This is a genomic window from Promicromonospora kroppenstedtii DSM 19349, assembly GCF_000515355.1.
In the GTDB taxonomy this organism is placed as follows: Bacteria; Actinomycetota; Actinomycetes; order Actinomycetales; family Cellulomonadaceae; genus Promicromonospora; species Promicromonospora kroppenstedtii.
Window position 1 is genome coordinate 15577 of the sequence record NZ_KI911621.1, and the last position, 47359, is coordinate 62935.

The 47359-nt window shown below is 67.4% G+C and carries 44 protein-coding genes and 1 tRNA gene; 29 read left to right on the top strand and 16 right to left on the bottom strand.

The features are described 5' to 3' along the window. From PROKR_RS05160 to PROKR_RS05205, 10 genes are all read left to right on the top strand, one after another. On the top strand, positions 1 to 740 hold a 740-nt coding region (locus PROKR_RS05160), incomplete at its 5' end, for a substrate-binding domain-containing protein (protein WP_051432686.1). Positions 741 to 760: 20 nt separating this feature from the next. Beyond that, positions 761 to 1129: a nuclear transport factor 2 family protein gene (locus PROKR_RS05165; protein ID WP_084800252.1), complete on the top strand. Its 369-nt coding sequence runs from the start codon at positions 761 to 763 to the stop codon at positions 1127 to 1129. A 129-nt stretch (positions 1130 to 1258) separates the two neighbouring features. Further along, positions 1259 to 1329, top strand: a tRNA-Gly gene (locus PROKR_RS05170). Between the two features lie 191 nt (positions 1330 to 1520). Further along, positions 1521 to 2915, top strand: coding sequence for a site-specific integrase (locus PROKR_RS05175; protein WP_051432688.1), 1395 nt, complete (start codon positions 1521 to 1523; stop codon positions 2913 to 2915). Between the two features lie 64 nt (positions 2916 to 2979). Beyond that, entirely contained in the window at positions 2980 to 3399 is a 420-nt protein-coding gene (locus PROKR_RS05180) for a helix-turn-helix domain-containing protein (RefSeq protein WP_036960201.1), read from the top strand. Positions 3400 to 4213: 814 nt separating this feature from the next. Continuing rightward, positions 4214 to 5467, top strand: a complete 1254-nt coding sequence (locus tag PROKR_RS30530) for a hypothetical protein (protein ID WP_157601890.1) — start codon at positions 4214 to 4216, stop codon at positions 5465 to 5467. Between the two features lie 63 nt (positions 5468 to 5530). Beyond that, on the top strand, positions 5531 to 5872 hold the full coding sequence (gene cutA, locus PROKR_RS05190; protein WP_036960203.1) for a divalent-cation tolerance protein CutA: 342 nt from the start codon (positions 5531 to 5533) through the stop codon (positions 5870 to 5872). A gap of 2 nt (positions 5873 to 5874) precedes the next feature. After that, entirely contained in the window at positions 5875 to 6867 is a 993-nt protein-coding gene (locus tag PROKR_RS05195) for a helix-turn-helix domain-containing protein (protein ID WP_157601891.1), read from the top strand. Between the two features lie 144 nt (positions 6868 to 7011). Beyond that, the gene (locus PROKR_RS05200; protein WP_245605709.1) at positions 7012 to 8088 is read left to right on the top strand and encodes an HAD family hydrolase; all 1077 of its coding nucleotides are present in this window, start codon (positions 7012 to 7014) and stop codon (positions 8086 to 8088) included. A gap of 171 nt (positions 8089 to 8259) precedes the next feature. Then, a complete protein-coding gene (locus tag PROKR_RS05205; protein WP_157601892.1) occupies positions 8260 to 9228 on the top strand; it encodes a radical SAM/SPASM domain-containing protein in 969 nt (322 codons plus the stop codon). A 2-nt stretch (positions 9229 to 9230) separates the two neighbouring features. Here the strand turns inward: PROKR_RS05205 and PROKR_RS05210 are convergent, their stop codons facing one another. After that, positions 9231 to 9953 (bottom strand): AAA family ATPase, encoded by a 723-nt coding sequence (locus PROKR_RS05210; protein WP_051432692.1) that lies wholly within the window; start codon positions 9951 to 9953, stop codon positions 9231 to 9233. Positions 9954 to 9988: 35 nt separating this feature from the next. Here PROKR_RS05210 and PROKR_RS05215 point away from each other — a divergent pair, with 35 nt between their 5' ends. The 6 genes from PROKR_RS05215 to PROKR_RS05230 all read left to right on the top strand — a co-directional run bounded on the left by PROKR_RS05215 (position 9989) and on the right by PROKR_RS05230 (position 16187). Beyond that, positions 9989 to 10822, top strand: a complete 834-nt coding sequence (locus tag PROKR_RS05215) for a phosphotransferase (RefSeq protein ID WP_036960206.1) — start codon at positions 9989 to 9991, stop codon at positions 10820 to 10822. A 604-nt stretch (positions 10823 to 11426) separates the two neighbouring features. Continuing rightward, positions 11427 to 12194, top strand: coding sequence for a DUF1883 domain-containing protein (locus PROKR_RS05220; protein WP_036960209.1), 768 nt, complete (start codon positions 11427 to 11429; stop codon positions 12192 to 12194). Positions 12195 to 12463: 269 nt separating this feature from the next. Further along, on the top strand, positions 12464 to 13417 hold the full coding sequence (locus tag PROKR_RS32445; RefSeq protein WP_157601893.1) for an ABC-three component system protein: 954 nt from the start codon (positions 12464 to 12466) through the stop codon (positions 13415 to 13417). A 25-nt stretch (positions 13418 to 13442) separates the two neighbouring features. Beyond that, on the top strand, positions 13443 to 13652 hold the full coding sequence (locus tag PROKR_RS38165; protein ID WP_425414856.1) for an ABC-three component system middle component 6: 210 nt from the start codon (positions 13443 to 13445) through the stop codon (positions 13650 to 13652). Further along, positions 13642 to 15387 carry an ABC-three component system protein gene (locus PROKR_RS05225; RefSeq protein ID WP_036960212.1) on the top strand — a complete coding sequence of 582 codons (1746 nt, stop codon included), beginning with the start codon at positions 13642 to 13644 and terminating at the stop codon, positions 15385 to 15387. Before PROKR_RS38165 ends, PROKR_RS05225 begins: the two co-directional genes overlap by 11 nt. Before the next feature lie 47 nt (positions 15388 to 15434). Beyond that, on the top strand, positions 15435 to 16187 hold the full coding sequence (locus PROKR_RS05230) for a hypothetical protein (protein WP_036960214.1): 753 nt from the start codon (positions 15435 to 15437) through the stop codon (positions 16185 to 16187). 311 nt (positions 16188 to 16498) lie between these two features. Here PROKR_RS05230 and PROKR_RS32450 read toward each other — a convergent pair whose 3' ends face one another. From PROKR_RS32450 to PROKR_RS30540, 12 genes are all read right to left on the bottom strand, one after another. Beyond that, complete coding sequence (locus tag PROKR_RS32450) at positions 16499 to 17485, bottom strand: hypothetical protein (RefSeq protein ID WP_157601894.1); 987 nt, start codon at positions 17483 to 17485, stop codon at positions 16499 to 16501. 176 nt (positions 17486 to 17661) lie between these two features. Further along, the gene (locus tag PROKR_RS05240; protein ID WP_036960219.1) at positions 17662 to 19917 is read right to left on the bottom strand and encodes a hypothetical protein; all 2256 of its coding nucleotides are present in this window, start codon (positions 19915 to 19917) and stop codon (positions 17662 to 17664) included. Between the two features lie 599 nt (positions 19918 to 20516). Further along, positions 20517 to 24026: a MobF family relaxase gene (gene mobF, locus PROKR_RS05245; RefSeq protein WP_036960221.1), complete on the bottom strand. Its 3510-nt coding sequence runs from the start codon at positions 24024 to 24026 to the stop codon at positions 20517 to 20519. 360 nt (positions 24027 to 24386) lie between these two features. Next, the gene (locus PROKR_RS30535) at positions 24387 to 24821 is read right to left on the bottom strand and encodes a DUF6924 domain-containing protein (protein WP_425414857.1); all 435 of its coding nucleotides are present in this window, start codon (positions 24819 to 24821) and stop codon (positions 24387 to 24389) included. A 544-nt stretch (positions 24822 to 25365) separates the two neighbouring features. Continuing rightward, positions 25366 to 26373: a methyltransferase domain-containing protein gene (locus PROKR_RS05255; RefSeq protein WP_036960223.1), complete on the bottom strand. Its 1008-nt coding sequence runs from the start codon at positions 26371 to 26373 to the stop codon at positions 25366 to 25368. Further along, on the bottom strand, positions 26315 to 26809 hold the full coding sequence (locus PROKR_RS31370; protein ID WP_211240032.1) for a lasso peptide biosynthesis B2 protein: 495 nt from the start codon (positions 26807 to 26809) through the stop codon (positions 26315 to 26317). The genes PROKR_RS05255 and PROKR_RS31370 overlap by 59 nt, the downstream gene beginning before the upstream one ends. Further along, positions 26806 to 27078 carry an actinodefensin-associated protein B gene (gene adfB, locus PROKR_RS05260; RefSeq protein ID WP_036960225.1) on the bottom strand — a complete coding sequence of 91 codons (273 nt, stop codon included), beginning with the start codon at positions 27076 to 27078 and terminating at the stop codon, positions 26806 to 26808. The genes PROKR_RS31370 and adfB overlap by 4 nt, the downstream gene beginning before the upstream one ends. A gap of 13 nt (positions 27079 to 27091) precedes the next feature. Continuing rightward, entirely contained in the window at positions 27092 to 28786 is a 1695-nt protein-coding gene (locus PROKR_RS31375; RefSeq protein ID WP_169736328.1) for an asparagine synthase-related protein, read from the bottom strand. Positions 28787 to 28911: 125 nt separating this feature from the next. After that, positions 28912 to 29058, bottom strand: a complete 147-nt coding sequence (locus PROKR_RS32455; RefSeq protein ID WP_157601895.1) for a lasso RiPP family leader peptide-containing protein — start codon at positions 29056 to 29058, stop codon at positions 28912 to 28914. Between the two features lie 311 nt (positions 29059 to 29369). Further along, entirely contained in the window at positions 29370 to 29831 is a 462-nt protein-coding gene (locus tag PROKR_RS05270) for a cytidine/deoxycytidylate deaminase family protein (protein ID WP_036960231.1), read from the bottom strand. Further along, positions 29828 to 30505: a RibD family protein gene (locus tag PROKR_RS05275; protein ID WP_036960233.1), complete on the bottom strand. Its 678-nt coding sequence runs from the start codon at positions 30503 to 30505 to the stop codon at positions 29828 to 29830. The genes PROKR_RS05270 and PROKR_RS05275 overlap by 4 nt, the downstream gene beginning before the upstream one ends. Positions 30506 to 30507: 2 nt before the next feature. After that, positions 30508 to 31236, bottom strand: a complete 729-nt coding sequence (locus PROKR_RS30540) for a helix-turn-helix domain-containing protein (RefSeq protein WP_084800258.1) — start codon at positions 31234 to 31236, stop codon at positions 30508 to 30510. Between the two features lie 201 nt (positions 31237 to 31437). Between PROKR_RS30540 and PROKR_RS05285 the strand changes: the two genes are divergently transcribed. From PROKR_RS05285 to bglS, 4 genes are all read left to right on the top strand, one after another. Beyond that, the gene (locus PROKR_RS05285; RefSeq protein ID WP_051432695.1) at positions 31438 to 32172 is read left to right on the top strand and encodes a phosphatase PAP2 family protein; all 735 of its coding nucleotides are present in this window, start codon (positions 31438 to 31440) and stop codon (positions 32170 to 32172) included. Further along, entirely contained in the window at positions 32172 to 32855 is a 684-nt protein-coding gene (locus PROKR_RS05290; RefSeq protein ID WP_036960234.1) for a phosphatase PAP2 family protein, read from the top strand. Before PROKR_RS05285 ends, PROKR_RS05290 begins: the two co-directional genes overlap by 1 nt. Positions 32856 to 32987: 132 nt before the next feature. Next, positions 32988 to 34304: a glycoside hydrolase family 6 protein gene (locus PROKR_RS05295; RefSeq protein ID WP_036960237.1), complete on the top strand. Its 1317-nt coding sequence runs from the start codon at positions 32988 to 32990 to the stop codon at positions 34302 to 34304. A 74-nt stretch (positions 34305 to 34378) separates the two neighbouring features. Beyond that, a complete protein-coding gene (gene bglS, locus PROKR_RS05300; protein ID WP_036960239.1) occupies positions 34379 to 35182 on the top strand; it encodes a beta-glucanase in 804 nt (267 codons plus the stop codon). A 17-nt stretch (positions 35183 to 35199) separates the two neighbouring features. On the opposite strand, the gene PROKR_RS05305 is transcribed toward bglS, so the two are convergent. Together PROKR_RS05305 and PROKR_RS36835 are read right to left on the bottom strand one after the other, a co-directional pair. Beyond that, a complete protein-coding gene (locus PROKR_RS05305; RefSeq protein WP_084800259.1) occupies positions 35200 to 36279 on the bottom strand; it encodes a LacI family DNA-binding transcriptional regulator in 1080 nt (359 codons plus the stop codon). Between the two features lie 54 nt (positions 36280 to 36333). Further along, positions 36334 to 38451, bottom strand: coding sequence for a SigE family RNA polymerase sigma factor (locus PROKR_RS36835; RefSeq protein WP_211240033.1), 2118 nt, complete (start codon positions 38449 to 38451; stop codon positions 36334 to 36336). Positions 38452 to 38936: 485 nt separating this feature from the next. Between PROKR_RS36835 and PROKR_RS05315 the strand changes: the two genes are divergently transcribed. The 8 genes from PROKR_RS05315 (at position 38937) to PROKR_RS05355 (ending at position 46032) form a co-directional block, all read left to right on the top strand. Continuing rightward, on the top strand, positions 38937 to 39962 hold the full coding sequence (locus tag PROKR_RS05315) for a daunorubicin resistance protein DrrA family ABC transporter ATP-binding protein (protein WP_036960241.1): 1026 nt from the start codon (positions 38937 to 38939) through the stop codon (positions 39960 to 39962). Then, positions 39959 to 40768: an ABC transporter permease gene (locus tag PROKR_RS05320; protein ID WP_036960244.1), complete on the top strand. Its 810-nt coding sequence runs from the start codon at positions 39959 to 39961 to the stop codon at positions 40766 to 40768. Before PROKR_RS05315 ends, PROKR_RS05320 begins: the two co-directional genes overlap by 4 nt. A gap of 46 nt (positions 40769 to 40814) precedes the next feature. After that, on the top strand, positions 40815 to 41558 hold the full coding sequence (locus PROKR_RS05325; protein WP_342665853.1) for an SDR family NAD(P)-dependent oxidoreductase: 744 nt from the start codon (positions 40815 to 40817) through the stop codon (positions 41556 to 41558). Positions 41559 to 41639: 81 nt separating this feature from the next. Continuing rightward, the gene (locus PROKR_RS05330) at positions 41640 to 42473 is read left to right on the top strand and encodes a hypothetical protein (RefSeq protein WP_169736329.1); all 834 of its coding nucleotides are present in this window, start codon (positions 41640 to 41642) and stop codon (positions 42471 to 42473) included. 1 nt (position 42474) lies between these two features. Further along, positions 42475 to 42777: a hypothetical protein gene (locus tag PROKR_RS05335; RefSeq protein WP_036960249.1), complete on the top strand. Its 303-nt coding sequence runs from the start codon at positions 42475 to 42477 to the stop codon at positions 42775 to 42777. Between the two features lie 72 nt (positions 42778 to 42849). Next, on the top strand, positions 42850 to 43392 hold the full coding sequence (locus PROKR_RS05340; protein WP_036960312.1) for a DUF1990 domain-containing protein: 543 nt from the start codon (positions 42850 to 42852) through the stop codon (positions 43390 to 43392). 333 nt (positions 43393 to 43725) lie between these two features. Further along, the gene (locus tag PROKR_RS05350; RefSeq protein ID WP_245605710.1) at positions 43726 to 44325 is read left to right on the top strand and encodes a histidine phosphatase family protein; all 600 of its coding nucleotides are present in this window, start codon (positions 43726 to 43728) and stop codon (positions 44323 to 44325) included. Positions 44326 to 44478: 153 nt separating this feature from the next. Next, on the top strand, positions 44479 to 46032 hold the full coding sequence (locus PROKR_RS05355; protein WP_036960254.1) for an alanine/glycine:cation symporter family protein: 1554 nt from the start codon (positions 44479 to 44481) through the stop codon (positions 46030 to 46032). 42 nt (positions 46033 to 46074) lie between these two features. Here PROKR_RS05355 and PROKR_RS05360 read toward each other — a convergent pair whose 3' ends face one another. Continuing rightward, a complete protein-coding gene (locus PROKR_RS05360) occupies positions 46075 to 46830 on the bottom strand; it encodes a DUF2625 family protein (RefSeq protein ID WP_036960256.1) in 756 nt (251 codons plus the stop codon). 80 nt (positions 46831 to 46910) lie between these two features. Between PROKR_RS05360 and PROKR_RS05365 the strand changes: the two genes are divergently transcribed. Beyond that, positions 46911 to 47359, top strand: a 449-nt coding sequence (locus PROKR_RS05365; protein WP_036960315.1) for an MFS transporter, incomplete at its 3' end; no start/stop codon positions are given.

The window sequence follows — 47359 nt, forward strand, 5'->3', positions numbered from 1 at the left end:
GGGGCCTGCGGCTCACCGAGGCGGGTCGCCTCCTGGCCGACGGCGGCCGGGAGGTCTCCCGGACGGTCGCCCAGGTGCAGGCGCGGTGGGACGAGTTCATGGGCTCGGCGTCGGGCACGGTGCGGGTGGCGACGCTGCCGAGCGCGGCGACGGTGCTGCTGCCGGGGGTGCTGGAGCGGCTCGCCTCGACGGGGGTGACGCTGGAGTGCACCGATATGGACATCGCGGAGTCCGAGTACTCGGAGATGGTCGCCGACCACGACATCGTGATCGGGCACAGCTTCACCGGGCCCGTGCCGGCCGGAGCGGGGCACCTGGTGACGGCGGCCCTGCTGCGGGAGCCGCTGGATATTGCTCTGCGCGCGGGGCATCCGCTTGCCTCGAAGACGCGGGTCACGGCGCGAGACCTGGTGGCCTACGAGTGGTACGGCGTACCGCTCGGGTACCCGTTCGACGGGCTGCGCATCGCGGTCGAGACGACCGCGGGGCAGCCCGTGCGGGTGGCGCAGCGGCTGCGGGACAACCGGCTGATCGAGGCCCTGGTGGCCGCGAGCGACCGGGTGGGAGTGCTGCCTCGGTACTCGACGGCGCCCGGTGCCGGGCTGGTGCTGCGGCCGGTGCACGGAATGGACGCGGCGCGCTGGATCGTGGCGATCCTGCGGCCCGATCATGCGGAGCGGTTGGCCGTGCGGACGGCGCTGGAGGCGTTCCGGGCGGTGGGGCAAGAGGTGGTGCGCTGACGTCGTGGGATGCTGCGTGAATGTCAGCTCAAGAGGTCATGGAACGGCTCGCGGAGGTCATTGACGGGCACCGGTGGGACGACCTGCCGAGCCTGCTGGATCCCGCCTTCACCTGCCGTTACGTGCATACGGGTGAGACCTACGGCGCCGACGCGTGGGTGCGGCTCAACGCGGAGTACCCGGGCTTCCAGAACCTGCGGCTCGAGGACTGCGTGGCGGACGGCGACCGCGCTGCGGGCCGTGCGCATGTCACGGGGATGTCCGACGGCGAGCTGGAGCACTTCGAGGTGGCGACGTTCATCACCGTGCGGGACGGGCTCATCGTGGAGATGACGGAGGTGTGGACCGACGTCGGCCAGGAGGCGCCGGAGGGGACGCGGCCATCCTGAGGTGGCCGGCGGTCCGGTGGTGCGTGCGGTTCGCGGCGGCGCGGGCAAGGCGCGCCACGCGGGCGGAGCCGCTGACTGGGCGCGAGGTTTGCTAAGGTAACGCCCGCACCGTGCTTCGAGCGCGGGCTTGCGGGCGTAGCTCAATGGTAGAGCCTTAGTCTTCCAAACTAATTACGCGGGTTCGATTCCCGTCGCCCGCTCAGAGTGCGGAAGCCCAGGTCAGAGAGTGTTTCTGACCTGGGCTTCGTGCATTCTGGAGGGCTGGAAGCGGCGCCGGCTGGCCCTAAATGGCCCTAAGTCGCTCGCGGCAGGGCCAGGAGCCGGAGTCCTAATGTCCGCTTCACCCGATCCGCGGCCGGCCTCGTCTGGCGAGGCGCGCACACCTCGGAGCATGACCAAGCGTCCCCGCCGCAGCATCCGTCGCGCCTACGGCAACATCCGGCAGCGCGGCCCGAACCGCTGGCAAGCCAGGTACACCGGGCCCGACGGCGTGCGGCGCCCGATCGGCACGTTCGAGTCCGAGAAGGCGGCGAACGCGGCCCTGGCCCGCGTGCTCAGCGACGTCTACCAGGGCACCTACCGCGAGCCCGAGACGGGCGACGTGCCGCTGCGGGAGTATGCGCAGCGCTGGCTCGCCACGCGCGACCTCAAGCCCTCCACCCTCGACGGTTACGAGCGGCTGCTGCGGCGCTGGATCCTGACGCCACTGCCAAGCCCGGGCGGTGCGCGGCAGCTCGACCTCGGCACACTCCCCCTGCGTTCGCTGTCGCACACCATGGTGAGCGAGTGGTACGCAGCGCTGCTGGTGGCGACGGCGGAGTCTGCTGCGGAGTGGCTGGCCCGCGGTGGTGGGCCGAGCGATGCGGCGCACGTGCGGGCGTGGGCGCGGGCGGCTGGCCTGCCGGTCGGGGACTCTGGACGGATGCCGGCACGGCTGTGGGATGCGTGGCGGTCTGCCGGTTCGCCCGCCGCCGCGTTGGTCGAGTCGCGGCATGCTGGGACGGTGACCGGCCGCACCCAGGCCGCGCACGCCTACGCGCTGCTGCGGACGATCTGCGGTGACGCTGTGCGCGATCGGCTCATCGAGGCGAACCCGTGCAGCATCCGCGGCGCCGGCCAGACCCGGCCGGCCGAACGCGTGGTCCCCGGTGACACCGTCGTGGACGCGATTGCGGCAGCCTTCGACGGGCCGTCGGAGCGGTACCGCGCGGCGGTGATCGTCGCAGCGCATTCTGGCCTGCGGGCGGGCGAGCTGTTCGCGCTCGAACGCCAGCACGTCGAGCGGACGCCGCAGGGCGGTGTGCGGCTCAACGTGCGGCAGACGCTTGTGGACGTGCCGGGCAAGCCCGTCGCGTTCGGCCCGCCCAAGTCCGACGCTGGACGCCGCAAGGTCCACCTGCCGCCCGAAGCCGCCCGCGCCCTCCTGGCCCACCTGGACCGTTACACCGGGCCTGGTCCTCGGGCACTGGTGTTCGCCACGGCTACCGGGCGGCCGGTGCGCGGCGGGAACCGCTCGTCGATGTTCTCTCGCGCCAAGAGGCGTGCTGGGGCGCCTCTTGAACTCCGCTGGCACGACCTGCGACACCTCGCGGCGACCCGCGCAGCCGAGGCCGGGGCGACGCTGGCCGAACTGCAGCGGCGGATCGGGCACTCGACGGTCGCCGCCGCCATGGTCTACCAGCACGCCACCGACGACGGCGACGAGCGGCTGGCGGCACGGATGGCCGAGATCCAGGCCGCGAGGCGGGCGTCGAATGTCGTGGAGTTCCCTGGGCTGAGCGGGTGACCTAGGCCTGCCGCTGTCCGGCGCTCTTCCGCGGGGCCGGGCAGCGGCGGGTGCTTGGAGGTTGGTGCACACCTACCTGTCGATGACCGCGATCGGACAGGAGCGAGAGATGGATACCGAGGGTGTGCTGCCGTTTGCTATTGACGATCCCCTGCTCACAGCGGCCGAGGCCGCCGAGGTGCTGGGGGTGTCTCGCTGGTGGTTCGGCGAGCTGGTGCGTAGAGGGCGCGTCGGGCCGTGTGCGCGGATCGGTGGCCGGCTGCGAGTGCGGCGATCGGTGCTGGACCGCTACCGGGCCGAACAGGCGGGCGACCCTGAGAACCCGTACCTGACGTACGAGGACATCGGTGCGTATCTCGGTGTCTCGTCGTGGACGGCCGGGGAGCTGGTGCGGCGTGGGCGGCTAACCGGAACTCGGATCGGCCGACGAGTCGTGGTGCGACGGTCTGCGGTGGAGGTCTACATCGAGGCCTGCACGGGGTAGATCCAGCACTGGGCGCCGGGGCGTTCGCCCAGGTCGTACGGTCCCGCCAAATCGGCGGGACCGTACTTGTCCGTTTGTTTCTTGAAGTCCGTCGAGCGCGTGGCACGTCCTGACCCTCCGATCGGGCGGCGGCCGTTCTGGCGCGGCGGCCCCTGCCCGAAGCCGACATCGACACCCGGACCAAGTAGTTTCGGCGCTGCCGCCTGACGCATCTGCCCAGGTCGTATGGTCCTGCCAATTTGGCAGAACCATTGTTGTCCGGTTTGTTCTCCCGACCGGCGCAGACAGTGACGCGTCGCAGTTCGGCAGAACCCCAGGTCACGCGGCGGTGCCAAATTGGCACCACCGCGGCTGTCCGGATTAGCCCTAAGGACCGTGACAGCTGCCCCTCTGACCCCGTGGTGTGCCGGAGCGAACCCGCAGGTCGCGCGGTGGTGGCGATTTGCCACTACCGTGCGTGTCCGAGTTAGCCCACATACATCTGCACCTGCCTCTGCAGGACGATCTGCGCCCACGTACACGTCCATACGTCGAGGGTGACGAACGAGCGCGCGCTCTGCGCACACCAAGATGTCCGCACACCAGGGTGTGCGGACATATCTGTGCAGGTCAGGTGCGCGCACCACTTTGATGCCCTGAGGTCCCCCACGGCGGTGACGTTTGTCTTCGTAGACGAACCCGGAGCACTCCTCGGGGATCGCATCGGTGATGGCGCCGGCCTGTCTGAACACGGGCGCGTGCGGAGCGGACCAGCGTCGGCCAGGCCCTGTACTCTCCGGCTCACCGCCGGTGCTCGGAGCGAGAGAAGGTACAGATGATCATGAACGCCGACGGCCCCTGGACGGTGGCCGCACGGTTGGCTGCTGATCGCGAGCACTCCGGTCAGAAACACGGCGCTACCGATGACGGCGGTACCGACAGGCGACGCGCTGAGCAGCGAGGGCGAAGCCGTCTGATGGATGCGCTTGCACCATTGGCAGCTGGTGACGACGGCATCCGCGGAGGGGACAGCGAGCTCTGGCGGGCAACGATCAGTAGTTGGGTCGATGACGAGGCACCCTGGGCATGGTCGTCCTGGAGCGTCTTCAGCGCCGCAGAGGCAGAACTGCTGAAGGACGTCCAGACCATGATCATGGTCTCTCGATACGAGATCGCCGGCCTCGGCCGTAGCGATCCCGTGGCGTCCAACTGGGCACGACGGATCCGTGAGCTCGCGGCGCCGGCACTTCACGTGATGAACGCACGGGGTCGGTTCTCCGACGAAGACGCGGAGACCGAACCGAGCGGACCTCGCGTCGACATGCACGACAGGGATCACGCGCCCGTTGCCGAGGTCGAGATCCCGTCCGGGGCCGTCGTGGATTCCACGGTGGTGTGCCATCACCAGTTCGGCATGGGTGTCTGGGTCGCGGATCATGGCCAGTTCGGTCACGTGAACGTCCCAGCGATCCGGGATGGGAAGATCCGCGGCGTCGAGGACTTCCCGGCGATAGGTGCGCGGGTTCGAGCGGTGGTGCTCGGGTACAGCGGGCCAAGCAGGCAGCTTCGCTTGTCGACAAGATCGTCGGACCTTCCCGGATTGACCGAGCATGGCAAGGCGTTGCTGCGGCAGATCGTTGAGGCGGTCGGTGCCGGAGACGTGGATGTCGACGATGAGCACGACCGGTGGCGGGTGTACTGGGATGCCGTGCCGCACGAGGACCTACGTGTGCTCCTTAAGGAAATTGCCGGCGAGGGAGAAGGATTATCACGGCAGATCGTCGTCGAGGCCTTGAAGTATGTCGACGAGCTCGAAGGGCGCACCTGGGTTGACCTGCTGCCGCAGGGCCAAGGCCGCGACTTCGCGGAGCGTCGTCTGCGGGAATGGGCGCTCATCCGCGATCTCGTGGAGCGTCCACGAGAGATCGCAAGCGACCTGCCGGATCTCACACCATGGTGCCAGCGTCGACTCATAGAGCGGGTGACCTCGGACCTTGTCCTGAGCGACCTCGCCGAGCACGGCTTGTCCAAGAAGATCCGGTACGGAGCCAGGGAGAAGCGCGCCGGTCGGTGGAAGGGCTGGGCGTGAGGAGCGGCGTGGACCTGATCGGAGCGAGGCGTCGCGGCGGGAGGACGCGGGTACGCTCGTTGCATGGCGAGCAACCCGGTCGACATCGAGTTCGTGCAGGTGGCTACAACATTCGATGCCGTGGAAGAGGCCGAGGCCCTAGCCACGTCTGCTGTCGAGGCACGGCTTGCGGCATGCGCGCAGGCTGAAGGTCCGATCACGAGCGTCTACCGCTGGGACGGCGCAGTGCAGAAGGACAAGGAATGGCGCGTCACGTTCAAGACGACCGCTGCCCTCGCGGACCGGCTCACCGAGTACATCGTGCGTGAACACTCCTACGATGTTCCGGAGGTGCTGGTGACACCCGTGATCGGCGGACACCAGAAGTACCTGGAGTGGGTGCAGAACGAGACACAGCAGGAGTGATCATGCGCGTGGTCGACCCGAGATTTGCTGCAGCGCTGCGCCGTCTCCGGACCGAGCGCGGCATGTCGCTGCGCGACCTAGCGAAAGCGTCGTTCATCGGCAAGTCCACAGTGTCGGAACTGGAGAACGGGCGCATGCGCCCGAGCGCCGACATGGCTGCTCACCTGGATGACGTCCTGGGCGCCGACGGCGTACTGGCTCGGATGGTCATCCAGTCCGCGGTGGCCGACGAACACGCAGCGCGACTCTCCGATGTGACCGCACGCCAGTCACGCGTGGACGGCGCGACGGTCGCGGCCTTGGCCGCGGTCCTGGCTGCCCAACGCCACTTGGACGACGTGGTCGATCCGCACATGATCGTGTCCTCGACTGCTGTTCAGTGCTCCGCCGTCGAAGCGTTGGCGAAGGACGCGACAGGACCGTACGCGGTCGAGGTGCGTCGTCTAGCCGCGGAATGGACTCAGTTCCTCGGGTGGCTGTATGCACAGACGCGCCTGGATGCCCAGGCCGTCGAGACCTTGCGACGGGCCGTGGCGATGGCTGATGAGATCGGTGATGGCACGTTGTCATCGCAGGCAAAGAACTACCGGGGGTACGTGGAGCGTCGCCGGCAGAATCCCCGAGGGATCGCCCGCCATTTCCAGGCCGCGTACGAGACGCCGGGTGCGGGCGATCTGCACCGTGCGGACTCCGCCATCCAGGCAGCGCAGGGCATGGCCATGCTCGGCGAGATCTCGGCTGCGACTCAGATGATCAACACTGCTGAAGATCTGATCGCGTCCTCGGAACGCGACGAGGCGGCGCCGTCGACCTACTGGCTCACACCGACGTGGCTGCAATTTCCCCTCGGTTTGGTGCACCACGCCCTCGGGAACGACCTTGATGCCGTCGACAACCTGCGGTCCGGGCTGGACGCACTGCCGGATGAGTGGATGGCCGCAGGCTGGAGCAGCGAGTACCGGCGCACTCTCCTCCTTGCCGAGCAGGCGGCCTGACAGAGAGTTCCGGACACCGAACCCTCTTCGCCGGACACCGAACGTCTCCCTTTCCTGCGGCAGGCCTGGCGTACTGGGAGCATGCGAAATACAGCCCTCAGGACGCAGACAGCGACGGCAATCGGAACCGCCCCGCGTTACCTGGTGGCGTTGGACATCGACGGCACTCTGATAGACAGCAATCGACGGATTCCAGCCGGGACAGTCGAGGCGCTGGATCTGGTCCGTGCGGCAGGCCATGAAGTCGTGCTCGCCACAGGCAGATCGCTGGCGGGGCTGCTGCCGATCGCCACCAGGCTGGGGCTCACGCAGGGGTGGGCTGTGTGCTCCAACGGTGCCCTGACGGTTCACCTGGATCGGACCGCGCCGTCGGGCTACGACGTCGTCGAGGCGCGCACCTTTGACCCCTCACCCGTCATCGGCCGAGCTCTGGACGTTGCACCGGGCGTGCGTGTCGCGGTTGAGGAGGTCGGATGGGGGTGGCGGACTAGCAGCGCATTTGATCCGGACGAGCTGAACGGCGAACAGAAGAGAGTCCAGATTTCCGAGCTGAAGGCACGGCCCGCAACCCGGATCGCGCTCAATGCGCCTGAGATCCGCCGACACATGAGTGCCCTGCGCGCCACGGAAGTCACCGTCGCCCCGCAACGACCCGACTGGCTAGACATCACCGCGCCGGGCGTGAACAAGGCCGTCGCGCTCGACGTCGTCCGCACCCACCTGGGCGTCCCAGCGGTCGCGGTCGGGGATGGCATCAACGATCTTGACATGCTGGCCTGGGCCGATCGCTCCGTCGCGATGGGACAAGCGCCAGCGATCGTGCGCAGCGCCGCCGACCAGACGACCGGCACGATTGACCAGGCTGGTGTGCTCCCCGTGTTGGCCACGCTGGTGCCTGCAGTGGATGGCGCGTTGTCACCGTTGGCCGCGCAGATCGCCACCGCCGAACGCACGACTCCCGGCCCTGTGGTGCTTCGGGTCTGGCACGGGGCTGGACCGGACCTTGCTCGGTGCGAAGTCTGGACCTTGCGGGGCGGTCGTTGGGTTCGGCATGCGCCGATCCCGTCCGGGATTGGGGCCACAATGCGCGCCATCGAGACCGCCTCGTTGGAGGCCGGGCTGCCCTATCCGCGTGGGGATGAGGGCCGCCGCCGTGCGCAGTGGCGCAGCTTCACCAATGACGGGCGGGCTGGGTTCGAACTCCCGCTGAGCGCCCTCTGACGACCAGTCCGCGTTGATCTTGCGGCTGGGCGCACCCCTGTTCTGCCTCACGCAGGACCGCTCGCCGTAGAGCCCGCCTCCCCCGGGGCGGGTAGCCAAGGCGGGTCGGGATCATCGCCCTTGGTCCCGGCCCGCGCCCCCAGGCACCACCGACACCACCTGGAGGAACAGATGACCGCAACGACCGAACCACCCGCCGTCACCCGAGCGACCGGCCTGGACTTCGTCTGGTTGGAGATCACCGGCAAGTGCCAGCTGGAGTGCATCCACTGCTACGCCGAGTCCGGCCCCACCGGAACGCATAGCGCCATACAGCGCACGGACTGGTTGGGCGTGATCAACCAGTGCGCCGACCTCGGCGTCGAGATGGTGCAGTTCATCGGCGGCGAGCCAACCCTGCACCCCGACCTCGCAGATCTGGTCGAGTACGCCCTGGACCATGGCCTGGAGGTCGAGGTCTTCTCCAACCTCGTCCACGTCTCGACACGCATGTGGGACACGTTCACCCGCCCCGGGGTGCGGCTGGCGTGCTCCTGGTACTCGAGCGACCCCACCCAACACCAGCTGATCACGGGCCGGAACACACACGCCCGCACCCGCGCGAACATCAGCAAGGCCCTCGCCCACGGCGTCCCGCTCCGTGCGGGAGTCATCGGCATGCTCGACGACCAGAACGTCGCTGCGGCGACCGCGGAGCTGGAAGCTCTTGGAGTGGCCAATGTCGGGATAGACCATCTCCGACAGGTCGGGCGTGGCATCCGCGACCGAGACGCTACGGTGGCCGAGCTGTGCGGCGGCTGCGGCGACGGCGTTGTAGCGATCGGCCCCGACGGCGCCGTGTGGCCGTGCGTCTTCACGCGGTGGATGCCGGTTGGGAACGTCCAGGACACCCTCCTGAGCGACATCCTCGATGGGCAGGCGCACACGGTCGCGACTCAGGAACTGCGGGCGGAGTTCGACCGTCGTACCGAGCCGCATGCGTGGGGGTGTGGCCCGGACTGTCAGCCGAACTCGAAGTGCAACCCGATGTTTCCCTCCTGTAACCCGCAGGCGTGCAACCCGCACGACAAGACCTGTTCCCCGAACTACAAGAAGCCCGGCGAGCCCTGCAACCCCTGGCGGTGCGGACCCACCAAGTGACCTCAGCTCTCGTAGAACGCCCCAGGCGAGCGCAAGAACCTGCGCCACAGGTTCACCGAGGCGAGGTCCTCCCACTCACGCTCACCAATTCCCTCCTCGGTCAGCTCGATGAGTTGGGCACCGGGGATGGAGGCCACGAGAGGTGAGTGAGTGGCATAGATGACCTGGGCACGGTGCTCGGTCACCAAGTCCTGAAGCCGGTACAGCAGCTGCAGGGTGGACTCGAACGACAGCGGCCCCTCGGCCTCGTCAAGCAGATAGAGGCCAGGGCCGCTGAACTGACCAGCGATGGCCTGGAGATAGGACTCACCATGACTGACTTGCCACGACGCGTTCCCATACCCAGGCACGCCGTAGCCGGTCATGCGCCCGAGCATCTCGTGCGCTGTCTCAGCCCGCAGGAAGAACCCGGTCGCGTTGCTCTTGGTCATGAACCGGCCCGCCAACGTGCGCTCCAGGGTCAGCACCTTGCCCAGCGGGCTCATCTCCTGGTTGATCGGGTAGTCACGACCGCTGTGCCCGCCGCGCACATCGATGCCGTACTGCTCGGCGACCGCTTCCAGCAGGGTGGACTTGCCCGTGCCGTTACCCCCGACCAGGATCACGATGTCGCTGGCGAACTCCAAGCCCTTGTCCAACAGCTGCCCGATCGCCGGGACCGTCCACGGCCACACACCACGATCAGCCACCAGTCCAGGGTCCACACCCACCCGTTCGATCAACACCCCAGCAGGCTATCGACGTCGGCACGGAGAGGCACATGACCAACGAGCACCGCGAACGGCTGGCCGCCTACCTGCGCGACGCCGCTGACCGCCTCGGAGTGACGATCGAGGGCAAGACCGTGCACGGGCTCTACGACCGCACCATCGCCGCACCCGTGTCTGGGCCGGCCTGGCTCAGGCTCACCACGGAACAGCCGAGATGGGCCGCCGAAGACACCATGTGGGACGGCATCGCCACGGCGACAGGTGAGCCGTTCGCCGGCATCCCGATGCCCCAGCACCTGCGGTCCGACGTCTGGACCGACGACGGCCTCGTCGTCCGCGCCGACCTGCTCACCTACGTCGGCCAGCAGGCAATCAGTACAGGACTCGTTCTCGACCGTGACGTCGATCTAGGTGACCGCTGGTGGCAGGCGCTGCATACCGGACTGGAGCCTCTTCAACGCATCACCACAACCAAACGCGTGGGCGCAGACCCCCGCGAAGAATCCTTCCGGAACCACTTTCTCGCGTCCTTCGGGGCGAAGATCGACCCCGAGCGCGTCGAGATGGCCATGTCCCACGGCGACCTGCACTTCGGGAACCTCACCGCACCGGAACTGATCATCCTGGACTGGGAAAACTGGGGATGGGCACCCACCGGCTACGACGCCGCACACCTCCTGTGCTCCGCGATACTCCAACCATCGGTTGCTGCCAGGGTGCAAGCCGAGTTCGCCGACGTACTCGACACCTACTCCGGAGCCGTAGCAGTGCTCACCGCGGCATCCAAGTACCTCCACCATGTTGAGAGTGGCGAGTTCCCAGACGTCGCCATTCCAATCCGGCGTTGCGCCGAGGCCGCAATCCGCGACCGACTCACGGCCTGAGTGGGCAGACGTACGTCCAACACGACCGAAAAGCGACAACCGCTGCCTACAAAAGGAGGCTCTAGGCTGACCGGGCCGCCACCATGTCAGACAGGCGCTGCTGGTGGGGCGAGGAGATTTGAGCCTCTGGCCTTCTCCCGGTGAAGCGAAACTCTTCGACGCCCGCAGAGCCGTCTGACGAAGCGATCGCGATCGCCCTGGTGAGCTTCAGAAACGGCGGAGTCTCGCCGTTTCTGGAGGGCTCCGGACCAGCCTCACATGGATGGGCAATCGTCCGCAAGCGCGGGCGTTCATTGCCACAGGACCCGTGTCACCACGCGTGTCACAGTGGCAATCGTGTCACGAACCGTGTCAGCCCTGGCCAACTCGCAAGCGTCCGGCCGACCCTCTTCCAACGCCAAACTACTGTCGGGCGATTGCGGCGTTGCCCGACATCGTGGTCACCGACGACCCCGTAGTGGTGGGCACCGCGGTCGGGGGTTGGGGAGGGCGACCGCAGGCAGTCAGCAGGTTCACCCCTACAGTGCCGAGCCGATGTCAGTGGTCCGGAGGACACTCCTCTCATCATCACGATGAACTGATTTCGGATCGGAAGGGCGTTGCCGTGAACTTCTACAAGTACCAATGGAATGGGCTCAGGAAAGGGGCGACGATCGTCGTCCAGCTGAGCACGGGCGCCAACGTTCGCCTCATGGACAGCACGAACTTCAACGCGTACAAGGCTGGCAGGAACCACCGATACATCGGTGGCTTGGTGAAGAAGAGCCCGCACCGCATAGTGGTGCCTCGCACCGGAACGTGGTACCTGACGATCGATCTCGCTGGGCTCCGAGCGACAAGCGTGCGGCACTCCGTCGAGGTCGAGCCCCCCTCTCTGCCGACAGCCAGAAGTGCTGCGTTGCCCTCACTGGCCGGCATCCAACACGATCGAGCTCCGGTCGTACCAGACGACGACGGTGAGACGTGGGACGTCTTCATCTCGCACGCGAGCGAAGACAAGGAGGCTGTGGCCGAGCCGCTCTACAAGGAACTGACCGAGTTGGGCGTCAAGGCGTGGCTCGACAAGGGCGAGCTGAGGATCGGTGACAGCCTGCGCCGGAAGATCGACTACGGTCTCGCCCACAGCACGTTCGGCGTCGTCGTCCTGTCGAAGCACTTCTTCGCCAAGGGCTGGCCGCAGTATGAGCTCGACGGGATCGTGGGAATGAGCGTCAGCGGAGAGCAGCGGATGCTGCCTGTCTGGCACGAGATCTCTCGCGACGAGATCGCTCGTCAGTCACCATCGCTCGTCGACAAGATCGCCCGCAACACCGTCACAAGCACCATCGCGGAGATCGCCGCAGAGATCGCAGATGTCGTACGCGCGGCCTGAATGGACAGTAAGTCCAGCAGGTCAGCGGCGAAGATGGGTGGGTGGGCGCCTGTTGCGCGCAGCGCGCACACCCCCGGAGCGCGGAGGTCCCCCGCCGTCCGGACGGCCCAGAGCACCGCAAGCACGCCTTGAGACAGTAGAGAAAGCTCCCACGACCTGCACTCATACATGGCCAAACTCACCCGCACCGGAAGGTCGGCGCAAGCTGTCAGGACGCTAGTCTAGGCGAGCGACCTCGCAGATCGAACAAGGATGCCGACGGAGGTGACATGCTACTGACGCCGAACTGGCGCGATTGGTATCACTTCCGCCACCAGCAGGAATGTTTTAAGTCGGGCACCGCATTTGAGGACTATGTGTCTAAGGTCCTAGAGCTGTATCACGACGACTATGTCAATCCAGCACCAGCTGGAAGCCTGGGGGACGGCGGCTGCGACGGTCTCGCCGAGTCGGGAAGCATCTTCTACGCTTGCTATGGCCAAAGGCCGGGACGCCTCGCTGAGCGTGAACTAGCCACGAAGATCCGAACTGATTTCGCACGCGGACTCTCGGAGTGGGACTCTTTCCACACATGGAAGTTTGTGACGAACGCTCCAGTAGGTCCGGAAGCGCTAAGAGCAATTACAGAGATTCAGGTCCTGCATGGACCAGCAACAAATAGACCACTAAACATCCGATACATTAATAAAGAACGCCTTTGGAAGGATGTCGTCGGCACGTTTGATTTGGAAGTTCTCAACGAAGTATTTCCGGGCGCGCCCGGTATTGAGAACGTGGAACTCGCAGACCTCGTTCCATTGCTTGATAGTTTAGGGGCCGAGAGCGCGGCGATCGACACCAATTATGCGGTGCTTCCCGTACCCATGACCAAAATGGATTACAACGAGCTGCCCGAGCATAGCCGGCTAGAGTTTAACGCAGGCAGGCGCCTCGCTCTGCGAATCGACCGATGGTACGGCGAACTTTCTGATCCTGGAGTTTATGATGCCAATGGGGAAAGATTTCGTTCTCTATACCAGTCGGCCCGGGCGGTTACGAGCGTACCGGCCGAGATCCTTGAGCGGCTGTACGTTTCGATCGCGGGGCCGAATTTCCGGATGGACGGAAAGCGCGCGAACGCGGCGTTCGCGGTCGTCTCGTACTTCTTTGACTCCTGCCACATATTTGAGATGCCACCCCAAGCCATTGAACACGAGGAGGGTTCTGGTGCTGCTGCCCACTAAGGGCGTTTCGCCCGAGCGCGCCCTCATGACTGTCGGATCTGAGATCCTTGAAGAACTGCGCGACCCAATGTCAATTTCAACGCTCTGGGAGCGATTTAGCGCTCGCGACCGCTCGTCATCTAAGAGGGGCAAAATCACCTTTGACTGGTTCTCGCTCGCGCTGGCGGCTCTGTACGCGATGAGATTGGTCGATACCTCCGAGGGTGGATACATTAGGCGCGCCCATGTTTCTTAGGGAACTATACGCGTCTGACAAACGATTCAAGCATCTCCGCTTTCACGCAGGCCTTAATATGCTTGTTGCTGATCGCGCTGACGCTTCGGCGCAGGGCGACAGCAGAAACAGCATTGGGAAAACAAGTTTTGTGAAAGTTCTTCGCTTTCTTCTAGGCGGTGAACTGCCTCCGGAGTTCAAGTCACCAGCACTTTCGGATCACGAGTTCATTGCCGTACTTAGTCTCCCCGCAGCAGGCGGCGATGGCGAGGATGTTGTCAGGGTTAGCCGAGCGGTCTCACCCGCAGCACGAGTCCAGGTGTCGGGATGGACGTTGGTTGGTAGATCGTCGGATATGCACATGGACGATTGGCGCAATCTCCTATCTCGTCACGTTTTTCGCATTCCTGCCGATGTTACGCGCCCAACTCCTGGCCAACTTTGGGCGCAACTTATTCGTACAAGCTTCAGCAATCCTGTCAAGGGACATGCAACCGAAACCGACTGGGAGACCGGCGTAAAGATCGGATTCATGCTCGGATTGTCACCAGAGATCCTGGGTAGAGCTGGCGACGTATACCGTCTTAATAAGCAGGGCAAAGCGATCCGTGCCGCCGTGCGCGAGGGCGCAATCGCGCATCTTTCGCTCGATGAGCCAGCGCTTCGCGCGCAACTTGCGGCTGCTCGCCGTCAACGTGATCGGACGCAAACCGACCTGAAGTCTTTCAGAGTCGATGAACAGTATTCGGAGCACCAGCAGCACGCTGATGAGCTGACTGCCTCGATACAGAAGCTCAACGACGAGGCGTTGGCTCTCCAACGGCGATCGCGCGAGCTTGATGAGACTGTGCGTGCGGAGGTCGTGTCCCGCTCGGACACCGAGCTCACGACGAGACTTGCCCGCGTATACGCGGAGATCGGTTTAGTCCTTCCTGACGCCGTCGGCCGTCGCTACGATGAAGTCCAAACATTCCATGAGTCAGTCGTCCGAAACCGGCGCTCGTTCCTGGAGCAAGAACTTGAGATGGTTCAAGCGCGCTTAAGCGCTCTTGATTCAGAACGTCGAGCCCTGGATGACCAGAGGTCTCAAATCTTGCGACTCCTTAGAGAGACCGTCGCGCTCGACACGTTCGTGGCGGTTCAGCGTGACCTTGCCAGTCACGAGGCGGATGTTGCGGACCTTGAGAGACGGCTTGAGGCAGCAAATTCAATCAGCACGATCAATGACACAATCACATTGCGAACAGCAGAGCTTGTTGCATCGGTTCGGTCGGAGATAAATGAGCGAGGCGACAGGCTCGAACACTCCATATCCCTGTTCGGCGCCCTCGGCGCGGAAATTTACACGGACCGCGACGCTTCTCTGCTTGTCACACCGACAGCGAAGGGCCTTCTAGGCGTCGACCCGCACATTTCAGGCGACGCTAGTACGGGCGTTCGCAGCGTCGAGACGTTTATGTTCGACATGGTTTGTGCGATCGCAGCGATCGAGGCGGGTCGGGCGCCGCGTTTGCTTGTTCATGACAGCCATCTATTTGATGCTATCGACGGGAGGCAGGTCGCCTCTTGTCTAAACATCGGCGCGCGGCTAGCGGAAGAGTACGGGTTCGAGTACATCGTGACTATGAACTCTGACTTTCTCGCCTCGGTCGAGGATCAAAGCGAAGGTGCTTTCGATAGTGAGCCCTACATGATGAACGTACGACTCACCGACGAGTCTGATTCGGGAGGGCTCTTTGGCTTCCGATTCGAATAGGACTTCGTCAGGAATCTCATCAACGGTCAGCGCGGAAGGATCTCGCCATGGCCACAGAACACGAGCGTGAGCGCGGCCTGGGTTGGCTTCCCCGGATTGCCGCCGGCGCAGTCGGCGCCGTGGCCGTTTGCGGCGGCGGCGTCGCCGTCTTCGCTACGACGAACGAGGCCGGCAGTGTGGCCCTTCTCATCGTCGGCGGAGCCTTCACCTACTTAGCGCTGAGCGGGCAGGTTTTCCATCGGCTGAAGGTCGGCGACAACGAGGCCGAGTTCAGCCGCCGCGTTGTTGCTGGAGTCATCCGAAGCATCGAGGATGCTGACGAATCGAACGGGGGCAAGAGTCGCGCGGAGACGGCGGCTGAGATCCTTGAGAAGGCTATCTACGAGGCGCCGACCGCTCCCCGCAGGGCCGTCGTCGCTATGGACGGGTTCCGATACGAGCAGGCTGTCATGGGCGCGCTGCGCCGGGTGGCTAGCGACGTTCAGGTCGAGTCGGGCCCAGTCGATAGCGGTATCGATGCGATTGTGGGTGGCTCTGTCGCAATCATCTTGAAGTATCGCGCCAACTTGACCGGGCCACGACCGCTGCTCCACATGACTAATGACATAGCGGAGCCGATCCTTGGATCGGACGGCAACACCGTCGGGCCTAACGCACTGCTGGTGATCACCAATGCAGAAGTTCCCAAGTGGATCGAGGACGGAAGAGTAACGGACTATACGGACCGCGTGAAGGTGGTGACATGGCGTCCCGGGATGGGTGAGGAAACTCTTGCGCATGCGCTTGCGGAACTCTCTTGAAGGCTTGTCCTGGCGCGAGTTAATCGAGTGCCTGACTTGCGACACGTTTCGGGGTTCGCTGAGGGCGTGACTTGGTGACCTGCGGGTTTGTCTGTGGGTGGGCTCGTTGGCCCGCACTAAATCGGCGGCCTATCGTGCTCGTCGTGGCGTACGTGCGGACCGTGAAGCCGGCCGGCAGTGCAGATCGTGCACTCCCGGCACCATAGGTCACGCTCGATCGAGCACATCGGATCGGCGCACACGGACGCGGACTGGGAGCTGCTGGTGGCCGCCGCGCGGCAAAAGAGGTCTCGCGACCACGACTTCAGATCTCATTGCTCTCCCTCGCGCGCTCCTGCCAAAGCGTTTGCCCGCCTCTCGACATCCAGCCACTCGTTGTATGTGGAGTTCGCCGCTCGCATGCGAGTCAACCAAGGCTCGTCGGGCCACCCGTAGTAGTCGCGTAGCCGGATCCACACGTTTTGTAGGCCTAGGAACACCGCCCCAAGCAGAGCTGAAAAATGGTTCAGGCTAAGGCCCATCTGCACAAGACCAATTCCTGGATCAAACGATTCCTTGGCTTCGAGCATGAAGAACCGGGAACCATGCGATTGCCCGTGTGCCGTAGCTGACGTAATTCTGTGCATTGTCAACCCAATGCCCGGTTCCGTGACCTCCGATGCGACAAGCAGCGCCTCAATGAGCTTCTGATCACTTGGGAGACGTTTTCCCAGAAAGCGAGCGTGCTGAAGACCTGGGATACGCGACTTCCGGAATTGGTAATCGAATCCGAACCGCGCCGCTTCGGCCTTTATCGCTAAGATCGAGCGTGCACTCTGTTCCAACGAGGCCGTCGCCGCATAGTTTTCGGGGTCATCAGTCGTTATGAATCCTCGCACGAGGTTGCGCTGTTCACCGAGTGTGAGGAGCCGGATGTTAAAGCGTCTCCTTACTCGCTCCCTAACGTCAATTCCCGGTTCATATAACCAGTTCAAGACACCGAGGGATTCAAGAACCGTACGGGACAAAGATGAGACGGCCAGCACCGTTTCGCGTGCAAGTATGACTGCTGACATCGCGTAGAGGTGGTCGGCAGCAACGTTGACGTGGAAAGCGGCCTGATGAACGACCTCAAACGTGGGCCTGCCCCACGAACCGTCGAGGCGGCGATCTGCGAGTTCAGCCTCGGCGGGCGAGCCTCGTTGAACATGTGGGGCATCGACCGCGAAAGGTTCGACCAGCAGTTCGGCGAGTTCGCGAAGATGTCGCGCCCCAGCTTTCATCTCGTCGGGGACGGCCTCCGTTCGCAATGTCGACATATCGCCCCTTCGAGATGGATCTGATTATGCGGTCCGGCTGAGGCCTACCGATCTGGCGCCTGAGCACGTCTGTTGACTCTTACAGCCGTTCCAATACGGCCCTTCGAGATGCCAACGAAGCACGCATATCAGAATGGGACCTCTGAAAACTCAGAACCGAACGTTCCCCCACTTCGCTAGCCGCGCGGCTCGATCGTCGGCCCGAGAGAATCCGAAATCTGGACGGTGGGCGCGGGATGCGCTGCAAAACGCTTGCTCAGCGCATCGTTCAAAAGGCCGATATCCGACTCCCGCCACGTGGTCTTGTCAGTTGCGAGAACGACAGCGTCCGCCCGAAGAATCCTCGCCACCTCCGCGATCTTCCGCGCTGTGCCCTTCTTCTGCTTTTGGGCCCCGTCAAAACCGGCGGACGTCTTGGCCTCTGTAACCAGGATCCGGCCGTTGGCGTGCGAAACGAGGTCGATCTCGGCCACCTGGTCGTCGCCCTTCCAGAACTCGAGCTCGCCGACGTCGCCATACCGACCGCTGTGGCTGCGGGCCCGCAAGCGGGCCGCCGCGAACAGCGGGATGTCCCCGTTCTCAGTGAGGAGTTGCCGGAATGCGTTGTGCAAGTCGTAGTAGCGCTTCGGTTCTCGACCTCGTTCCCATCGGGCCGAGGTTAGGAGATTGCGCGCGCTGCACCTAGGGCACTCGTAGCCCCGACCGAGTTGCTCATCCGGGACGAACGACCAGCGGACACACTCTTCACACTTGAGGATCGCACCGCGCCGTATCAGGTCCGCCCGAAGCAGGGTGTCAACCAGGCCTCGCACCGGATCGTCCGTGGGAGCCCCGTGTGCGAGGAACATGTCGTCGAAAGTCACGAAGGAGTCGGCACCAACCCAACGGGGCTGACGTGCTCGCTCCTCGGGGGACATTGCGGCGTACCGCTTCTTGCGTTGCCTGTCCGACTCGTCGAGGACCGCGAACAACTTCAGCACCGGATGCATCGGGCCAGCGACGATTTCGGTCAGCGCCGCGCGGGATCCGAGGCGGCGTGCCACGAGTTCCGCGTTCGTTCCCGGAGTCGAGTGCCGAACCTCGTACCCGTGTACGGCCGCCATCGCCCGGGCCCACGACAGCATCCCGAGGTTCGCGAGCCTGGGATGCGCAAGCCGGCCGGACATCACGGCTCCGGCCTGGACGAGCCCGAACGACGCTGCCTCAACGGCAAGGCCGTGCTGGCTGCTGCGCACAACAGAGTCGGGAAAACTCCCCGGCGAACTGACCAGGAGACGTTCTGGACCGATTCCCCTGCCAACCGGCATGGCACCGTCCTCGAACCGAAAGTCCACGATCCATGCCGGCAGCCCGCCGAAGAACCCATTCTCACTCGGGCTCGGCATAGCGAACCGCGTCGCCATCGTTAGGGTGCCGTCCTCATCGCGTTCAACTGCGACAGAGGCGGGAGCGTCCGCGTTCTCGTCGAACGCACGGAACGTATGCGACGCCGCGGCATCGGGAAAGTCTGTCCGCGCAATACCATGCGCTTGGCTCGGCGGATTCATCAGTATCTTCGGCAACCCGTCGTCCAGGCGTCGAAGGTACTCGCCGAGTTCCTTGTCGCTCAGCGACGCCGAGACATATCCGGGCGACCTCGACGGATCTGCGAACTGACGGTGCCGGTCCATGACCATGGGCAGCGTGGTCGCCTTGAAGGTCTCCTCGTCGGAGAACATCGACGACGGCAGCCAGAGCCCGGTGCCACAGAACAGGTCATATGCGCGTGCCAGCGCGAAGTCCTCGGCCGTGTCACCAACCACAACCGCACCGCTTGCTCCCGCGCGCCGGTTTCGCCTGACGAGAGGCTTTACGCCTTGATCCAGCACGTCGAACCGAGAGCGAACGGTCCCTTCCGGCTCGCCCACCCAGAGCGCGTCGTCCGGAGTCCAACTTGGCTGATCTCTCATGAAGTCGCGCAAGAGCACCCGCGGCGCCGGTTCGTCTCGTTCTCCGTCGGTCTCAGCCACCATCCCCAGACGACTCGCAGCGATGAGCGCCGCATCCGACTCCCACGAAAGCGGAATCGCAACGTGCGACGGCACTCCGTCCTCGAAAAGCAGGGAAGCCGACACAAGTTCTGAGGACCCATTCGTTCGAATAGTTGTGTCCCTCAGAGACCACAGGAGAGGCTCACCGGCCATGCCAGGATCGAGGAACGGCGTACACCAGCGTCCTAGAAGTTCCCTGGCCGTCTCCTGGGCAGGATCGTCATCCTCTACGGACTGGCCGGCGATCTCACCCCTGATCCGCAAGATGCCAGGCGGGTTCAGTTTCTCCGCGCTGTCGATCCTCACCTGGAGCCCGCCGGGCAGCGCCCAGTCAAGCTCACCGTAAGTTGGCTGCAGTCCCAGGACATGGTCGGGGTCGAAGTGCTCGACGATCTGGAGCATTCGCCTGCTGACTGAACCGTCTGGAGTGTACGGGACAAGGAGATGCCCTCCACCGGCCCATGTGTTGCTCACGGCCTGGAGCGCTAGGCGTGCCCATCGACGCCAGTTCTCATCTCCGCGGAAAAGTACGGCAACCCGAGGCGGGCGCATGGTTGTGCGCACCGTGGTATGCGCCAGAACGGACATCAGCTGATCCTGGCAAGGCCGTGCCACGAACCGCTTGAACGGGACATCCGAAGCGCGCCGGATGCCACCAGACAAGCGAGGTTCGCACCTTCCTCCAGCTCACGAAGTTGCGAGATCTGTCGTGGCCGACTGTCTCGAATCTCCTCCAAGACAGAGCCGAGCGACGCTCTCGTCGGAGTCGTATCGTCATGCAACGGCCGCTCGCTCATCGTCCTGCGTATTGCCACGCAAGCATGCTGCCAGATGGCCTGTATGCGAGGGCGGGGAACCTGGGGTGAACTTGAGGCAACGTGCCGCCGTCCCATCGAGGTCCACGATCGAGTCGCAGAACTCAACTCTGAACCGCTTGCACGGACCATGCACCAGACGGGAGCGCTGCGAGGTCCTTGCGATCGCCACGGCGGACCAACGCACTACATTCCGATTCCCTCCTCACGCCGGGTCGCGCCGGGCCGTCGGCCGTGCGTGGTCTGGGATCGAAACGCCTGACGTAGGGCCGCGGCGGAACGCGCCGCATCGACAGCCTGTGCATCGGTGTCGACTGCCTCGTTACCGAGTGGTGCGGCGCTCGCGATGCTGTAGCGGTCGCGGTAAGCGGCGATCATGCGTGTGGCGGTCTGCCAGGCGAGTCGGGCGCCGGTGTCGCCTGGTTCGGGGCCGAGCGCCGCACGCCAAGGTTCGTGGTCGCTCGTAGCGCGTTGGACGAGATCGGTGACGCGTTGCTCGATCAACACCGCCCGCTGCGCCAGCGCCAGCCGGTATTCGTCGGTCATCGGCCCGGTGGCTTCCGGGATGAGGCCGGCGATCCGGCGGGGTGCGGGCCGTCGGATGGTCAGCCCGTCGTTGCGGACGGGTCGGGTTGTGGCGGTGACGAGGCGGTGGTGCAGGACGGCTGCGGGGTCGTCGGCGTCATCCAGGCCGCGCTGAGCGACGAGCTGGGGCAGCAGGTGGTCGACGTCGTGGCCGTCGGCTTCGGCGCGGCGTAGTTCGGCGGTCAGGGCGCCGAAGGCAGGGGCGGTGATGACCTGGTCCGCGCCCCGGGGTGAGAGCCCGCTGTGGTGGAGCAATCGGGTCCAGCGGTCCCGCTGTGCGCCCCCGGCCAAGGTTTCGTATTCGGCGGCGAGCTGCGCGATCGATCCCCACCGCTCGCGCTCATCCCGCCGTACCTGGGTGGCGGCTTTCTCGGCTCCGACCGTGCGGACGATCCTGGCCAGGATGCTCCGGGGTGTGGGGTCTTCGTAGTCGTCCGGGGTGATCTCCAGTGGCGTGTCGGTGATGACGTAGGCGGTGTTGTTCTCCCTTCCGCGAGTCAGGCCGACGTACAGGTGCTCCCGGGTGATGCCCGGCCCGGTGATGAAGTGGCTCGTGTCTACCGTGAGGCCTTGGGCGCGGTAGGTGGTCACGGCGTAGCCGAGATCCAGGTGCTCCGTGGCGTAAGCGGCGGGCAGCACGATCGTGTTGCCGTACCTGACCTCCGGCCGCCGCACGACGAGCGACCCGTCGTCGCGGACCTCAACAAGGGTCCACCGGTCGCCGTTGCGCACCCACGATCCGCTCCTAGTTCGAAGGCGGCGGTCGTTGCGGCGCGTGATGACCACATCGCCGGCCGAGGCTTGGAGTCCGTCGGCGAGACGGACGGACCGGCCGCGTTCGGTGGTTCCGGTCTGGAGTCGTTCGGCGCGGGCACGTTCGTTGATGGCCCGCACGGTCTCGTTGTCCCCGGCAACCAGAACCGAGTCCTTGCCGTCTGCGAAGTCGGCCTGCCAGGCGGCATAGGCGACCTCGACCATCGCCTGGGCGTCCCCGTCACGGACCCGACCGTTCTCAAGGTAGGCGTCAATGGCTTCGTCGTGTCCGTGGCGTAGGGCGAGGGAGGCGTGTTTCTCCCACGTATGGGTGAACCGGTGCACCTCGGTCAGCTCCGGTGCCCCGTCCTCGGTCTGGCGGGCAGCGGCAAGGAGCGCGAAGGCTCCGCCGGCCTCGACGGCCTGTAGCTGGGCCGGGTCACCGACCAACAGCACCTTCGCCCCCACCTCGGCCGCGTGCGCCGTGATCCGGTCCAGGGTCAGGGTCCCGGCGAGCGTGGCCTCATCGACGATGGCCAACTGTCCCGCGCTGAACGCAGCGCCCTGGTGGAGATGGTCGTGGAGCCACTTGGCGGTGTTCTCGCATCCGATGCCCAGGTCTTCGGCCAGGATCGCCGCTGCGACCGCAGACGGCGCAAGCCCAACGACGGACCCTGACCCGTGCTCGTGCTCCCACGCAGCGCGCAGCGCGCGCATGGTGGTGGTCTTCCCGGCCCCGGCTGGGCCGACCAACAGGTCCACCTGTCGTGCCGAGACAGCGACACGGGCGATGGCTTCGGCCTGCTCGCCCGAGACCACCCACGTCCGCTCACCGGGACCGCCCGTGGTGATGGCGTGCTCGACAGCGTCCAGGCTGATGGTCGGGCCCGTTCGGGTGCCGGCCCAGTCCAGGAGCCGTGCCTCGGCGTCCAGCAGGGCCTGTGAGGAGTAGAGGGCTGAGTCCTTCGGGCGCAGGATGCTGCTTCCGTCTGGTCGGCGGAACTCCTCGGGGGTGACGGCCAGGTCGTGCGGCGTCAACAGCACCGAGCCGCCCTGGGCCCGGTCCGTGATCGCCGCGAGCACGGCCATCCGGTCCCCAGCGGTGGCGAACCGCAGGGCTTTGGTCTGCCGGGCCGCTTCGGCGTACAGGTTCCAGCGCCGCCACGTCGGCCGCTTCTCCGAGACCACGATCACCACCGTCTGGGCAAGGGCGTCGATCAGGTCCAGCGGGACGTCATCGGCTCGCAGCACTCGAGGCGGCGCCTTGGACACGAGGTCGCTGGCCCACGTGCCGGGGTCGCGGCCCAGGATCTGGGCAGTATGCAGCCGCCACGCTCTGGCCAGATCGGCCAGGGAGTGGTGCGTCTTGTCCGGGCGGGTCTCCCGGCTGGCCCGCTGCCGGTACTTGTTGATCGTGGGCCGGCTGGGGCGGCGCCCGTACTTCGCGACGTGCTCCGCGATCAGCTCGTCAGCGCGAGTGTTGACCTGTACCGACCGGCGCGAGAACGCCACCAGCAGATCATCCGGCACGCCCTTGATCGACCAGCCCGGGTTGCGGCCCTGCCCGACCCTGGGCCGCAGCTCCCATCCGACACCCAAGGTGCGGGTCAGGTGGTCCATCACGATTGCTTCGTGCAGCTCCGACATCGCGACCGTCGCGGCGTGCAGCCCTCGCCCGTCCAGGGACCGCCACTTCCCGTCCAGGACGGTCTTGACCTTGTTGGAGACCACGACGTGGGTGTGCAGGTGCGGGTCGTTGGTCCGTGAGTCCCAGTGATCGAACGCCATGCCGATCAACCCGGTCACCGGGACCTGCGCCACCGCGCCGCCCTCCCCTGCCGCGCTGGTCGCGTTCCCAGCGACAGACGCCCCGGTCCTGGTCGCGGCCAGCTCGCGTTCCATGAACGCGAACACCTCGGCCACCGCCACGTGGTGGATCGCCACGATCTGTTCCTGGACCCCGGCATCGGCCACACCCCACAAGATCGAGGCCGACTTCGGCAGCGCGAACGAGAAGTCATACCCCGCCACCGCACGCCGAGACTTACCGCCCGCGTTAGGTCCGTACACCGGATAGGCGCGGCCGAGCCGTTCCCCCGTGATCGGGTCCAGGGCCTTGCCCGCCAACCGAGCCATCTGCTCCTCGGTCACCATGTCCCCCACGAGCAGACGCCCCAGCTCGTTCGAGCCCAGGCTCGCGACACCGGAACCCATCCACCGGCCGGGCGGCGTGCCCGTCTCGGTGTAGTACCGCGTCAACGGGGTACTCATCGACCGGTCGCCATCTCCGGCCGCGACCGACCTCATGAAGTACGAGTACCCGTCCCCGCCCGACATCACGGCAATCGTCACAGCCATACGCCGCACACCTCCTCAGCACGAGGTGTGCAGCCCGCACCCAAAGCGGGCTAAATTGCTCTAGGCGCCTCGATCTGCAAGAGGCGTGTGGCCTTTCCCCGAGGCGGTCCGCGGGACCTTCTGTCCATCCGCCCGACTGCCCTAGCCGTGCAGCCGTGCCTGTCTCGCCGCCGTGTCAGTCGCGCTGCACGCAGCCACGTACTCGTCCGCCATCGCGGCTCGCCGACTTTGCCCGTGCTGCCGTGGCGCCGAAGGGGCGCGCGGTGGAGTCCCCCTACGAGCTTGAGCAGACTTCCCGGAGCATGCGAATGGCCGCCTTCCCCGGTAGTGGGATGGCGCCCCTGCGGTGACGCCAGCGGCCTAGCCGAACGACTCTCGGAAGACCCCATCGGGGTCCACGACCTCCAGGAAATCGATGAAGTCGAGGTTCGCCAAGACAAGGTTCACCTCAATCGCGAGGACAGCCTCAGGGACGATTCTGAACGTAGCTAGGTACGTCTCGGAAGCGTTGAAGACATCCACGATGAGGAGAGTGTTGTCGAGCATCGACCGCGCGTCCGCGACGAAGACGAAATCCTCCACCTCGACCATCTCCGGGATTCTCGCAGGAGTGATTCGGGCCAACCGCGGGTCCTCCACGACCAGGAGGCTTGCCCTGTCCGTACTATTCGGCCCAACTTGCTGGCGAGCGTCGGCGAGCACCTCCTGGAAGCGGGCATCGTCGGTGTAGTCCGTTCGAACCAGGACGCCGGACAAGTCGAGCTCATCGAGGGGCGGGACGATCTTCGCTGGCATGTCGCTCACGGCCGCCAACCTAGCGTCGAACCGCCCAGCCGGACTGAGTGTTACGTCGGGGCGACCCACTGGCGCTCCTGGCGAAGCAGGCCTGACGAGACTGGCCCTTATTGGCCCTAACTCCCGCCAAGCTGGCCCTAGTTAGGGCCAATAAGGGCCAGTCCCGACCCCACGCGAACCCACTCCAGCATTACAATAAGACCAGGTCAGCCGCCGTTTTCGGCCGGTTGGCCAGCATCATCCGATCGCCACCCGGCAAGGCTTCCAAACTAATTACGCGGGTTCGATTCCCGTCGCCCGCTCAGAGTGCGGAAGCCCAGGTCAGAGAGTGTTTCTGACCTGGGCTTCGTGCATTCTGGAGGGCTGGAGGCAGCGCTGTGTGGGCCCTAAATAGCCCTTCGGGACTGGGCCAGGACCCGGAGCCACAACGCCCGCGCTTCATCTGCCTCGCTCGGCCGGCCGGCAAGAACTACGATCCAGACCAGGCCGAGCGCTTTGGTCTACCGCCGACGCGTCCTCAGAAGAGTTCAGCTGCAGGACGCACCTAGAGCGTCAAGCGCACTTTCCATCCCTCAGCGTTCGGCACGACGACACCTGCTACGTCGGCCCAGCCCGGGCGTCCTGCTTCCCGCCACTGCTCGATCCACCCAGTCAGCACTCGTGTTGCATCGGCATCCCCCGAGGTGACCAGTTCGCCGTCCGTGAGGAATGCGGCGCCGTCTTCATTGGCCATACCGATGCTGGTGAAGCGATCAGAGAGCCCGGCGGTAGCCAGCTCGTCCGGAACGGTCTCATACAACCAAGCCCTGAAGTCGTCGAGTTCTTCCGCCGCCACAAGCGGCGTGTTCGACACGTCAGGCCCGGTCCTGAGCCGGTCCAGTACCAGGCCGAGCGCCCCGGGGACCTTCCGTTGCGCCAGGCTACTGATCCACCACGGTTCGGCATCATCAGGAACGTGGGATGCCGTGACATAGCGAAGCGGCAGTCCAAAGACGGTAACGGGTTCGGGATGCATCTCGATATACCCACCAGGTCGCACTGCGACAACCCGCGGATGCCCGGCGGTCACGGTGACGGCAACGATCGCGTGCGCAGTCGCAAGTTCTGCGACCTTGACCGGTGCCACGATGACGGCGTCCCGGGCAACCTGGTCGATCCAAGCAGACGGGATCACGTGCGGGGTCGCCCAGGCCACGACACGGTCGTAAGGCGCTCCACCCGGGTCGCCCGCATAACCATCGCCGTTGCTCACAGTCACGTTCGTGACGCCGGCCGCTTCCAGGCGAGCCTGCGCCCGGGGCACCAGGTCGGCAAACACCTCGACCGATCTCACGAGTCCACTCGGGCCGACAAGGCTGGCGAGCAGCGCGGACGTGTAACCGGATCCGGTGCCGATCTCCAGGACGCGGTGTCCGGGCCGGACATCGAGGTCTTCGAGCATCTTCTGGATCGAAGCGACGCCGGAAGACTGAGGGAGTGTGGAGCCGTCCGGTTCAGTGACGAAGTGGTCGTAGTCGACAGCGGCGACCGCGTTGGCAACGGCGGTGGTCATGGGTGGCTCCTTCGAGTACGGGCGGGATCGTCATGGTGCGCAGAAAAGAAGGCGTGGTCGCGGGTTCGTCGACCGGAACGCCGTCGGCCTCGACCCACGCATGGAACGTGTACGGGTGGACCTGCACGCCGTGGCACCACACCACGGCTCGCCCGCGTAGGGCGGCCAGCCACGTCGTCGTCAGTGAGATCTCGAGACAGGCAGCACGACCTGGCCACCAGGTCGCCGCGCGGCGAACGGTCCGCACCAACGCGTGGGCCTGATCCACCGTAGCCAGGTCATGCGCACGACCGTTGCAGCACCTCGTTGCCGCGAGTAAGACCCGAAGAGGCAAGAGCCTCAGGAAGGCGATCACCAGCACGAGGGCGATGAACGCCAGCACAGTCTTCGATCCGGACATCCGCCCGACCTGGGGGGCCGCCATCGTCACGCTCATGCTCCTGCCTCCTGGATGAGGCGGCCGCCGAGCAGAGTAGTGCGCAGATGTTCGGTCCAGGTCGCGGCCTGCGTGTCATCCTGTCGCGCGATGCGCTCGACGATGTCCGGTATAGGTCCGCCCGGCCCCTCCACGAGCGTGCAGAGCAGTGCGGCAGCGGTGGGATTCAGGGCGTAGACGCGGTCGCGGGCGACGTCGATCAGTACGCTGCCGCCGTCAGGCGTCGGTGTGGACGTGACGTGGTCGGCCAGTCGATAGCGGGGCGTCATCTGCTGCCTCCTCTCAGGTGATCCAGGCAATGCGGGAACGAGCCTCTTCGGAGCGAAGCCAGACCTCGGTAGCGATCAGGTCGTTGATGCCGGCCAGGCGGACATCGGCACCGCGGATCGCCCGGTCGAGCACCATGGCTGCGTGCCCGTGTTCGACCAGTCCGGAGCCGACCAGACGCGACCTCGCGAAGAGGGCACGCAGGTCGCCGGCGTTGCGGGACAGGCCCGCGTAGTGGAGCGCGGTGTAGTCACCCTTCGTGGACCGGTCCAGAACCGATGCAGGAACGTGCTGGTTCAGGGCCGCTCGCAACAGAGGCTTGGCGACGAATGCGCTGGTACGTTCTCGTGCGGGTACCGAAAGGCACGCACGCGCCACACCATCGGTCACGAAGGGAGCTACCTGACGCAGACCATGCGCCTGAGCTATCTCCAGATCGATGCGGTGGTCCCTCCCGAACGTCAGGACTGCGTTGGCGGCGATGCGATCCCCGATGGGTCCCTCGTCTCCGACGCGGTCGTCGGGCAAAGGCACACAGTCAGCGGCCGCACGGTGGCCCTCGGTGGTAAGCCAGGCGGCGTCAGGTGCTCCGAACCACCGCAGCCGACCTGCCGCTCCTTGGTGCGACGAACGACCGGTACGAAGCTCACGGACGAGCCTTCTCAGTGCGGACCGCTCCGACGTCCTGGCCAAGCGTGTGGCCGCGACGACGATCGGGAGCGGTGCACTCGTGCGCAGCTGTGCCCAAGCACGCGCTTCGCGGACGAGGCGCGGTACGTCACGGACGAGATCCGCAAGATAGGCCAGCGACCCGGACAGGACGGCGTCACCGCCGTCGCCCGTCAGGTGAACAGAAGAACCGAGGTCCATCAGTTGTTGCTGCCACCAGCGGGTGCGGGCATACAGGACGGCATCGGACCACGGCTCGTCGGTATACGGGACCCGGTCAAGGTCCGTGTAGGGAAGGACGGTCTTGGGGATACGACGCACCTCATGCCGAAGCATCGGCTGCGTTGCGGCAATCCGCGTGGCATGAGCCAGGTCTTCATTTCCCACCTGTGCCGAATCAAGGGTGAGCCCGATCAGGGGCACCGCTCGTGCGGCTAGTGCTGCGACCGAGCTTGAGTCCAGACCACCGGAAAGGTCCGAGGTGACAAGCCCGGTCAACGGGGCACCGACCTCGGCACGCAGCGCCTCGTAGAGCCGATTGCCACCGGCAGCAAGACTCAGCGCAGCGTTCCTCGGTGGCCGGCCCATGGTCGTCGGTGCGTGGCTGGGCCGTAGGACGAGCATCCTGGTGGGCGGCACGACTGCCACTCGTTCGTGTGCCGATCGTGTCGAGAGCGGAATGACATCCGGGCACGAGAGTCGTAGCCCCAGCCATCCCTGATCGACTCCGGTTCCCAGCAGATCGGCCAAGACGTAGGACGAAGACGCGAAGTGTGCGGCACCGTCATGAACCGCGTGGAACACGAGACGGGTTCCGGCGACGTCACCGGTGACGATGGTCCTCCGGGCATCCGCCCAGACGACGTGGCTGTTCCCGCCCCGGTCGATCAACGGTTCGACCTCCAGTCGGCTGGCGAACCGACGTGCCTGGCGAGCCAGCTCTGTGTGGCCACACGTGACCTCGCCCAGAACGACGCACCACCAATCCGGACCATCGAGGACGCGCACCTGGTCATCCGGCCAGGCACCGAGCAACCACACCGCTACATACCGTGACCGCAGCATGCGACTGCCCGCAGGACGGGGCGGGAGGTCCGCCCCCGTCGTAATCGATCCACCGAAACTACGCATCGGATCAGGCCTCCCGTCTCGTCGCTGCAGGTCGGTCAGTAGTAGTACTTCTTCATGTCGGCGGTGTCGTTCTTGCCCTGACCCAGCGTCAGTCGCGTAAGGGTGCCCAGCTCGGTCACCACCGGCGGCTCGACCGCCACGGTGTCGAGGTCGGCGAGAACATCCGAGGACTTGGTCTCCATCGCATACTCCTTCTCGTGAGGTGTCCGAACGGCCATGGAGCTGGCCGCGGGCAGACGACGGTTTCGGACCGTCGCTTGCCTGGTGGACCCATCAAATCCGAGCAGGAATGCTCAACCCATCGCAGCGATGACGCAGTGCTGTAGCAGAGTTGTGGCATCGAGCCTCTGACCAGCGCCGATACGGGTGACCCTGGGAGGCCGACGGCACCGTCCGCGGAGCACAGGGCCGTCGTTCCGACGGCGAGCCAGGTCAGACCGCCAGCAGGGTCACTCGTCGTGGGATCCGTCCCCGTCGGGCGCGGACTCTGAGCTCACGGGAGAAGGTGCGCATTGGGTTCGCGCGCAGCGCCGGCCAGCTCGGCCAACTCAAGGACCTCACGGCCAGCGGCACGCAGCGTCTCGGCACCGACGCAGTCGACGAACAGGTCGGGCTCGCGCCAGGCGAACACGACCCGCGGGATGCCGGCCCGCAGGATGTGCTGGGTGCAGGTGACGGGGCGTGACGCACGTGTGCTGCACGGTTCGAGGGAGGTGTAGATCGTGGCAGTAGCAAGCAGGCCGCGGTCCGCCTCGCCGACATCAGCAAGTGCGGCTTCTTCGGCGTGCTCATGAAGATCGCCCCGCCGCGACCATCCCGTACCCAGAACCGTGCCGTCATCGGCCACGACCATCGCTCCGACCGAGAACGCCGTCTCGGACGGAGGGCACCGCCAGGCCAGACCGATGGCCCGCTCAAGGAGAGCCCTGTCTCGGGACTCGCGGAACTCGCTCATCGCCGCGGAATGTAGCGCAGCAGCACGCAGTCACCAATGGCACGCGTCTCGACCAGGGCCATCCGGTGCTTGCTGTCCTGCGGGAAGCCGCTGGGGTTGACGAAGCGCGGCGCACTCTCGTCGCCGACGAAGAACGGCGCGAACACCACGTGCAGCTCGTCCACGAGCCCTGCGGACAGGAACATCGTGTGAATCGTTCCGCCGCCTTCGACCATCAGCCGTTCCACGCCACGCGCGGCCAGATCGGCCAGAACACCGGCCGGGTCGACACTGTCCCCAAGCCCCACGACCGAGGCGGCCGGTCCCATCCGATCGGACAGTGCCGGCGCAGCGGCCGCCGTGGTGTACACGATCTTGTCGATGTCACCGGTCGCAAAGAACTTCGCCTCGGGATCGATGTCTCCGCTGGCCGTGACAGTCACCTTCACGGGAGTCTCCGGCCTCCCGTCGGCAAGCCGCTTCGCCCGGCGCTCCTCCGAGCGGACCATCAGTCGAGGATTGTCAGCCCGGATCGTACTGGCCCCCACGAGGATCGCGTCGACGTCGGCCCGCACGCTGTCGACCCGGTCGAAATCCTCGTCGTTGGACAGCAGCAGCCGCTCGGGCGTCGCGTCGTCGATGTACCCGTCGAGGCTCGCCGCCACAGAAAGCACGACATACGGTCGGCTGGTCATTTTCAGGCCCCCACCTTCATCGAGACGATGCGCTCAACGAGCATTCCGTACTGCGCCGAGTTCTCACAGGCCCCGATCTCGTCGAGAACGGAACCCGCAAGGCCACCATGATGACGTGGATCAGCTCGCATCTGTTCATAGCAGCGGCTCGCGGTGCCGCCCGTGCGAGGGAACGGCACGATCGTCCTGCCAGCCTGCCGTGCGAGCGTCACCTCCGCGGCAGTCCCCGCTCCGCCACCGATCACGAGGAACAGATCCGCGCCACGGACCACGTTCTCGTGCTCGAACAGCGCCGCGGTCATGGTGAAACCGGACGGTCGGAACTGGTCCGCCACATACGTCATGACTTCGATACCAACGCCGATCGGTCCATGGTTGACGTCAAGGTTCTCCGACACGACGAGCCGGGCAAGCTCAGCGACCGTCGCATCGATCAGTCCTGCGTCGCTGCCCGCGACCCGGCTGCCGCAGATCGCGATACGTAACCTCGACTGCTTGCGCCCACCGGTGTCGGCACGCTCGTCGACATTGCGGATCATCACATCCAGATCGTCCACCGACACCTGAAGGACGGTGGCGAGGCGCGGTCGGAACCACGCCAAGGGCTGGGTCTCGCCAGACTCCCAGCGAGCGACCGTGGTGCGCTCGATTCCCAGCCGCTCCGCGAGCGCCTCCTGGCTCAGCCCCAATGCCCGACGTCGGCTTGCCAGCCGGTCACGTCGCCGCTTCATCCCCGCACCCCTGTCCACATATCCCCCGGAGCGCACACGCGGCACCCGAGGGGCAACGATGCCGCGCCCGCACCGCGAGCGCCAGCAACCGGGCCGAGACGCCTCGAAGGAACGTCGAGCCTCCCGCCCGCCCGCACCGATGCGGGGAAGCGGCACACGCCACCATGGGCCAGTAACGACCCCCTGTGGGACCGTGTCGACATGAGACCCGCACGGCACCGCACCCCCGCCCGCGGTCCGCAGACCCCCGGCGCGACGCGAACCGCACCTCGCGCGCGCCGCCTGGTACGCGCTGCGCTCGTCGGTGTCGCGACCGGCGCCGCCATCGTCGTCATCGCGCTTCTCGTGCGCGAACAGTGGCCGCCGCTCGTGCAGTTCGACGAACGTGCAGTGACGGAGGGCGCCGCGTTCGCGGCTCAGCATCCCGAGCTGCTGCGGGCACTCATCGCATGGCAGTGGGCCTTCCTCGCAATCCACCTGCTCGTGCCCGTCGGAGCGATCTGCCTCGTCTACTGGTGGCGCACCGGCAACGCCACGCGCACCTGGTGGGCGCTCACGACGATCCTCACGGCCTGGGGCCTGTCCAACCTGCTGAAGGAGCTCGCGCGCCGCGCGCGGCCGGTGCTGGACCAGCCGGTGGAGAGCGCCGACGGCTTCTCGTTCCCGTCGGGGCACGCCGCGAACACCGCGGCGATGACCACGGCACTCGTGGCCCTCGTGTGGCCGTCGCTCAGATCGCGCGCCCTACGCGCCACGGCAATAGTCGGGGCCGCAATGCTCACGGTCGCCACCGCGGTCGACCGGGTCATGCTCGGCGTCCACTACCCCTCCGACGTGGCGGCCGGCGTCCTCTTCGGCGTCGGTTTCGTGCTGGCGTCGTACCTCGCCTACCAGCACTGGTCGGCGCCGCGCCGCGAACCGGGTACGTCCTCCTGATGCTCGACCTCGATCGGTGGGCCGACGACACCTCGACGCCCGAGGGGCGCGAGGTGCGCCGCGACCTCGGCCTGCGGGTCGGCGTCCCGGCAGCGGTGTGGTGGGTGCTCGTCGTGGGGCTCGGGTTCCTCCTGACCGGCCCCCTGGCGGGGCTCAGAGAGCAGGAGAACGCGGTCAACGAATGGTTCGTCGAGCAGCGCACGGCGACCCTCGACCTCCTCACGGAGGTCTGGGGCGTGCTGGGGACGACCGAGACGATCATCGGGATCTGCCTCGTCGTGGTCAGCGTCGTCTGGTGGCGCACCAGGCTGTGGTGGTACGCGGTGGTCCCGGCGATCGCGGTCGCCGTCCAGGCGGCGGTCTTCATGCTGGCGACGCTCGTCGTGAGCGCCGAACGCCCCGAGGTGGAACAGCTCGACGCGGCACCGCCGACCTCGAGCTTCCCGAGCGGCCACTCCGGCGCCTCGGTGGCGCTCTACGTCTCGCTCGCGCTCATGGCCCAGAGGATCCGGTACGCGTGGCTGCGCGTCAGCGTGACCGTCGTGCTGCTGGCACTGCCCCTGCTCGTCATCTACTCCCGGTTGTACCGAGGGATGCACTATCCGAGCGATGTCGCCGTGGGGGTCCTCAACGGCCTCGTGTGCGTGGTGCTCGGGTGGTATTGGCTGCGCCGGACGCCTTGACACGCTCCCCCACCTCCTAACACCATGGTCGAACTGGGAGCGCTTCCACAATCTTCCAGTTCTGTGCACGTCCCATGCATCACCGCGACGAACACGCAACGACGCGTTCGCAGAGACCCTGGGAGATCCCTCATGAAACGACCCCGCCGGCTCCTGGCCGCGCTCACCGCGTGCGCGCTCGGCACCGCCCTGTTCGGCGGCACCGCCCTGATCGGCAGCGGCGGCGCCACCCAAGCCTGGGCGGCCAACGACGTCCTCGGCCCCGGTACCAAGCTCTACACCAACCCGCAGAGCTCCACGAAGGAGGCAGCGCACGCCCTGCGCGGCCAGGCGAGGCGGGACGCGCTGCTGCTCAGCAAGATCCCCAGCTCCACGTGGTTCACGGACGGCAGCCCCGCCGAGGTGGAACGGGACGTCCACAAGCTGGTGAAGCGCACCGGCACCAAGGTCCCCGTGCTGGTCGCGTACAACATCCCGTTCCGTGACTGCGCGCTCTACTCGGCCGGCGGCGCTCGCGACGTCGCGGAGTACAAGGCATGGATCGACGGCTTCGCCGCCGGCATCGGCCGCGAGGAGGCCGCCGTCGTCCTCGAGCCCGACGGGCTCGGCGTCATCCCCTGGTACACGACGCTGGACGGGCAGCTCGAGAACTGCCGCCCGCCGGAGTACGACCCCGAGACCACCGGCAGGGACGCCGCGGCGGAGCGGTTCGAGATGCTCAACTACGCCGTCGACCGCCTGCAGGAGCTGCCGAACGCCGTCGTGTACCTCGACGGCACGAACACGTCCTGGCTGAACGTGGGCGAGGCCGCCGACCGGCTCGTCAAGGCCGGCGTCGAGCGCGCGGACGGGTTCTTCCTGAACGTGTCCAACTACGAGTTCACCGAGAACAGCGTGGCCTACGGCACCTGGATCTCCCAGTGCATCGCCTACGTCACCGAGGTCTCGCCCGGCGACTACGCGAACTGCGGCAACCAGTACTGGAGCGGCGGCCCGGCGAACGACTGGACCGGCGTGACCTTGTCCAACCAGGGAGTCTGGAGCCCGACGGCGGCCGACCCGGCGCTGAACACCGCGGGCATCGACTCGCGCTACGAGGCGGCGCTGGGCGACGTCGAGCCCACCACGCACTTCGTCGTCGACACGAGCCGCAACGGCCGGGGCGCCTGGGCCGCGCCCGCGGGCGTCTATCCCGACGCCGAGACGTGGTGCAACCCGCCCGACCGTGGGCTGGGCCTGCGGCCCACGACCGACACCGGCAACGAGCTCGTCGACGCCCTGCTGTGGATCAAGATCCCCGGCGAGTCCGACGGCGAGTGCTTCCGCGGCCTCGGCGGGCCGGAGGACCCCGAGCGCGGCATGGTCGACCCGGCCGCGGGCCAGTGGTTCCCCGAGCAGGCACGGGAGCTCATCGAGCTCGCCCAGCCGCCGCTCGGCGTCCACCACTGACGACCTTCACCCGCCCAGCCCGGCACCACCCACCAGCCAGGCACCACCCACCACGAGTACCAACGGAGGTACGCATGCGATCGACGACGACGCAGCCCCGCTCCACCGCCCGACCGCGGCGCCGGCTCCTGGGCCTGGCCCCGGCGCTGGCCCTCGGCCTGCTGCTCGGGCTCTCGGCGACACCTGGTCTGACGCCCCCGGCCGCCGCCGTCGGCGGCAGCTTCACCGACAACCTCGACTCGTACAACACCGGCCGCTGGAACAAGGCCGACGGCTGGAGCAACGGCGGCATGTTCAACGCCGGCTGGCGGGCCGACCACGTCTGGCACAGCGGCGGCGTGATGGGCCTGAACCTGAACAACACGCCGTGCCCGAGCGGCTGCTCGGGCAAGCCGTACGCCTCCGGGGAGTACCGCAGCAACGAGCTGTACTCCTACGGGCGCTTCGAGGTCCGCATGAAGGCGGCGTCCGGGTCGGGGATCGTCACCTCGTTCTTCACCTACACCGGGCCGAGCGACGGCCAGCCGTGGGACGAGATCGACGTGGAGATCCTCGGCAAGAACACGTGGCAGATGCAGACCAACTACTTCACGAACGGCGTCGGCGGGCACGAGTCGGTCATCAACCTCGGCTTCGACGCCGCGGCCGGGTACCACGACTACGCCATCGAGTGGTGGAACGGCGGCACGATCAACTGGTTCGTCGACGGCCGCCTCGTCCACCAGGAGAACGGCTCGCGGGGCCCGCTCCCCACGCGCCCGCAGCGCATCATGATGAACCTGTGGCCGGGGACCGGCGTCGACAGCTGGCTCGGGCCGTTCAACTACACCGGCCAGCGGACGGCGACCTACGACTGGGTCAAGTACACGCAGTACTGATCTCGCCCGGCGCGGGGTCAGGCCCCGCCCGGCGCCGACCCCCGCACGACCAGGCGGGTCGGCAGGATGACCGGGGTCGGCGACTCACCACCGATCAGGCGCACCAGCATCGTGGCCATCTCCTGACCGAGACCACGGATCGGCTGGCTGACGGTGGTGAGCGCCGGCTCCGTGTGCTGCGCGATCTCCAGGTCGTCGAAGCCCACCACCGCGACGTCGTCGGGCACGCGGCGGCCCTGCGCCTTGAGGGTGCGGACGGCGCCGGCCGCCATGTTGTCCGAGGCGGCGAAGACGCCGTCGATGTCGGGGTGGACGGCGAGCAGCCGCTCCATCGCCCGGGCACCACCCTCGAAGCTGAAGTCGGCGTGCTCGACCAGGTCCGAGCGGCATCGTGCCACGGCCATGGCGTCCACGAACCCGTCGTACCGGGCGACGGAGGCCTGCAGGTCCATCGGGCCCGTGATGGTGGCGATGCGGGTGCGCCCGGATCCGAGCAGGTGCTCGGCGGCGAGTCGGGCACCGCCCCGGTTGTCGACGTCGACGTACCACCGCGCCTCGCCGTGCAGCGGCCGGCCGCCGACCACGACCGGCAGCCCGGTCGCCGCCACGAGCCGGTTCAGCGGGTCGTCCCCGCGCAGGGCCATGAGCATCAGCCCGTCGGAGCGCCGTGACCGCAGCACGCGCTCGAGCCGAGCCTGACCCCGCTCCGACGACGCCAGCATGAGCGTCAGGTCCAGATCCGACCGGTCCAGCGCTCCCGCCACGCCGACGAGCACCTGGGAGAAGAACGGGTCGCCGAACAGTGCCGGGTCGTCGTCGGACACCGCCAGGACCACGGAGCTGCCTGTGCTCGTCGCCAGCGCACGAGCCGTCGCGTTGGGAACGTAGCCGAGCTCGGTCGCCGCGCGGGCCACGGCCTCCCGCTTGGCGGGACTGACGTTGCGGGCGTTGTTCATGGCGCGGGACGCCACCGAGCGCGACACCCCGGCCCGCAGCGCGACCTCGTCGAGGGTGGGCACCTTGAACACACTGTCGGGCAGCTGTCCGGGCGAGGTCTCGCGACGGTCCACCGGACCGGCCGTCGTGGAGTCAGGCATGCGGCTCAGCCTAGTGCGGGCCCCCGCGGCGCCCGCGACCGACGATCCCCACGCTCACCACGCCGTCCGCACGTACACCAGCGTCTGCCGCAGCTCCTCGAACCCGTAGGAGTCCTGCTCCTGCAGCCGCTCCATCTCCGCACTGTCGTGCTCCGTCCAGACGACCCGGCTCCCGGACCCGGCCACGTCCAGCCACGAGACCCCCTCGGAGTCGGGGCCGAGCGTCGTCAATGCCGGCACCTCCACCCCGTCCCGCGCGTGCAGCCGCAGGTAGTAGATGTCCCCGTCGCCCGCCCAGAGCACCCCGTCGTCGAGAGCCCCGATCGTCCACCCGGCGTCCTCGCGAACGACGGTGGCCTCTCGCGACCCGGTATCGACCGCCACCATCCACTGCCCCGACTCGAACAGCAGCATGTCCCCGGACAGGAACGCGTAGTGGTTCCACGCCGCGTCCTGATCGAGCCGCACGAGCTCCCGCAGGCCGGTACCTGCGGAGAGAAGCCCCATCACGCTCGGCCCCTCGGCGGGATTGCGCGAGACGACGACACCCTCGTCACTGTCCGAGATCGCGCACACGTCCGTCACCACGTCCCGGTCGACGTCGGCCTCGGGCGCCTCCAGGTCCACCAGATCGACCGACCCCACGCACCGGTCCGCGGCACCGAAGTTCTGGTCCGTGACGTGCAGGATCGCGAGCGTCCGTCCTCCCGCCGCGATCTTCCAGACTCTCCGTGCGGGGTCCGGCTGGTATCGCGCGACCGTACGGACCTCGCCGTCCGGCGCCTGCACCTTGACCACGACCGGCTCCTCCTCGAAGAACCCCCTGGTCCAGGCGACATGCGTCTCCGTGAGGACCGGGCTGCCGACGTCGAGATACGGGGGACGCTCGGCGTCGGACGTGCCCGACGAGCCCGACACGGCGGCCGAGAGCTGCCAGTGCTCCAGGACGGACTCGCCGTCCGCCCCGGCGGTCGGTCGCGCCAGCACCGTGATCAGCTCCGACGCAGGGCCGACGTCGGGCCTGCGCGGTGCGGCGACCAGTGTGCCGTCGCGACGCACCGCGAACGGAACGTTGAGATCGCTCCCGATGAAGGCTCCGACCATGAAACCAGGAGGATTCCCCAGGTCCACCCGGTGCTCGGTGACGTAGTCGACGCACTCGACCGCCGGCCGGGCGTCCGCGGCGTCGAGCGCCCGGACGACCGTGAAGCCCCCGGTCGGGGCGTCCGCAGGGACCGGGATCGTCCCGGTCGCCTCCGGCGTGGCGGGCTCCGCGGCACAGTCGGGGGCAGCGGCAGCCATCTCCGGGATGTCGAGATCCCCCAGCCCGACGGCGGCGTCCTGCCCGGTCACGGCGTCGTCGTCCCGGACCGCGTCCTCGTCACGGGCCGCGCCGTCGTCGTCACGATCCGTGTCGACCGCGGGCAGGCCGAACGTCTCCACCACCCAGCGGTGCGCCGGCGTCGTGACGGCGTCGAGCACCGGCACCCCGACGGGACCGTGCACGACCAGGGCGAGCAGAGCGCAGACCGCGACCGCGGCGGCACTCACCACAGCGTTGCGCCGCGCCCGACGCGCGGCCACGGCCTTGCTACGGTCCAGCGCCTCGCGGCCGTCGAAGACCGGCTCGTCCACGGCCTCCGGGTCGACGTCGGTCAGGAGCGAGCGCAGCCGGTCGAGACCGCGGGAGCCGGCGGCCTTGACGGTGCCGACGGATCGACCGATCTCGCGGGCGACCTCCGCCTCCGGCAGGTCGAGGATGTGCCGCAGCACCACGACCCGCCGCTGCTGCGGCGAGAGGCTCCCGAGGGCCCGCGCGAGCTCGTCGCGGAGGGCGACCTGCGCGGCGTGGTCGTCCTCGTGCGCGACCGGGAGCTTCTCGTCGCCCGGGACGTCGGTCAGCCGCGTCCGCCGCCACGTATCCGTCTTGAGGTTGACCAGCACCTTCCGCGCGTACGCGCGCGGGCTCCCGGCCCGGGCGGCGTCCCAGCGCCGGTAGACGCGCTCGAACGTGCCCTGCACCAGGTCTTCGGCCGGGGCCCGCTCGCCGACCAGGAAGAACGCCGTCCGGTACAGGTACGGCCCCTCGGTCTCCACGAACGCGACGAACTCCTCGTCGCGCGACCGGTCGCCCACCCGGACCTCGACCTGTCTGCCCACAAGTGTCTCCATGCTCCTACCCACGCGCCGGGACCGCCGCAGGTTGAGACCGTACCCGGGCCTCTTGCCCGACCGGGGTTCGACCTCTGACCAGCGCCGACACGGTCCGTGCGCCCAGGCCGCACCGTCCGGGTGGCGTTGGCCCCGGCAACCGCAGGACTTTGGTCCCTGGACCGGCGGCGGTGACGTCGATCACGCTGGTTCGGTGCTCACCACGGTGAGAGCCAGACCGCCGATCGACAGGACCAACGCATGAACCGCACGTGGAAGATGGCAGTCGCCCCGGTGCGCCGACCGGTCACGACTACGCGGTCCGCAGGATCCTCGAGGAGCTGGCGCGCGCGAGGTCGCTGGCCGACGAGCTGGCCGACCGGCTACGGCAGACCGCCGCGCCGTCGCCGCCGCGGCTGCCCTGACGGGAGCCGCTGCTTCGACCACTTCCGAGTCGGAACGGGGCCCGGACCGGACGGCACCGCAGTGGACAGCGGGAGGATTCCATGACCGACTCGCCGGCTGTCGAGGCACGCGGCCTCGTCAAGCACTTCACCAGCCGCAAGTCCGTCACCAAGGCCGTCGACGGTATCGACCTGTCGATCGGCGAGGGCAGCGTCTTCGGCCTGCTCGGCCCCAACGGGGCCGGCAAGACCACGGTCGTCCGCATGCTCGCCACCCTGCTGCGGCCCGACGCCGGGACCGCCAGCGTCCTGGGCCACGACGTGGTGCACGACGCCGACGCCGTCCGCTCCGCCGTCGGCCTCACCGGGCAGTACGCGTCCGTGGACGAGGACCTGACCGGCACGGAGAACCTCATCATGCTCGCCCGCCTCTACGGCTTCGCGCCCGCCGCGGCCCGCCGCCGGGTCCAGGGCCTGCTGGAGGCGTTCGACCTGGCCGACGCCGGATCGCGCCAGGTCAAGACCTACTCCGGCGGCATGCACCGGCGCATCGACCTCGCCGCCTCGCTCGTGCTCGCCCCGCGCGTGCTGTTCCTGGACGAGCCGACCACAGGCCTGGATCCACGCAGCCGCAACCAGGTGTGGGACATCGTCCGCGTGCTGGTGGACGACGGCGCCACCGTGCTGCTCACGACGCAGTACCTCGACGAGGCCGACCAGCTCGCCGACCGCATCGCCGTCGTCGACCACGGTCGGACCATCGCCGAGGGGACATCCAGCGACCTCAAGCGGTCGGTCGGCGAGGGGGCCGTGCACCTGCGCGTCGCCGAGGTGACCGACCGCACCCGGGCCGCCGAGATCACCGAGCGCGTGCTCGGCACCGAGGTCACCTACGACTCCGACCCGCACGCCATCGCGGCCCGCGTCCCGGACGACGGCGCGGACGCCGTCCCCCGCCTGCTCCCCGCCCTGACCGAGGCCGGGATCAGCGTGCCCGAGTTCACGCTCGGCCAGCCGAGCCTCGACGAGGTCTTCCTCGCCCTCACCGGCCAGCCCGTGCCGGACGACGAGGAGCCGGCCCCGGAGCACGGCACCCGATCCCGCGAGACCACCGAGGTGCCGCGATGACCGTCACGACCCTGCGCGACGCCGTCGCCCTGACCGACCGGCCCACCCGGCCGTCTGCGCTCGGGACCACGCTGACGTTCGGCTGGCGCGCGCTGCTGAAGATCAAGCACGTGCCCGAGCAGCTCTTCGACGTGCTGGTCTCCCCCGTCATCTTCACGCTGATGTTCACGTACCTGTTCGGCGGGGCGCTGGCCGGCTCCACGCAGGCGTACGTGCAGTTCCTGCTGCCGGGCATCCTGGTGCAGACGATCCTGTTCGTGACCATCTACACCGGCTACACGCTCAACAACGACATCTCCAAGGGCGTGTTCGACCGGTTCCGCTCGCTGCCGATCTGGCGCCCGTCGCCCGTGGTCGGCGCCCTCCTGGGCGACACCGTGCGCTACACGATCGCCTCGGTGATCACGATCGCGCTGGGCCTCCTGCTGGGATTCCGGCCCGAGGGCGGGCTGGCGGGCGTGGTACTCGGCGTGCTGCTCCTGCTGGTGTTCGCCTTCGCGCTGAGCTGGACGTTCATCATCCTGGGGCTGCTGGTCCGCTCGCCGAACGCCGTCATGGGCATCTCGATGCTGGTGCTCATGCCGCTGACGTTCGCCTCGAACGTGTTCGTCGACCCGGCCACCATGCCGTCCGGGCTGCGCGCGTTCGTCGAGGTGAACCCCGTGACCCACCTGGTCACCGCGGAGCGCAGCCTGATGGCGGGCAGCCCGGACACGTCCGCGATCCTCTGGGTGCTGGTCGCGTCCGTCGTCCTGACGGCAGTGCTGGGGCCGATCGCGATGCGGATCTACCGGACCAAGACCTGAGCCCTGGCCGGAGTTCCGGAACCGGGGCGCGCCTACGATCGAGGTCATGGACTCTGCGACCGTGCACCGGATCCTCGTCACGGGTTCCGCCGACGGGCTGGGCCGCCTCGCGGCCGACACGCTCCTGACCGAGGGGCACGAGGTGGTGGTGCACGCGCGCGACCCGGACCGGGCGGAGGCCCTGCGGCCGCTGGTCGACCGCGGCGCTCATCTCGTGGTGGCCGACCTCGGCGAGCGGGACGCCGTCCGCGACCTCGCCGCCCGCCTGGCCGACGACGCCCCACTGGACGCGGTGATCCACAACGTCGGGGTGTGGAGCGGCCGGGCGGTCATGCCGGTCAACATCGTGGCCCCGTACCTGCTCACGGCCCTGCTGCCGGATCCGCGGCGCCTGGTTTACCTGAGCAGCGGCTCGCACTACAGCGGTCGCCCGGTGCTCGACGGCGTCGACTGGCAGGGGCGGAAGCCGGGCTCGTACGGCGACAGCAAGCTGTACGTCACAGCCCTGGCGGCCGCCGTCGCGCGCGTGCGTCCGGGTGTGCTGAGCAACGCCGTCGACCCCGGGTGGGTGCCCACCCGCATGGGCGGGGCGGGCGCGCCGGACGATCTGGAGCTGGGCCACCGCACGCAGGAGTGGCTGGCGACGAGTGACGATCCGGAGGCGCTGACGACCGGTGGGTACTGGTACCACCGGGAGCGGCAGGAGCCGCATGCGGCGGCGCTGGACGTGGGGTTCCAGAACAGGCTGCTGGGGGCGCTGGAGAGGGAGACCGGCGTCGCGGTCGAGTAGCGGTCTCCAGGTCGATCGGGCGGTCTTTCACAGCGCGATCTTGCTCCTCGCGCCCGAGGCCAGCGCTCGACCATAACCCCTGTGGGAAACTCCCCCGTGCGCTACGCAACCGTGGAGTCGTCCGACGGCGGGACGATGACCGACGTCCGCCCCTACCTTGCGTGGCTCGAGCAGCACGCCGACGAGCTACCACCAGGCGCCCGGACGTTCGCACTCCATCCGGAGCACTACGACTTCTCTCATCAGTGGTGCCCGCGCAGCGCGTCGTTCGACCGCATGTCCACTCGGCACACCGACGACGGCGTCGAGGTCGTCCTGGTCCTGGCCGCGTGGGGCGAGGCGCCGCCCGAGTTCGTCGTGCGGTACCACGGTGTGTCCCACATCGAGCTGGACGGCGACCAGGATGACGACATGCGCTCGAACCTCATGGCCGACGAGCTGCTGCCACACGCCGACGGCGTGAGCCACGAGCTGGAGTTCACCAACCGCACCATCACCGTCGTCGCGCGCGACCTGACGGCGGGGTGGCGCGGCAAGGCCGGACCGGAGAGTCCTCGCGATCCCGGCGACGACGCTGGCGAGGTGAGCCTCGCGACGCTGGTCTGGCATCTCCAGCATCGACCTCGCATGTTCGTCATGGACGACTCGTTCGCCACGCTGGCCGCGTTCGTCGGCGGCTTCGACTGGGCCCGAGAACGACTCCTGCGTGGCTTCTCGCGTTGGCTCCACGACCGGCTCAGGACCTGCGGTCCCAATATCGTCTGGGAGCGCCACATCGTGGAGGCGGTCGTTCCGCCTGAACGGCAGGACGTCAGGCAGCGCGACCTGACCGCGGAGGAGGACACCGCGGCGTGCGCACTCGCCCTGGATCTGCTCAGCACGTACCTTGCCGAACGCGGCGACGTCGCGGAATGACGTGGGCGCGTTCAACTCGCTCGATGTGACGACCGACTGCCCGGCGTGCCAGACGACCGCACCGCGCGAGATTCAGTTCCGGTACGGCACGGTCTGGCAGTACCGCTATCAGCTGGGCGACGCCCTGCGCTGGGACCGTGACCATGTCGGGGACCCCGACGCGTCCGGCGTCGTCCTGGATGGCTGGCTGTGCGAGTGCCCAGACTGCGACCACGACGGGCGGATCGCGGTCTATGTACGCAAGAACGTGCTCATCGCGGTCGGCCCCGTCGAGGATGTGCCGCAGCTCGCCGAGCTCGAGTGACTGGCTCTGCCCCACGATCTAGGCGGCATCATTCTCAAGGCCGACAGCAATTCCGATGAACGGATGGGATTCATGAACGACGACCTCCGTCGACGACCCCTGACCTACACCGGCGTCGGCAGCACAGCCCCCGCAGCCGAACAGTGGCCGCCGCCCGCAGGGTGGCGCGCCTACGAACACACGGTCCGGCTGGGTTCCGGAACCGACCTCTGGGACACGGCCTCGTCGGTGGTCCTCTCCTGGGGCATCAAGACCCGCAGCGGGTTCACCGTGCAACCGGCGCTCGAGGCCGGACGTAGCGCACGACAGGGCGAGCGCTACTGGCTCGTCGCACGCATCGGACCCTTCCGCGTACGAGAGCCGGTCGAGATCATCGCAACGGTCTCGACCGGCAACCGGGCCGCGCTTTCCTACGGCACCCTGGACGGCCATCCGGTCTCCGGCGAAGAAGCATTCATCGTCCACCGGGACGACAACGGGAACGTGAACCTCACGCTGCGCTCCCTCACTCACGCCGGCCGGGGCATGTGGCGCGGACTCTTCCCGTTGATCCTGGTCGCTCAGCGCATCTATCGACGGCGGTACCTGCGCGCGCTCCGGCCCGGCGACAGTTGAGTACCGTTTGAGACTCGGAGCCTGCCCCGTGCTGGCCACGGCACGATCGGCACGAGTTGGAAGGTCTGATGTTCGCGATAAGTCCGGCGGAGTGGGTCGTCCTCGTCGTATGGGTCGCGGGGGTTGCGGCTGCGGTCTATTCAGTGCGAGGAAACGTCTTGCTCAGCCGCCGCCTGCTGGTGCTGACAGTCGCCACGTTCCTGCCTCTCGTCGGTTCGATCGTGGGTTTCGTACTGGCGGTTCTCCGGTTCAGGCAGGACCGGTCAGCAGAGTGCGAAAATGTGTCGGATTGACGGCCTGGCACATTGGTCTCGGCACATCGCGGCCCCACACGTGAGCGCCCCGCTCCGAATGTGGTGCCTCCGCCACGCCGAGTCCGAGAACGTCACCGCCGCCCTCGCCGGCGCCCTGCCGAACGCACCGCTCACCGCGCACGGACGTGAGCAGGCCCTCCGCACCGCCCACACCCTGGCGGGCGAGCCGATCAGCAATGTCTATGCCAGCCCCGCCAGACGAGCCCTCGAGACAGCACGACCCCTCGCCACAGCAATCAACCTCCAGGTCGAACCGGTACCCGAGCTCGTCGAGATCGGCATCGGGCAGCACGACGGCAGCAGCGACCCCGCCGTACGCGCACGCACGGCCGAGGTCCTCCGCGCCTGGGTCGTCGACGGCCGCCTCGACGAGCGGGTCGCCGACGGCGAGACCGGCCACGAGGTCCTCGCCCGGACAACAACGGCCCTTCAGCGCATCGCCGGACGACACGAGGGCGAGACCGTCGCCGTCGTCGGTCACGTCGGCAGCCTGACCCTCGCCCTGAGCCGGCTGTGCTCGCTCGGCGCCTCCGTGTGGGGAGCGCCGCTCCCCCACGCCGAGCCGTTCCTCGTCGAGTGGGACGACGGCGGATGGAACTGTCCCGCCTGGCCGGCGTGACCACACTTCTGGGCCCACAGGCCCACCTTCGGGCGAAGGACTGGCGTTCACCCATATTTCACCCGTTAGGGTGTCCGACGTTGCCAGTCCGTGACCGCGCTCACAGGTCGCCTCCGGTGCGCGTGTCCGAACAACCACACCCAGGAGCTACGCATGAGCTTTGCCGATTCCATCGGCACCGTGAACGAGCTGATCTGGTCGATCCCGCTGATCGCCCTGTGTCTTCTCGCCGGTCTGTACTTCTCCCTCCGTACCGGCTTCCTCCAGGTGCGCCACATCCCCGACATGGTCGCCCAGCTCAAGAAGGGCGAGAAATCGGAGGACGGCACGTCCTCCTTCCAGTCCCTGATGATGTCGCTCGCCGGCCGCGTGGGCGTGGGGAACATCGCCGGCGTCGCGACGGCGATCGCCTTCGGCGGTCCCGGGGCCGTCTTCTGGATGTGGACGTCCGCATTCCTGGGCGCCGCCACGTCCTTCATCGAGTGCACGCTCGGCCAGATCTACAAGGAGAAGGACCCGGACACCGGTGAGTACCGCGGTGGCCCGGCGTACTACTTCGAGAAGGCCTACAAGCACAAGGCCCGTGGCCTCTCGCTGGCCTACGGGATCCTCTTCGCGGTCGTCACCATCCTCGCGATGAGCTTCTTCCTCCCGGGTGTGCAGGCCAACGGCATGGCGTCGGCGATCGACACCGCGTGGGGTGTCCCCACCTGGGTGACCGCCATCGGCCTGGTGATCCTGCTGGGCTTCATCGTCATCGGTGGCGTCAAGCGCATCGCGAACTTCGCGGTGGTCGTCGTCCCCGTGATGGCCCTGCTCTACATCCTCATCGCGGTCATCGTCTTCTTCGTCAACTTCACCGAGATCCCGCAGGTGTTCGGGCTGATCTTCGGCAGCGCCTTCGGCGTCCAGCCGGTGTTCGGGGCGATCATCGGCCTCGCGATCAAGTGGGGCGTGCAGCGCGGCATCTACTCCAACGAGGCGGGTCAGGGCACCGGGCCGCACGCGGCTGCGGCCGCCGAGGTCTCGCACCCGGCCAAGCAGGGCTTCGCACAGTCCTTCGCGGTGTACGTCGACACGCTGTTCGTCTGCTCCGCGACCGCGTTCATCATCATCTCGACGGGCATGTACAACACTTTCGCGGGCGAGGTCTGGCCGAGCGACGTGATCCAGGAGGGTGGCGGCGGGCTGAGCAGCGACGTGGAGCCCGGACCGGGCTTCGTGCAGCAGGGCCTCGACTCGGTGTTCCCGGGTGCCGGCCCCACGTTCATCGCCGTCGTCCTCTCGTTCTTCGTGTTCACCACGATCGTGGCGTACTACTACATGGCCGAGACCAACCTGAACTACCTGACCCGCAAGATGACCAACCGCCTGGCGGCGCGCGCCATGCAGCGCGCGCTACAGGCCCTGGTGCTGGTCTCGGTGGCCTACGGCGCGGTGACCACCGCAGGGGCGGCCTGGGGTCTCGGCGACATCGGCGTCGGCTCGATGGCCTGGCTGAACATCGTGGGCATCCTGTTCCTCCAGGGTCCTGCACTGAAGGCGCTGAAGGACTACCGGGAGCAGAAGAAGCGGGGGCTCGACCCGCAGTTCGACCCGCGGCGGCTCGGCATCGAGAACGCGACGTTCTGGGAGGACCGCGCCGACGGCCGGCTCCGGAGCGGAGCCGTCGGGGAGCCGACGGCGAAGCAGCTCGACCGCGACTGACCCGGACCGGCCCAGGCCAGAGAACGCTCTGGCCTGGGCCGATCAGACCCGGTCGCCGAACTTCCCCAGCGGCCCGAGGTCAGCACCGTCGATCTGCGCGGCAGTGGACCGAGCGAGCCCGACCAGCTCCGCCATCGGCACCACGGCCCTGCTGGTGGCGGCAAGATCCACGTGCGCCTCCTTGGTCCAGAGCGGCGGGAAGAAGTTCAGGCCGCTGTCACCGCTGAGATCACGGGTCTCGGCCTCCCAACCGGTCCAGCGCAGGCCCTCCGTGAAGTCGGCCAGTCCGCCGTCGAGCACCCACGCGAGCCACGCCGCGTGGCCGGCCTCCAACCGCTCCCACTGGAGAGTGTCCGGCGCGAGGTAGATCATCTCTCCGGGATTCCCGGGCCGTCCGACGCCGTCGGGGTCGGTCCCGTTGAGCACGAAGGTCCCGCCGAGGGCGTCGTGGGCCACGACGATCCCCAGCGCCGCGGACCAGTCAGCGGTGGGTACCGGCGGGAAGTCGTTCACCGCGGCCAAACCGGGCAGCCTGGCGGGCGGCTGCTGCCCGAAGACGTCCGGCGCGGGGCTCCCGTACACGCGCAACCAGCCGTGATCGATCAGGAGCCCGCCCGTGTGCACGACGAGGGCGCCGAGGTAGGACTTCGTCGTGACCTGGAGCTGCTCGAGGGTGCGCCGGCTGGTCGCGTCGTCGGGCGCGAGGATCTCGACGGGGACCGAGGCCTCGGCCACGCGCCGCCGCAGCTCCGGCCAGGCGGGTTCCTGCGTGGCGGTCAGGTTCTCGAACAGTCGCACCGCTCGATCGTAGTCGCGCGGCGGGTGCCGCAACGGGAGCGGGTTGACCCTCGACCCGCTCGACCCTCCAGGGTCCAGCCATGCCCACTCCGCTCCCCCGCACCTGGCTCGTCTTCCTCGCCGCGAGCACCCTCAGCCAGCTCGGCGACTCCGTCCTCTGGTTCGCCCTCGGCTGGGCCGCGGCGTCGCACGGCGGCCAGGTGGCCGCGCTCGTCCTGACGGCTTCCGGCCTGCCCCGCCTGATCCTGGTGCTGGTGGGCGGCTCCGTCGCGGACCGCGTCGGCGCCCGACGCCTGCTCCTGTGCACCGAGGCCGTCATGGTCGTGATCTGTCTCGCTCTCGCCTTCGGTCTGGACGCCACCGGTCCGACGCCGTGGCTTCTCGCCGCCGCCGGCCTGGCCTCCGGCGTGGTCTCGGCGTTCTCCCTGCCCGCCCTGGGCTCGATGCCCCGCCGCCTGGTCGACGACGCCGCGCTCCCCCGCGCGCTGGCCCTCCGTCAGGGCCTGGGCCAGACCGTGCTGCTCGCCGG

Bases quoted from the DNA above. Each gene is read 5' to 3' on its own strand.
- PROKR_RS05165 (WP_084800252.1), top strand. From the start codon at position 761: ATGTCAGCTCAAGAGGTCATGGAACGGCTCGCGGAGGTCATTGACGGG.
- PROKR_RS05175 (WP_051432688.1), top strand. From the start codon at position 1,521: ATGACCAAGCGTCCCCGCCGCAGCATCCGTCGCGCCTACGGCAACATC.
- PROKR_RS30530 (WP_157601890.1), top strand. From the start codon at position 4,214: ATGATCATGAACGCCGACGGCCCCTGGACGGTGGCCGCACGGTTGGCT.
- cutA (WP_036960203.1), top strand. From the start codon at position 5,531: ATGGCGAGCAACCCGGTCGACATCGAGTTCGTGCAGGTGGCTACAACA.
- PROKR_RS05195 (WP_157601891.1), top strand. From the start codon at position 5,875: ATGCGCGTGGTCGACCCGAGATTTGCTGCAGCGCTGCGCCGTCTCCGG.
- PROKR_RS05205 (WP_157601892.1), top strand. From the start codon at position 8,260: ATGACCGCAACGACCGAACCACCCGCCGTCACCCGAGCGACCGGCCTG.
- PROKR_RS05215 (WP_036960206.1), top strand. From the start codon at position 9,989: ATGACCAACGAGCACCGCGAACGGCTGGCCGCCTACCTGCGCGACGCC.
- PROKR_RS32445 (WP_157601893.1), top strand. From the start codon at position 12,464: ATGCTACTGACGCCGAACTGGCGCGATTGGTATCACTTCCGCCACCAG.
- PROKR_RS38165 (WP_425414856.1), top strand. From the start codon at position 13,443: ATGACTGTCGGATCTGAGATCCTTGAAGAACTGCGCGACCCAATGTCA.
- PROKR_RS05225 (WP_036960212.1), top strand. From the start codon at position 13,642: ATGTTTCTTAGGGAACTATACGCGTCTGACAAACGATTCAAGCATCTC.
- PROKR_RS05230 (WP_036960214.1), top strand. From the start codon at position 15,435: ATGGCCACAGAACACGAGCGTGAGCGCGGCCTGGGTTGGCTTCCCCGG.
- PROKR_RS32450 (WP_157601894.1), bottom strand. From the start codon at position 17,485: ATGTCGACATTGCGAACGGAGGCCGTCCCCGACGAGATGAAAGCTGGG.
- PROKR_RS05240 (WP_036960219.1), bottom strand. From the start codon at position 19,917: ATGCTCCAGATCGTCGAGCACTTCGACCCCGACCATGTCCTGGGACTG.
- mobF (WP_036960221.1), bottom strand. From the start codon at position 24,026: ATGGCTGTGACGATTGCCGTGATGTCGGGCGGGGACGGGTACTCGTAC.
- PROKR_RS30535 (WP_425414857.1), bottom strand. From the start codon at position 24,821: ATGCCAGCGAAGATCGTCCCGCCCCTCGATGAGCTCGACTTGTCCGGC.
- PROKR_RS05255 (WP_036960223.1), bottom strand. From the start codon at position 26,373: ATGACCACCGCCGTTGCCAACGCGGTCGCCGCTGTCGACTACGACCAC.
- PROKR_RS31370 (WP_211240032.1), bottom strand. From the start codon at position 26,809: ATGAGCGTGACGATGGCGGCCCCCCAGGTCGGGCGGATGTCCGGATCG.
- adfB (WP_036960225.1), bottom strand. From the start codon at position 27,078: ATGACGCCCCGCTATCGACTGGCCGACCACGTCACGTCCACACCGACG.
- PROKR_RS32455 (WP_157601895.1), bottom strand. From the start codon at position 29,058: ATGGAGACCAAGTCCTCGGATGTTCTCGCCGACCTCGACACCGTGGCG.
- PROKR_RS05270 (WP_036960231.1), bottom strand. From the start codon at position 29,831: ATGAGCGAGTTCCGCGAGTCCCGAGACAGGGCTCTCCTTGAGCGGGCC.
- PROKR_RS05275 (WP_036960233.1), bottom strand. From the start codon at position 30,505: ATGACCAGCCGACCGTATGTCGTGCTTTCTGTGGCGGCGAGCCTCGAC.
- PROKR_RS30540 (WP_084800258.1), bottom strand. From the start codon at position 31,236: ATGAAGCGGCGACGTGACCGGCTGGCAAGCCGACGTCGGGCATTGGGG.
- PROKR_RS05285 (WP_051432695.1), top strand. From the start codon at position 31,438: ATGAGACCCGCACGGCACCGCACCCCCGCCCGCGGTCCGCAGACCCCC.
- PROKR_RS05290 (WP_036960234.1), top strand. From the start codon at position 32,172: ATGCTCGACCTCGATCGGTGGGCCGACGACACCTCGACGCCCGAGGGG.
- PROKR_RS05295 (WP_036960237.1), top strand. From the start codon at position 32,988: ATGAAACGACCCCGCCGGCTCCTGGCCGCGCTCACCGCGTGCGCGCTC.
- bglS (WP_036960239.1), top strand. From the start codon at position 34,379: ATGCGATCGACGACGACGCAGCCCCGCTCCACCGCCCGACCGCGGCGC.
- PROKR_RS05305 (WP_084800259.1), bottom strand. From the start codon at position 36,279: ATGCCTGACTCCACGACGGCCGGTCCGGTGGACCGTCGCGAGACCTCG.
- PROKR_RS36835 (WP_211240033.1), bottom strand. From the start codon at position 38,451: ATGGAGACACTTGTGGGCAGACAGGTCGAGGTCCGGGTGGGCGACCGG.
- PROKR_RS05315 (WP_036960241.1), top strand. From the start codon at position 38,937: ATGACCGACTCGCCGGCTGTCGAGGCACGCGGCCTCGTCAAGCACTTC.
- PROKR_RS05320 (WP_036960244.1), top strand. From the start codon at position 39,959: ATGACCGTCACGACCCTGCGCGACGCCGTCGCCCTGACCGACCGGCCC.
- PROKR_RS05325 (WP_342665853.1), top strand. From the start codon at position 40,815: ATGGACTCTGCGACCGTGCACCGGATCCTCGTCACGGGTTCCGCCGAC.
- PROKR_RS05340 (WP_036960312.1), top strand. From the start codon at position 42,850: ATGAACGACGACCTCCGTCGACGACCCCTGACCTACACCGGCGTCGGC.
- PROKR_RS05355 (WP_036960254.1), top strand. From the start codon at position 44,479: ATGAGCTTTGCCGATTCCATCGGCACCGTGAACGAGCTGATCTGGTCG.